A 57,671-nucleotide genomic window follows, 5' to 3' on the forward strand; every position below is an offset into this window, starting at 1 on the left:
TGTGTTTAAAAGCCCTGGACGGCTGAATTCGATGGAGCGCCGTGTGCGGTGAAAGTCGCATGCACGGTGTGGAGCGGGGGAAAATCCGGAGATAACTTCAAAGGATTACCTATCGCTATTGAAATCTTCCTCCGGCAGGAAAAAATATCAGGGCGAAATAAAAACAGACCGTTATGGAAGAAAAATTCCCAAACATGGTCACGGAACTGTAAATTTGGACAATCCAACCTCATCCACATCAACGATCATGAAGGCAGTCCTTGACCTGTATGAGCGTATCACGGATAAAACACTTCTGATCCGGCGTGTCTATATCACAGCCAATCAGCTCACAGATGAAAAACTGGCAGCGGCAGAGCCCGTATATCAGCAGATGAATCTGTTCACGGATTACCTTAAATCAGAAGTGTCAGAGGCAGAACAGAAAGCAGAAAAAGAAAAACAGGAAAAAGAGCGAAAGCTCCAAGAAGCTATGCTTTCCGTAAAAAAGAAATTCGGAAAAAATGCCATACTGAAAGGCAGCAGCTTACAGGAAGGTTCCACAACCATAGAGCGGAACAACCAGATCGGAGGTCACAGAGCATAAATGGAAAAGAAACCAAAAGGCAAATACCAGGACATCATAAACCTGCCTCACCATGTTTCAAAAACACACCCACAGATGCCCCTCTATGACCGAGCTGCACAGTTTTCCCCCTTTGCAGCCCTTACCGGCTATGAAGACGCAATCCGGGAAACAGCCAGACTCACCGATAACTGGGTACAGCTTTCCGAAGACAAAAAGCAGGAACTGGATGAAAAACTCCGGCAGCTGATAGCCGACAGGGAGAGAACAGAGTCCGTCACCATCATCTATTTCCAGCCGGATGACCGGAAAGAGGGAGGCTCCTATGTAACCGTCACCGGGCAGATAAAAAAGATTGACGACTGCAGCCAGAAAATCTTTCTGACAGATGGAACGAAGATTGACCTGGGAAGAATTGTGGATATAAAATAAAAAATGCTTCGGAGGAACAACAATGGGAAAAATACTGGATGAGGATCTGATCTACGAAATACTATCCGTGGTGGAAGAAATACCGGCAGGAAAAGTGGCTTCCTACGGGCAGATTGCACGTCTCATCGGCTGGGATAAAAATTCGAGGCTTGTAGGAAAAGTTTTAAGCATGGCAGAATTTTATGGGAAATATCCCTGCCACAGAGTTGTGAATCATGCAGGCCGTACTGCACCAGGATGGAGAGAACAGAGGGAACTTCTGGAAGATGAAGGTGTTGAATTTAAGACAAATGGTTGTGTGGATATGAAAAGGCACCAGTGGGAGGAATAGAACTTTATGAATTGTAAAGATATGATGCAGATTCCGGAGCTTACAGAGGTTCTGAAGCTGAAAGCAGGAAAAAACGGTTTGGAGCAATCTGTTCGATGGATTTATTTTGCAGACTGTCTGCAATGTGTAAAAAGTGAATATAAGATCGAAAACTATATCCACGGAGACGAATTTGTAGTTCTGACCAATCCCAGTGTTACGGATGACAGTCGGAAGCTGATGGAGATGATCCGGCAGATGTATGGGCATGGAATTACGGCTCTTGGAATCAATGAAGGCCAGATATCAGAGGAACTGATGCAATACTGTGAAGAGAAAGCGTTGCCTCTTTTTGAGCTTCCGGAGAAATATCCTCTGATCGATCTGTCTCAGATCATCTGCCGCATGCTTGTTCTGGAAGAAAATGACCGAAATGCCGCAGAGCAGCTGTTTTCCTCTATTCTGGATGCAGAACATTTAAGCAGGGAGCGTGTGATGGCACAGGCCAGATATCTGAATATTGATCTGGAGGGGAGTTTTTTTGTAGCGGAATTTGTGTTTGCGGCCGGAAATACAGAAAGCGGAGGGGAAAACGATGATTCCCTGACAGCAGGACGGAAGGTGAAGCGTGTGATCTGCGCTGAATTTTCCAGTTACATAAAACAGGATATTCTGATCCTTCCACAGGCGGGTTCCATCCTTGCACTGATCCCGGACAGAGAATCTGAGGAAAGTAATATAAAGGAAATTTTTACCAGAATTGTGGACCGGACACAGAGGGAATATGGAATAGAGCTTCGGATCGGAGCCGGAAACAGTAGGGCGTATCTGGATGAGGTAAAAGACAGCCGGAACGAAGCTTCCTCAGCACTTCGGGCAGCAGAAGTTTCCGGATTGAAGGGGCAGATATTTTTTTACAGGGATCAGGGAATCTATACATTACTTTCCCATGTGGACGATTCCAGAATCCTGGATACTTATATGGAAGAAAAAATCGGAAAGCTGCTGCAGGCAGATGAACTGAACGATGGAAACTTAAGTGAAACACTGGAAAATTATCTGAACTGCAGCTGCAATGCCAAAAAGACGGCAGAAGAGATGTTTCTTCACAGGAATACCTTAAATTACAGGTTGAAAAAGATCCGGGAGATCCTGGGATGCGATCTTGAAAACCTGGATACCTGCCTGGAGCTGAAGATGGCGTTTCTGATCAGGCGATATCGGTATCGCAGATAATAGAAATTGTGCACCGTGCACAAAAAACATGCAACACCAGGCCTATTGATTTCAAACCTGAAAATGCTATAATCTACCTAAATCAAAAAACAAAATAACACAGCAGATAAACGACAAAGGCGTCGGATGATAACACATCCGACGCCTGTTTTTTTGCTTCGAAGGAGCAGAAAAGCCGTGACCAGATAAAGGAGGAGAAGTATTATGACAACAGCAGAATTAGCAACCGCATTACCGGAGATCGTAACAGAGCAGGTTCCAGGACCAAAATCAAAAGAACTTCTTGACAGAAGAGACGCAGCGATCCCGAAAGCACTTTGCGGAAAAACATATCCGATCTGCATCAAACAGGGATCAGGAGCCATGTTTGAAGATATGGACGGAAATAAATTCCTTGACTGGGTCGGCGGTGTTGGCGTCCTGAATATCGGATATTCCCATCCGGAAGTCATCGAGGCGGTAAAAAAACAGACTGAAAAATATTTCCATACAATTTTCAATGTATATGTACATGACGGTTATGTAACACTGGCTGAAAGATTAAATGAGATCATGCCGTGTAAAGGAGATGTGAAAAAAACATACTTCGCAAACTCCGGTGCAGAGTGTGATGAAAATGCCATCAAGATTGCAAAAGCCTTCACAAAAAGAAGCGGCGTGATCTGTTTCACAGGTGCTTTCCATGGAAGAACAAACCTGACCATGGCACTGACAGCCAAGAAAGTATATGCCGTTGGTATGGGACCATTTCCGGCCGGAATTTACCGTGCGCCGTACCCATATCTGTACAGAGCACCTAAAGGATACACAGAGGCTGAAGCAATTCAGTATTATATTGATGAGCTTCAGAGAATCTTTGACGAAGGAGCACCTGCAAGTGAGATCGCCTGCATGATCGTTGAGCCGTTCCAGGGCGAGGGTGGATTCATCCCGGCACCGATCGAGTGGGTAAAAGCAGTCCGCAAGATCTGCGATGACAACGGAATTCTGATGATTGCAGATGAGGTTCAGTGTGGCAACTGCAGAACAGGAAGATATTATGCATCTGAGTACTGGGCAGAAGCAGGCGCAGCACCGGATATCATCACAACCGCAAAATCTCTTGGTGCAGGTCTTCCGATTTCCGCTATCACAGCAAGAGCAGAAGTTATGGATACAGCACCGGCAGGAACCATCGGTGGAACCTTCTGTGGAAACCCGGTATCCTGTGCAGCAGCACTGGCTGTTATGGATATCATGAAACGTGACGATTACGCAGGAAAAGCAAGACACATTGGCGAGGTTGTCATGAAACGCTACAAAGAGCTTCAGGAGAAATATCCGGTGATCGGTGATGTACGTGGACTTGGCGCTATGATCGGTATTGAGCTTGTAAAAGATAAAGAAACAAAAGAACCGGCAACAGAGCTTACAGCCAAGCTGATCCAGAATGCGATCCAGAAGGGACTCCTTCTTGAGAACTGTGGAACAGCAGGCAATGTAGTTCGTTTCCTTGCACCGCTCACCATGACGGATGAGCAGATGGAGAAAGGCCTGGAGATCTTTGAGGATTCTCTGAAAGAGGCATTGGAAGCATAGAGTAATAGAAAGTTACTTTATGACAGAAAAGTAAAACATGCTTGACAAACCATAAATTCCTTATATAATTATCAATGGTAATTAACAAAGATAATTATATAAGGGGTTTTTTTATGACAAATGAAAAGATCAAGCGGATGTTTGATGCATTTTATCAGGCAAAGCGGATCCGGGATATGCTTCCGCCACTGCCCCAGGGAGTAATGCCATCCTATATTCGGTATCTGGATGCGATCCATTCTCTGCAGAAAGAAAAAAAAGATATCAGGATCTCCGATCTCAGTGACGCCATGAACCTGCCGCGTCCGGGTGTCACCAGAACAGTGAAAGAAATGGAGACAAAGGGATATCTTCAGAAGCTCGTGTCTCCGGATGACGGGCGCGTTACTTACATTTCCATAACAGAAAAAGGAGAGAGGCTTTCCGGAAAATATGATCAGGATTATTTCAGCAGTCTGGCACCCTATCTTTCAGAGATTTCCGAAGAAGAAGCAGACAGTATGATCCGGACCATCGGGAAATTTTATCAGATCATGTGCGACAGGAGGGAACATTATGACAAATGATAAGGCAGATTTTACTCAGGGAAATATCCTGAAGAAGCTGGTTGCTTTTATGATGCCGGTACTTGGCGCGCTGATCCTACAGGCTGCCTATGGTGCGGTCGATCTTCTTGTAGTTGGAAGATTCGGTTCCACATCCGGACTGTCAGCGGTTTCCACCGGAAGCCAGGTCCTGAATCTTGTTACCTTTGTAGTGATTCAGTTTGCTATGGGTATCACAGTTCTGATCGCACGTTATCTTGGAGAAAAAAGACCGGAGCAGATCGGCTCCGTTATCGGCGGAGCTGCGATCGTTTTTACCATGATCTCTGTCGTGCTGTTTATTGTTATGGTAGGTTTTGCACATCCGATCTCCGTGCTGATGCAGGCACCGGAAGAAGCAGTAGCGCTGACTGCATCTTATGTACGGATCTGTGGAAGCGGAATTTTCTTTATTGTTGCATATAACCTGCTGTCTGCCATCTTCCGTGGCCTGGGTGACAGTAAATCTCCGCTGCTGTTTGTTCTGGTGGCATGTATTGTAAATGTGATCGGAGACCTGGTACTGGTAGCCGGCTTACATATGGATGCAGCAGGGGCAGCTATTGCTACGGTTTCTGCTCAGGCCTTAAGTGTTGTATTTGCAGTAGTTCTTCTGATAAAGAAGGAGCTGCCGTTTACCATTACAAAAAAAGATTTCCGGCTGAATCCTCAGTGCAGACGCTTTCTTAAGATCGGACTGCCGCTGGCACTTCAGGAATTCCTGACACAGATTTCATTCCTGGCCTTGTGCGCATTTGTCAACCGCCTGGGTCTGGAAGCATCCTCCGGTTACGGAGTTGCATGTAAGATCGTAAACTTTGCCATGCTGGTTCCAAGCTCCCTGATGCAGTCCATGGCTTCCTTTGTTTCACAGAACGTAGGAGCCGGAAAGCCGAAACGTGCGAGAAAATCCATGCTTACGGGAATCGGAGTTGGCCTGTCTGTGGGATGCCTGGTATTTATCCTGATCCTGCTTAAGGGGGATGTACTGGCAGGATTCTTTTCAACAGATGCCGGCGTTATCCAAAAGGGCTTTGATTATCTGAAGGGTTTTGCTCCCGAGACACTGGTAACAGCTGTTCTGTTCAGTATGATAGGCTATTTCAACGGAAACAACCAGACCATCTGGGTTATGGTCCAGGGCCTGGTACAGACACTTCTGGTACGACTTCCAATGGCGTACTTCATGAGTATCCAGCCAGATGCCAGCCTGACAAAGATCGGACTTGCAGCACCGGTATCTACCACAGTGGGAATCATTCTGAACATCGGATTCTTTCTGTACTTCACCCGTGCGAAAAAAGAAATTGTTCCGGAAGAATGAACGGATAAAGGGATGTAAATGCCGGGGTGATATGATATAATCAGAATCACCCTGGCAGAGGTGATGGTACTGACCCTGGAATAGCTGCCGGGATCTTGACAGCTGTAAAGGAGGAGCACAGGATGATTTGCGGGATGACGTATTTTCAGATATGTCTGTATTTTTTGTTTTATTCTTTTGGAGGATGGGTCGTTGAAGTTATCTTCCATGCAGTAACCTTAGGAAAGGTTATAAACCGGGGATTTCTCAACGGTCCGGTATGCCCGGTGTACGGATTTGGTGTACTTTCCGTGTTTGCATTGCTCAATACGCTTCAGAGCGGCGGACATCAGATGAGTGAGGGAATGATCTTTCTGTTTGGGATCGTTCTTGCAACTGCGGTAGAGCTGGTTGCCGGATGGCTTCTGGATGTATGCTTCCATGCAAGATGGTGGGATTATTCCAATAAGCCACTGAATTTTCACGGCTATATCTGTCTTGAGTTTTCCCTGATATGGGGACTTGCCATTGTGATGGTTGTAAAGGTTTTTCAGAAGTATGTGGAGCGTCAGGCTTCTCATACACCTTCCACACTGGAATGGGTTGTTATGGCAATTCTGTATGCGGTGTATCTGGCAGATTTTATTGTAACAGTAGCGGTAATCCGCGGACTGAACAAGAAGCTTACCCGACTGGATAAGGTACGTGCGGATCTGCGGATCGTGAGCGATAAGCTCAGTGATACTCTGGCAACAACTACCATTGACACAGCACAGAAGGTGGGAGAAGGAAAGGTTCAGGTTGCCCTTGCTAAGGCAGAGCTCAGAGATGCGACTGTGGCTCAGAAAGAAAGATCTGTTGAAATGCTTCGGATGAAGAAAGCGGAACTTCAGGCACAGTTTGATGAGCTGTCAAGCTCTATCACAAACCATACGGTATTCGGCCAGGGAAGAATCCTTAAGGCTTTCCCGGAGATGAAGCACAGAGATTATTTTGAACTGATCCAGGAGCTGAAGAAAAAACTCAGATAAGAAAAATGAAATGCGATAAAGAGGCAGCAGGAAATGTTGGAAATTTCCTGCTGCCTCTTTTAAAATATCAGAGTTTCAGTTTATCGGATTCTTTTTTTTATCATTGGTCCGATGATCATGGCGATGATCATTTTTATGAGATCTGCCGGGATAAACGGAATTACACAGATTCCAAGAGCTGCTTTGAAAGTGGAATCTGCAACGATGCAGAACCATACAGTTCCGAAAAGATAGCATACAATTGTTCCGGCAATCATACCAACGAGCTGGATCAGAGGCTTATGGCAGTTGTCAATTACCAGTCCGGCAATAACAGCCATAACGATAAAGCCGATGATGTATCCGCCTGTAGGACCGGCCAGCTTTGCAGGGCCACCGGTAAATCCGGAAAATACCGGAAGACCTACAAGTCCAAGCAGAAGATAGATCAGATAGCTGATGGTTCCTTTTTTCCATCCGAGAAGATAAAGAGACAGATAGATGGCAAGATTGGTAAATGAGATCGGAACCGGACCGATTGGAATGGACAGCGGCGCAAGAATACAGGTGACAGCTGCCATAAGAGCGGTCATGGTGATCTCGTAGGTTTTTGTACGTGGTGCAGAGACAGTATTTGTCTGGTTCATATTAAAAGAGCCTCCTTTGAAAAAGGTAATATATTTACTGGTTCGGGTAAGCAATGAAATGCTGTAAGTGTGTATGACAGGTCATATGTCCATAAGGATGCTTACGCAGATTCAATCTCATAAGTAAATCCTGCATCCGTGATGGTTTTCAGGGTATCTTCGATTCCCTGTCCGCCTTCTGTAAGATAACCGGAAGCAAAAATAGAATCTACAACACTGAGCAGTTTCTTTTCTTCGCCTTTGAAATATACTTCTCTTCCGGCAGCACAGCGGATATCGGCTGTAGGCACCAGAAGTCTGGCAAGACAGAGGACTTTCATGCAGTATTCTGTTGTCAGATAGGAAATGTCGGCATTTCCAAGAGGAGTTCCCTTAATTGGCAGGAGGAAGTTGATGGGCAGTGCTTCCGGCTGGATCTCACGTAATTCCAGAAGCATGTCAACAACATCTGCTTTGCTTTCACCCATGCCAATGATACCGCCACTGCAGATCTCAAAACCAAGACCCTGAAGCATATGGATATTCTGGACACGCTGGTCAAAGGTATGTGTACTGCAGATATTCTGATAAAAGGACCGGCTGCTGTTCAGGTTATGGTTGATCCGGTCAAGACCTGCTTCTTTGAGCACTTTTGCCTGGTGCTCTGTGAGAAAGCCTATGGAGCAGCAGAGATGAGTTCCCTGTTCTTTCATTTTGCGTATCCTGCGGGCCAGCTCTTCAATCTCTTTATCTGTAAATTTCATACCACTCAGACCGATACAGTGTCTGGATAAATGATAATCATTTACGAAATCATTGTCCTGATATAATTTGTCTTCATCTACCCATTTGTATTTATCAATATCGGCAGTGGAACGACATGACTGGGCACAGTAGGCACAATCCTGGGAACAGTTACCACTGCGGGCATTGGTAAGGATGTGGATGCTTACCCGGTTTCCCTTATATTTGTAACGTAAACTGCTGGCACGGTCAATCAGTGCCTCAAGTTCTTCGTCCGGAGTATCTAAAATTGCAATGGCTTCATCTCTGGAAAGCGATGGAGCTTCTTTTTCGCATGATGCAGTGTTCATGTCAATACCTTCCTTTTGAGTTTTTTTGTACGGGTATCACTTTATCACATAGAAATATTGAATGTCAACTGCAAATATAAAATGAGTTTACAATTGAAAAACTGTAGTATTAAGGTAATGCTTAGGATCATCAAAGCAGGTAATTTCCTTGATTCGGTTAAAATAATTCTCAATTCAATATCATATCTTTATAAAATCTTAATACGGAAGCAGAGACTTTTATACTATCTTTGAAAGCAGTTATATATAATAAAATGCGTTACGAGGATAGCACTGTTAAAAGTATTGATAAGGAGTTCTGATCATTTATGCCGGAAAAATCATATAAGAAAAAACATATGACATCTTTTCAGCTGATTATCATGGGGTTTGCAGGAGTGATCCTTTTGGGAACCGTTCTGCTGATGCTTCCATTTTCTTCTGCGGAGAAAGTGATCACACCATTTCATGAGGCACTTTTTACAGCCACTTCGGCGGTATGTGTTACAGGTCTTGTGGTAAAGGACACTGGAAGCTACTGGTCCCTGGCAGGCCAGACGATCATTCTTGCACTCATACAAACAGGTGGGCTTGGAGTAGTGACTGTGGCTGCGTCTGTTTCCCTTCTTTCCGGAAAGAAAATATCCCTCATGCAAAGAAGCACCATGCAGGATGCAATTTCAGCTCCAAAAGTCGGAGGAATCGTCAGACTGACAAGGTTTATTTTGAGGGGAACATTTTTGATCGAAGCTGCAGGGACGGTGTTGCTGCTGCCGGTTTTTATGGGAGATTATGGAAAAAAGGGAATCTGGATGTCAGTTTTTCATTCAATCTCTGCTTTTTGTAATGCCGGCTTTGATATTCTGGGGACAGATTCCAGTATGTTTCCATCGCTGACTGGGTATTCCGGAAATATACTTATAAATCTGGTAATTATGCTGTTGATCATTACAGGAGGAATCGGTTTTCTCACATGGGATGATATTTATACAAACAAACGGAACTTTAAACGCTACCGCATGCAAAGCAAGATCATTCTCATGACTACCGCATGCCTGATCTTATTTCCGGCAGTTTTTTTCTATATCTGTGATCTGACAAAATTACCCATGGGAAAACGCCTGTTAGCAGCAGCGTTTCAATCGGTAACGACAAGAACTGCCGGATTTAATACTATAAATATTTCAGAGATGAGTGAGGCATCAAAAGCAGTTATGATATTGTTAATGCTAATTGGTGGTTCACCGGGATCTACAGCAGGTGGAATGAAAACAACAACTTTTTCAGTACTTATTTTAAATGCAATTGCGACATTTCGAAGTCAGGAAAATGCAGGAGCTTTTGGGCGAAGACTTGAATATCATGTGATAAAAAATGCAGCGACAATAGCCATGTTATATTTTGCCTTGTTCTTTGGCGGCGGAATAGCGATCAGTGTGTACGAAGGCCTTCCGCTTTTAGATTGTCTGTACGAAGCTGCTTCAGCTGTTGGTACGGTAGGGCTGACGCTGGGAATCACACCGGAACTTCATGTTTTTTCACAAGTCGTGTTGATCATACTGATGTATCTGGGACGTGTAGGTGGTCTGACCCTGATCTATGCGGTATTTTCCGGAAGAAATAAGGGAAATGCAAAGCTCCCTCTGGAAAAAATCACAGTTGGATAAGAAGGAGAAAAATAATATTATGAAAAATGTATTGCTTATTGGACTTGGAAGGTTTGGAAGACATATTGCCATGCAGCTCAATCAGCTGGGACATGAAGTTATGGCAGTTGACTGGAAGGAAGAAAGAGTGGACAAAGTACTGTCATTTGTGACGAATGCTCAGATTGGTGACAGCACCAATGCTGAATTTTTACAGTCCCTTGGAATTGGAAACTACGACATTTGTTTTGTGACCATTGGAGATAGCTTTCAAAATTCTCTTGAAACAACATCCCTTCTAAAAGAACTGGGTGCAAAATTGGTGATATCCAGAGCTGAACGTGATGTTCAGGAAAAATTTCTTTTACGCAATGGTGCCGATAAGGTAGTTTATCCGGAAAAGCAGGTGGCAAAATGGGCTTCCATCCGTTATACAGATGATCATATACTGGATTATATGGAGGTGGACGCTTCCCATGCAATTTTTGAAGTGGAAGTGCCGGAAGAATGGGTTGGAAAAACAGTGGGTGGACTTGACATCAGAAAACGCTACAATATTAATATTCTGGCAGTAAAAAATGAAGAGGAATTCAGTATTGCAATTTCACCGGAAACATATTTTGCAGAAAACGATAAATTACTGGTATTAGGAGAATACAGAGATCTTCAGAAGTGCTTCCGCATATAGCTCATTGCCATGAAGAAAAAATTTTGACCACAGAACAGCTGCGTGATATAATTCCAGAAAACAGCAGTAGAAGGAGAATGACAGAATGAGCTTGAAAATGGAGGATACAGTAAAAAACAGAACCTATCCGAAACGGCCATTTGCATGGTATGTGGAAAAACCGTCTGCAAAAGATTACTTGCTGACGGTTTTTATATTTGCAGTATGCACTTTGATCGGCCTGCTGTTTCAGAAACTGGATCTTACAGATACAAATATTGTAACGATATACATTTTGGGCGTATTGATCACTTCGATCGTGACAGATGGTTATCTTTGCAGTGTAGCCGGCTCCTTTTTAAGTGTATTCTTATTTTGCTTTTTCCTGATGGAGCCAAGGATGTCTTTTGAGACATATGCGGTGGGATATCCGGTGACGTTTTTCATAATGCTTATTTCGTCCGTACTTACAGGAACCCTTGCGGCAAAGCTGAAAATGCATGCAAAGCTGTCTTCGCAGATTGCCTTTCGCACACAGGTTCTGTTTGATACGGATCGTCTGCTGCAAAAGGCAAAAAGTGAGACAGAAATCCTCGGAGTTACCTGTACACAGCTGATACGCCTGTTAAACCGCAGCATCACGGCATATGTTGTGGAAAATGGAACTTTATCAGAAGGAAAGCTTTTTTCCGGGGAAAAAGAGAGCACAGAGGATTTTCTGACACAGGAAGAACAACAGGCGGCCAGATGGACTTATGAAAACAGACAGCGTGCCGGCGCATCCACACAGTATTTCTCACAGGCAAAATGCTTATATCTGGCAATTCGAAGCGGGAATAATGTTTATGGCGTAATCGGGATCCCTCTGCAGAAAGAAACACTGGACTCTTATGAATACAGCATCCTGCTGTCTGTAATAAATGAATGTGCACTTGCAATGGAGAATGTACAAAATGCCATAGAAAAAGAAAAAAATGCGGTTTTAGCAAAAAATGAGCAGCTGCGTGGCGATCTTCTCCGGGCGATTTCCCATGACCTGCGTACTCCGCTTTGTTCTATTTCCGGAAATGCAGATATGCTTCTCAGTAACAGTGACCGTCTGGATGAAGCTACAAGGTATCAGATCTACACGGACATCCATGACGATTCAGAGTGGCTGATCGGAGTTGTGGAAAATCTGCTTTCAATCACTAGGCTCAATGATGGAAGATTGAAGTTTAAATTTACGGATCAGCTTTTGGATGAGGTAATAGCAGAGTCACTCCGGCATGTCAGCCGGAAGCATGATGCGTATAAGATCGTGGCGGACTGTGAAGAACTTGTTCTTACACGTATGGACGTGCATCTTATTATACAGGTTCTGGTAAATTTGATTGATAATGCGATAAAATATACGCCGTCAGGCTCTGTCATTAGCATTCGGGGGTTCAAAAAAGCCGGGAAAGCACAGGTAAGCGTGGAAGATAATGGCCCTGGAATTCCGGATGAAATGAAGCCACATATTTTTGAGATGTTTTATACAGGGAAAACAACCGTTGCAGACAGCCAACGGAGTCTGGGGCTTGGCCTGGCACTTTGCCGCTCTATCATAGAAGCACACGATGGAACACTGGTTCTTTCGGATCATGCTCCGCATGGATGTAATTTTACTTTTACTTTACCATTAAGCGAGGTGACATTAAATGAATAAGACATTAATTCTGGTGGTTGAGGATGACAGACCCATACGGAACCTGATCGTTACCACTTTAAAAACACATGACTATAAATATCTGGCTGCAGAAAATGGGGCTTCGGCCATTTTGGAGGCTTCATCACACAATCCGGATATCGTTCTTCTGGATCTGGGCCTTCCTGATATGGAAGGAGTAGAGGTAATAAAGAAAATCCGTACCTGGTCGAATATGCCTATCATCGTGATCAGTGCCAGAAGTGAAGATACGGACAAAATAGAGGCACTGGATGCGGGTGCAGATGATTATATCACAAAACCATTTTCAGTAGAAGAATTACTTGCGCGTATCCGTGTCAGTCAAAGGCGGCTTGCCATAACGCCGGCAGGAAAACAGCCGGAAACATCTGTTTTTGAAAATGGTGGATTAAAGATAGATTACACGGCTGGCTGTACATTCCTGAAGGACAGAGAACTGCATCTGACGCCCATTGAGTATAAGCTGCTCTGCCTTTTATCCCGTAATGTTGGAAAAGTATTGACACATACATATATTACTCAGCAGATCTGGGGACGCTGCTCGGAAAACGATGTTGCTTCTCTCAGGGTTTTTATGGCAACACTGCGGAAAAAACTGGAGCCTGAAAAAAACGGGGGACAATATATCCAGACGCATATTGGGATCGGATATCGCATGCTCAGGATCGAGAAACCTGAGCAGGAAACCAAAAAAGATAGCATTAATCCTCAAACGATAATATAATCCTCTCATATGATGACAGTTTCTATAGTAAAGATCACAGAAAAGGACGGAAACAGACGATGAAGATCATGGGGATTGATATCGGCACAACAACAGTCAGTGTCGTAATGACAGACACAGAAACGGGAAAGCTGCTTGCAAAGGAAACAGTGGAGCATAATTCTTTTCTGCGGAGCAGTAAGCCGGAACAGAAGCTGCAGGATCCGGAACGGATCTATGAGATCGTCCGGGAGCTTCTTATAAAGCAGCAGAAGGAGAATGGTTTGCCAGATGGAATAGGGTTTACAGGGCAGATGCATGGAATGCTGTATGTGGATGCTTCCGGCAAGGCAGTGAGTCCTCTTTATACCTGGCAGGATGGAAGCGGAGAGATTCCATTGGAAAACGGAAAAACCTGTGCAGAGCTTTTGCAGGGAGTGGGTGCGGCGGCGTCCGGATATGGTGTAGTGACACATTTTTATCTTCAGAAGAATGATCAGATCCCGAAGGATGCTGTAAGGATGACGACGATCAGTGATTATATTGCCATGCGTCTGTGTGAAAATACTGTCCCTGTTATCGGACTTGACATGGCGGCAAGCTGGGGCTGCTTTGACCTGCAAAAACGGGAATTTCGGTATGAAGCCCTGGAGAAAGCCGGTGTAGATACTTCTTATCTTCCGGAAGTAAGAAAGGGACATTTTTTAATCGGAGAAACAAGAGCCGGTGTACCGGTAATAGGATCGATCGGTGACAATCAGGCGAGTCTGTTTGGTTCCGTCCGGGATCTTAAAGATACCGTACTCCTGAATGTAGGAACCGGCAGCCAGGTTTCCTTTGTGACAGAGAAGTTTATAGAATGCAGCGGCAGTGTGGAGCTTCGCCCCTGTACCGAAAACAGCTATATCCTTGTAGGAGCTTCCCTGTGTGGTGGTCGTGCGTATGCGATGCTGGAACAGTTTTACAGAGAGGCTACAGAAACCGAAGAAAGACTGTATTCCCGGATGCAGGAGCAGGCAGAAAAATTTATTGAAACATACGGAAAAGAAGCTGCATGGAAAGTAGACACGGCTTTTTCAGGGACAAGAAGTGATCCGTCTCACAGGGGCATGATCGCAGGGATTGGTGTAGAGAACTTTCATCCTGGTGCACTGACGGTCGGTGTGATCTGTGGGATCCTTAACGAATTGCATGAGCAGTATGAGCAGATGTGTCAGCTCACCGGGAAAAAGGGCACCCGTCTGGCTGGCTCCGGAAACGGAATTCGCCGAAACCCGCTGATGAGAAGAATGGCAGAAGAAATATTCGAAATGCCGATGGAGGTTCCTGAATATGAAGAAGAGGCTGCGTATGGAGCTGCACTTACTGCGGGGAAATTGGCAGCAAAAAAATTGGATTTATCCAATGCGTCGTAAAACCCCTTGCTTCAGCTATGGGGATATAAGACGCGTCCATCGAATTTATGCAAGTAATTGAAGATGGACAAAATAGTAATTGTATTAACTAATAAACCATAGTATAATATAAATATGAACACAACATATAAATCAAACAACAATGTCGTCTATTCCTGTAAATACCAGGTAGTATGGTGTCCAAAGTATAGACGAAAAGTATTAATTAATGGTGTGGACGTCCGGCTGAAGGAGCTGCTCACAGAGTATGCTGCAAATCTTTCTGTAGACATTCTGGAAATGGAGATCATGCCAGACCATGTTCATATGCTTTTGGAAGTAGATCCTCAGTTTGGCATCCACAAAGCTGTAAAGTCATTTAAAGGCTATACGTCCAGAATTTTAAGACAGGAATTTCCCTATCTTAAAACGAAAATGCCGACTCTCTGGACAAACAGCTATTTTGTATCGACGGTGGGCGGTGCCCCACTGGAAGCAGTAAAACAGTATATTGAAAACCAGAAAACATCGCAGAGACAAAAGGATAAGATGGGATAATGCAAAAAGGAATTAAATTCAGGATCTACCCGAACAGAGAACAGAAAAACTTCATCCATCAGACCCTGGGATGTTGCCGGTTCATCTACAACCGGGGACTTGCCATGCGCAGGGAAGGCTATGAAAATGGGACAAAAATCGGCTATTCCCAGACTTCCGCCATGTTGACTGAATTGAAAAAGCAAGAGGAGTTTGCCTTTCTGAAAGCAGCAGATTCCATTGCATTACAGCAGTCTTTGCGGGATCTCGACAGGGGATTTGTGAATTTCTTTCAGAAACGGGCTTCCTATCCAACCTTCAAAAGTAAACATAACCGGTTCCAGTCATACAGAACGGTAAATCAAAAAGATAATATCCGTATTGTGGGAAGATATATCAAACTTCCGAAACTTGGATTTGTTAAAATACGGCAGTCGATGGAAGTGGAAAAGATTAATCACGTGATCATTGAGCACACACCGGCTGGAAAATATTTTGCGGTTTTAAATGTTGATTTTGAACCGGAACCACGCTCAAATGCTGGCGGAACGATAGGGATTGATGTCGGAATCAAAGCGTTCTACTCCGACAGTAATGGAAATACGGTATCAAATCCCAGATATCTGGAACGCTCAATGCGAAGACTCATAAGAGAACAGCGCAGGCTTTCCCGAAAACAAAAAGATTCCCATAACCGCGAGAAGCAGCGGATCAGGGTGGCAAGAGTGTATGAGAAAGTAACCAATCAGCGGAATGATTTCCTACAGAAACAGTCAACGATGCTGGTGCGTGAAAACCAAACCATCTGTATTGAAGATCTGAATGTTAAGGGGATGATCCGGAATCATAAACTGTCAAAATCGATAGCGAGTGTTTCCTGGGCAAAATTTTTTGAAATGCTGGAATATAAAGCTGGCTGGTATGGAAATGAAATTCACAGAGTACCAACGATGTATCCGAGCAGTCAGACCTGCAGCTGTTGTGGCTACAGAAATCCACGGATAAAAAATCTGGGCATCCGTATCTGGGAGTGTCCCAAATGCTATGCGGTTCATGACCGGGATACGAATGCAAGTATCAATATTCTGAAAAAAGGACTGCAGATGCAGTCTGCATAAAGATAAAAACTGTACCGTAGGGCATACGGGAACAGTATAAATATAGCTTGTGGACACTGTGTAAGACATTGCAGTACCGTAAGGTGTTTACCAATGCAGTAGTGGGAGAAGCAAGAATCCCCCTGCTTTAGCTGTGGGGAGTGTCAATGCTAATATTGCGGCAACGATAGGTGGATATACATGCAATGCACGGAAAATCCGTATAGTCGGAATGCTGATCAATTTGCCACTGTGGATCATATATGATATTGCGGTTGGCTCCTGGGCAGGAATATTGGACGAAATAGTCAGTGAAGCGTCTATGATGATCTCTATTTTTCGCTATGGGTGGAAAAATATGGATTCTCTGGAGACTGAGGCATAATAAGATTGAGATAAAATCTAATTGATAAATCAGGTGAAGGTGACATACTGAATGTATAAGAAAAAAACCGTGTGGAATTACAGTTTTGTTTTCACACGGTTTTTTAGAAAATGAAAGTTAGACACAGCTAATAATTTGCAGTGACAATTTATAGGACAATATAAAAGAGGGCAGATTTCTATGAGAATATTGATTTATGGTGCAGGTGTGATTGGATCCTTGTATGCCGCCTTATTCGCAGAAGCTGGTTATGATACAAGTATTTATGCCAGAGGTAAAAGACTTGAGGCTTTAAGAAATAATGGATTGCTTTTATGGGAAGACATTGTTGGAAAAGGAAAAATATTACCGGCTTTTCCTGGAGCTGGCGGAAGTATAAATGAGGATGGCATCCTTGATGCAGCACTCACTCCAAGGATGATTCAGCCAACAACATTTGCAGAAATATCAGGAAATAGCTCCGAAAGAACAAAACAATTTTCAAAGATATTGAGGCATGCTCATATACCATATCAGAAAGTAATGGATATGCATATGTGGCAGTTGTGTCATCTTGCCATGGTGGTGCCGATCGCAGATGCATATTACGAAGCTAACTGTCTGGAAAGAGCAGGAAAAGAATGGAAGAAGATCAGATTGTGGTTGTAGACAAAGGAAGAATTGTGCAGCAGGGAACACATGAGCAGTTAATGAGGCAGGAAGGTATTTATAAGAGATTTGTGGATGCAAGGCAGCAGGCGGTAAGCTGGAAACTGGCGCACTGAGAAATAAGCCACAGTTGGGGAATATCCAAAAGCCCTTGCTTTCGTATAAACTTCTATGAACATTTTAACTGCCAGAGTCATTTTCGCCCGGTCTTTCATTGCCAATACAATTTCTCTGAAGTGATAGCAGATAACAGGTCAGCAGGTCTTTCTAAAAAATAATCTGCTTTTATGTGCTTATTATGACTGCCCCATACTGCCAAAGCAAAATCAATTCCTGCATCTTCCGCACATTTACTGTCATATTTGCTGTCTCCAATATAAAGCACTTTACTATGGTCTGTTTTTGATAATTCCACATATTTCAAAATCGGTGCGGCATTGGGTTTATGTTCCTGTGTATCGTCTGCACATATGATTGTTTTGAAATAATGACTGATACCAAACGGACAAAAATCATGTGTAAATTCTTCCCTTGTCTTTGATGTGACAATCCCCATTTCATAATCCAGACTTAGAAGATTTTTCAATAATTCAATGATTCCGTCAAATACTTTAATGGTATTTGTATAGTTACGCATATTTTTATCCCATAATTCTATCGCATAGGAAGTGTCTTTTATCTCAAGTTTTTTCAAAGCGTCTGTTCCTGTAATACCTAACGCAAATCTTAGTTCAGAACATGGTATCTTTCTCCCGGACAATTCCTTTATAGTTTCCTGTAAAGAATGTAATACAGCATATTCCGTATCAATCAGAGTACCGTCAATGTCAAAAACAATATGCTTATACTTCATGCTGCCACCTTTCCTTGCCTGTATCAAAATAACGTATCACCCTGTATGGATTCCCTACTGCAACACAATTAGGAGGGATAGGGTGGTATCCCCCTAACAAAAACTGTTTTCCACAATACCCGGAAGCAGAGAATAGATAGAACAGCCGATCTGATTTTCAAACTGTTCTTTGATCTCTAAAATCCTTTTCCACCTGTCTATTGTCGCCGTGTGAACACCGTACCGTATTGTCACATCTACAAATCTCTTTTCCAAAAGACAGAACCCCGTCGGCATAGCCAATGCGTCACATAACTGTACAAGACGGTCATAATCATCATATATCGCATTTGCAACAAATTCTTTCATAAACAGGTAATCCTCATCACTGACATCAAACACACCGATAGATGTGGCAATATCCTGAATCATAAATGCGTGGGAGATACATATCTGTGCAGCTTTTTCCCATCCGCGCTCCATACAGTACCGATAGCCGTCTATCAGATGCCTTTCCGAACTCACTCCGGCATAGCGTCCAATATCATGCAACAATCCGAAAATATATGCCTGTTCAGAAGATAAATCTTTACAATGTGATGCAATGTTTTTACAGGCTTCGGCTACAAACCGGGAATGATCTGCCCATGCTCCCGGATTGGATTCTGACGCTTCCCTTAATGCCAGTTCTGCATTCTGAATGTTCAGTTTTACCATCATGCACTCACCTCCTGTAAATTGCTAGTTTACTTTACAGGTATCATTATAATGCAAAAGATATAGGAAAAATATTTCTTTTCCGCCATTACCTATCACTATTCTGCCATTTTTTTCTGTATTCTGTAGGTGAACAATGTGCATATTCCCGAAAAACTTTTCCAAAATAACTGCTGCTCCCTAAACCACACTCATGACTGATAACAGTAACAGCTTCCTGCCCCTTTGCCAACATCTGACAGGCAACTTGTAAACGGTAAGTTGTTATATACTCGATGGGTGTCATGTGCAGACAGTCATGGAACACTCTATAACATTCCCTTTCGCTTAAATATGCTGCCGCAGCAAGTTTCGGAATAGATATTTTTTCTCTGTAATGTTCATGAATGTATATCATCATCAGCTTTATTTTATCGTTGCTTTTGTTATGTCCCACTTTCTTTTCACGCATAGAACGTGAAAGTTCAAAAAGCATGAGCCATATTTCCGTTAGGGCTTCCCGTAGTTTTATTTCATATCCAAATTCATCACTGGATAAACGAAATGAGGCAGTAAGCAGTTTCAAAATCCTTTCTTCTTCTGCATTGCCCGGAAAAAGCGGGATTACCTCAATCTGCGGTGCTGTTATGACAGGCGAAATATATTTTTGTTCAATCCTGCTTCCTTGTTCTCCGGCAAGTAAGGAAACGTCGAAAATATGAAGTAGCTGTATATTCTTTTCTTTTTGCGATATTGCTTTTGTCATATGAAGTACATTGGGATTTATCATGCCGCCGCTTCCAGCCGGAAACAATATTTTTCCTTCTGGCGTATCATATTCAATACTGCCGCTTTCCATATAAAAAAGTTCCACTGTCCTGTGCCAGTGCCACGGTACATAACACCCTATATATTTGTCAAGTTCTGCCCTCGAAGCGATATAGGGAAAATCTTTTTCAAAACCGGGAAGCAATTCTTCCTTGCTTCCGGTATAAAATTCAATGCTATGGATATTTTTCATGTCTGTTCACCTGTACATCTGGGATTTTGTATCTGCTTTATGGGGTGACATGCTCCCACCACTTAAATCTCTGATTTTGAAGTGGGGGCTTCTTGCTCAATGGCTCTACTGAGCCAAGTATCTACAAGCTATCCTCGCGTGCCCCGCGATTTTTATTAGTCCGGTTACGGACTTTCTATTGTGCTGTCATGCACATTCTGCCAGGATTCTTCTTCCCTCTTTCATGACGTTAACTGCTGCATTTACATCTCGATCCATTCTGTTTCCACATTCACAGCAATAAATCCTATCAGATAAAGTCAATTCTTCTTTTTTCTTTCCACATACACTGCAAATTTTACTGGATGCATAATAACGATCTACTTTTATCAGATATTTTCCTCGTTCCTCCAGTTTATATTTCAGCATAGACAGAAACAGGCCATATCCATTATCATGTACGCCTTTTCCAAAATGAAGTCCTCCTGCCATCCCTTTCAGATTCAAGTCTTCCACGCATACTGCATCGTAGTTCTCGGCAAGACTGGTACTGAGTTTATGCTGAAAGTCTTTTCTCTGATTTCGGATCTTTTCATGGCACAGTGCAACTCTTTTCTTCTGCTTCTTATAATTCTGACTGCCTTTCTGACATCTGGACAGCTTTCTCTGTTCCTGTGCAAGCTTTTTCTCTGTATTTCGATAGAACATCGGGTATTCAGCTCTTTTACCGGTAGAAAACACACACATTCCATGCATCGCAAAATCGATCCCGATATATTTTTCTGCCGGCTTTTTTTCTGCTGTTTGGTTCTCACTGCAAAATAAAAGACTGGCAAAATATTTTCCAGATGGCTCCCTGCTGACTGTCACTGATTTCAGTTTCCATTTTTCTGATATTGGACGGTGAAGCTTTATTCTGACAGTCGTCATCTTAGGTAGTTTCAAATATTTTCCTTCCAGAAAGATATTTCCATTCACTACATTTGTTGTATAAGATTTTCTTGATGACTTCTTTGATTTGAAACGCGGAAATCCTGCAGATGGTTCGCGAAAAAACTTACGGAATGCACTTTCCAGATACATCTGTACATTTGCTAACGCCAATGAATCCACCTCTTTCAGCCAGGGATATTCTTTCTTGTAACTGGCTGGTGTGTTCCTTAACATCTTCTTTTCTTTTTTATAATGTTCTATTTTATCCGCTAGCATACAGTTATAGATAAATCGGCTGCACCCGATTGTTTTTTCTATTTGCACACGTTGTTCTGCATTTGGATAGATTCGTATTTTTACTGCCCGGTTTATTTTTCTCACCTAATTTCCACATATAAGTAAATGAATTTAATCATCGTTTTTCGAACAATATGTTCTTCTTATATTATAATACAATTCAACTGTCAGAACAAGTGTTTCTTTTTTGGGTTACATAAATCTTTTGGGAGTATTTATGAGTATTTATGGGTTATTTATGCTCAAATCTACAATTCATCTCACTACCTGAAGAGGTAGGAGAATTCTTGTTACATTTTGTTAAATATACGGGAATAGCTCGGTAATTGTCAATCAATCAAACATTAACAATTCACAAAATCTGGTTGGAAAAAAAAGGGCACAAAATCTTTCACAAAATAATTAGCACTCACCTCTTGATAATGGAAGTCGATTTTTGTCCTGCCTTGTGTATCCCGGAAGTGCCTGTTTTACAGGCTTTCCGTGGCATTAGTCATTTTGTCTGGTATTGTAAAGCAGTGTCAGATTTGTCGTAAATGTCGTAAATTTGTGGTCAAAAAATGATGAGAAATGGAGAGTGCTAATAAAATGAACGCAGGTAGCGAAGCAACTGCGTTCATGAGCAAGTAGCGAAAGCGGATTGCGAATGTCCTATTTATATAACGTATACAAATGTAAATGGATATCTGCTCCATCTGCTCACCTATAAATCCGGTGAGCAGATGGAGCAACTTGGCAAGTATGGTTTTCTTCGCAGAGATTATCTGAAAAACTATCGAAATTCAACCTATCAGGTGATGCTTTTACAGGATACCATTGGAGAGCATCTTCTGGAAGTGGACAAGGCAGCCAGAGAACGGGAAGAGGTAATACTGAAACAGTTAGAAGAAAAAGAACCACTGCCGGATAAAGAAGCAGATCAAATGGCATGGGTAAGAGCAGCCAATCAATACAGAGCGATTGCGGAAGAGATTATTTTCAAGGAATTGATTTATGTTTAAATGAAGGTGATAAGGTCGTGGATTGCGACCTCATTATTGTATGAAAAATAGCAGTAGGCAGAATGAGAAAAATAGGGTAAAATGGGAACATGGATTTTGGGAACTCATAAGAAATGATTGTGCGGTAAAGTAACTTGAAATGCCAATTTGGCACCTCAAATGGCAGTGGAACAGAAAATGGTTATGGTGGCAGACGTACATTACCGTATGTATTTACAGAGCAGGGAATATCCATGCTTGCAAGTGTATTGCATAGCGAGGTGGCAATTAATGTAAGTATAGGTATTATGCGTGCATTTGTAGAAATGCGACGGTTTATAGCCAACAATGCACTTTTGTTTGAAAGGATTAGTAACGTTGAGCTAAAACAACTGGAATATCAGAAAAAGACAGATGAAAAGCTGGAGCAGATTTTTGAGTACATATCAGATCATGAGGAGTCTAATCAAAAGATATTTTTTGATGGTCAGATATATGATGCATTCAGCTTATTGATAGGACTGATTCAGAAAGCAGAAATGGAAATTGTTCTGGTAGATGGCTATGTGGATGTAGGAACATTAAATATGTTGTCCAAAAAGAAAGAAAATGTGGCGGTGACAGTTTATACACAGCAACGGACAAAATTATCTCAAACAGATGTAGATAACTTTAATGCACAGTATCCTAAACTGGATGTGAAGTACACAAGAGCATTTCATGATCGTTTTTTAATTCTTGATAAAACGAAAGCATATCATGTGGGTGCGTCTTTGAAGGATGTAGGTAAAAAATGTTTTGGAATTAATCTGATTGAAGATGCAGGTATTGTAAGAGATATTTTACAGAGATTGGAATTGGAAATAGAAGAATAGAAAAGTAAGTTATGCAGAAAGGCGTGAGTCATAAGAATATGGCTTGCGTCTTTTTCTGTCTGGAAAGGAAGTGAGGAGCATGGCACAGATTTTTCGTGTAGAGAGAACTAAGAATTTTACGGTAATGAGTAATCACCATTTCAAGAATAAGAATCTGACATTGAAAGCGAAAGGTCTATTATCGCTGATGTTAAGTTTGCCAGATGACTGGAATTACAATATGCAAGGACTGGCAACATTGAGCAGAGATGGGATTGATTCTGTTCGTTCTGCAATTAAGGAATTAGAGCATCATGGATATGTGGAACGTCATAGATTGCGTAATGAGTATGGCTTTTATGGCGATACCGAATATATTATCCGGGAAGTTCCATTAGGAGAAGAAAATGATTAAGTGGAGAAGAGAAGTGCCTAAGGGTGGATACTTACTCTTGTAAAACCACTTACAGGAACGATGATTCTGGCGGTTACTATGGGCGTTCTGGGACATTTATGTGCGATATTTATCCCTGTTCTTGGTGGGATGGCTATCACAGGAAGTTCTGTAAAGACAATATGTATTATTCTTCCGATCATTGCTGTTCTCAGGGGGATTTTTCATCTTCTGGAGCAGAATCGAAATCATTATCTTGCCTTCAAATTGCTGGCACTGATTCGTGGCAAAGTGTTTGGAGCACTCAGAAAACTGGCACCGGCGAAGCTGGAAGGAAGAGACAAAGGAAATCTTATTGCCATTCTGACGGCAGATATTGAACTTCTGGAAGTGTTTTATGCTCATACGATCAGTCCAATATTTATTGCAATTTTTGTATCCATTATTATGACAGCTTTTATTGGAAGCTTTCATCCTGCACTGGGAGCTCTGGCTCTTACTGCTTATATGGTGGTAGGAATCGTGGTGCCTGTTGTAGCATCAAAGATGAGCAAAAAATATGGCGAAGGTTTCAGGGAAGAGTTTGGAAATCTGGATGCCTTTGTTCTGGACAGTTTAAGAGGCGTGAAGGAGAGCATTCAGTATGGGACTGGTGAAAAACGTCTGAAGGAGATCTGAGAATATTCTGATTCTCTTTCTGAAAAGGAGAAAAAGCTCAAAGGTGCCGGAGGAACAAGTGTAGCCGTGACAAGCGGTATAATGCTTGTATTTGATGTACTCATGGTACTGATTGCGGCAATGCTTCTGGACAAAGGGGTGATTGACGGAAGAAGTGCAGTGGTATCGGTGATAGCACTTATGAGCAGTTTCGGTCCGGTAATTGCACTGGCAAACCTTGGAACAGGCCTTCAGAACACGATTGCAGCAGGGAACAGAGTGCTTGATATTCTGGATGAGGAACCGGTGATCTGTGAAGTGAAAAATAAGAAAGACATTGTATTTAACGGAGCAGATTGTGAAGATGTTCAGTTCTCCTATGATAATGAATGTATCTTAAAAGACTTCTCCATGGATATCCCGAAAAAGGGAATCGTTGGAATTATTGGTAAAAGCGGAAGTGGAAAATCAACACTCTTAAAGCTTCTGATGAGATTCTGGGATGTGAATGAAGGAGTGGTATCCATATCGGGAGAAGATATAAAGAATATCAATACATCATCTCTCAGAAATAATGAAAGCTTTGTGACACAGGATACTGTTCTTTTTCATGACAGTATCCGAAAAAATCTGCTGATCGCAAATCCAGATGCAACGAATGAGCAGATTGTGGAAGCATGTAAGCGAGCTTCCATCCATGATTTCATAGAATCGCTGCCGGAAGGATATGAGACAAACATAGGAGAACTTGGTGAGACATTATCAGGAGGAGAACGGCAGCGTCTTGGTGTAGCCAGAGCATTTCTGCATGATGCGCCGCTCATTCTGCTCGATGAACCGACCAGTAATCTGGACAGTTTAAATGAAACCGTTATTCTGAAAGCTCTGAAAGAGTTCTGTAAAGAAAAAACAGTACTGCTGGTAAGTCACAGAAAATCAACGATGTGTATCACGGACAGAGTGATTTCTGTCGAAAACGGAAGAATGAGCTGAAGGCTCAAATGTTATCATCAAAAACCAGACAGAATATGCTCACATAAAGAGGGATCATTTCGGGTGCCTTCGGAAAGTGTGATTATCTCTACATTCGGATGATTTACTATTTCAGGCCAGCAGGCTTCGGCAGGTTCCTGTAAGACACCAAGAACAGGAATCTGTCCATCCAGAATACGTAAGATTTCCTGGCGGAATAAAGCGGCTTTTGCCTCATGTGGACCAAGCTCATCCATAATAAGCAGGGAACAGTCAGAACACATGGAAAGAATCCTGCAACCAAGACAATTGAAAGTATCTGTAGTATACTCATTGGCTTTTCCGCACACAAACAGAAGATTCTGTTCATTTGGATTTCTGGGTTCTTTCAGGTGATACATATGGACAGAATACTGATCTCCCAGATATTCTTTTGTCCGTACGGTCAGAAACCCGTCTGCAGTTCCCTGATAACTTTTTAATACTTTTTGAATCAATGTAGATTTACCAATCTGTTTTTTTCCGGTTAAAAATATATGTCGAGCCATATTAGAATTCCTTTTTATTTTGTAGTAATACCGATTATTTTGCCGTGATGTCATTTATGACAGTTCTGTAATCAGGTCGAACTGTTTTGTTTCTAATATCCCAGAGAATTCTTCCATAAGCGGAATGTGTGACTTCTTTGATTTGTCCATCTTCATTTAAATGGGCATGAACCCATTCGGTGATCTTATGTACATTCTCCAGTGTGTGTTCTTCAGATGGAAGCATGTGTTCCGTAAGAAAGTCAATGTATTGCTCGTCCGGAGTTACCCAGGTTTCGCGGTGAGATTTTTCATAGCTTGTTTCCGGATCATAGCCAAGTAAAAATAATATATTAAAAAGAGAGAAAAACCATCGGCCATTCCACTGAGGCGTTAATTGTCTGCCAAATACATCCTGCATAATCTGCTCACGGAGTAGGTTCCGTCTTTCGAGATGTGTAATATTGCAGCACCATGCCCGGCTCATTTCAATGGACTTCATCAGTCCGTTCATACCGTGGAGTGCGGGGGTCATTGAACTGAATACCAGATCAAAGGCATGTTTATAACCTGCTTTTTCGATATCTAATTTTTGAAAATCACATACATAAAGACAGGCATTACTTAATCCTTCTTTTTGAATATGTTCCATTCCGTGTGAGATCATTTTGTCGGAAATATCAAGTCCGATTACTTTATGTACGTGCCTGGCAAAGGCAGCAGCAAAACGGCCGGGTCCGCATCCGATATCTGCTACATCATAATTTTTGTCAAGAAGTCCCTTTTGTTTGAGGTAATTCACCGCACTGACAATACGTTCGTCTCCTTTTTGATTCTTTTTGCGTGCATTTTCCCAAAATTCTGCACGTCTGTTCCACATTTCTACCGACTGCTCATTTATATCTGCAGACTGAGATTCCTGCAGAGAAATAAAGTAATCCATAATAGAATTCATTTATGATCCTCCCTGAAAATGGTTTTATGAGTTATTTACAGGTAAACAGATGGTCCGTTCACATCCATAACGGTCATGTGCTGTTATAACATCCATTTCAATATCATATACTGATTGCAGCGTTTCAGACGTAATGGCCTCCTTAGGAGTGCCGAATCCAACAACTTTTCCTGTTTTCATGAGGAGAACCTTAGTGCCGACAGAAAAAGGATGTTCAGGGCTGTGTGTCGACATAATAATGCAGTATCCCTGACGGGCAAGTCCTGAAATTACATTCATGAGAAGCTGATGATTTGCATAATCCAGATTTGCTGCCGGTTCATCCATGATAAAGATTTTTGCAGACTGACAGATGGCACGGGCAATTAAAACCAATTGTCGTTGTCCGCCACTTAAAGATGTATATTTCTTGTTGGCAAGATGCAGTGCATTTACTTTTTTCAATGCAGCAAAAGCAGCTTCCCGGTCCGGTTCTTTTGGGGTTTCAAAAGCCGAAAAATGGGAAGCGCGTCCCATAATTACGACATCAAGAACGGTATAGGCAAATACGGGGGAATGGTATTGAGGAATATAGGCGATCATATTTGCCAGCGCCCTGGTTGTAAAGTCATGAATGTTTTTTCCGTCAATGACTATTTTTCCATCAGTAACAGGAAGGGTTCCCAGTATCATGCGGAAGAGAGTTGTTTTTCCGCAGCCATTAGGGCCAAGCAGGCAAAGTACATCACCATAATCGGCATTGCAGCTGATACCTTTTAAAACATCTCCATTGCCGTAACCGCCAAAAACATTTTCTATTCTCAGAAGCATAAACTATGCACGCTCCCTTCGTTTGATAATAAGATAGATAAAAAATGGAGCACCCATGATGCTTGTAACAACACCAAGTGGAAGTTCCATGGACAAAATGGAGCGGGCAATGTCATCAACCAGTATCAGATATCCGCCGCCAAGCATAGCACTTGCAGGTATCAGCCGGTTATAATCCACACCTACCAGTGCACGTGCCAGATGTGGAATCATTAATCCCACCCATCCGATCAGGCCGCCAAGGCAGACAGCTGCAGCACTGAGCAGGGTTGAAGCAATGATAAAGATCAGACGATATTTACGAATATTTATTCCCAGGCTTCTGGCTTCTTCTTCATCTAAAGTGAGCAGATTGATCTGCCAGCGAAAAATAAAGATCATACTAAGTCCGATGATCATTGGAATGACACTCCATACAAAAGAATTCATAGTAGTCTTGGTCAGACTTCCCATGAGCCAGAATGTAATCTGTTGAAGAACGTCATTGGGATCTGCAATGTATTTGATCATGGTTACGCCTGCATTGCAGAGTGACATGATCATAGTTCCTGTCAGTACAAGACTGAGCGTGTGAGAATGTGCAGACTTTCGGCTGATGAGGTAGGATGCGGCAACTGCAATCACACCACCTGCAAAAGCAGAAAGCTGAATCACCCAGTTTGAAGCTCCGCTTAAAATAGCAAAAGCAGCACCAAGACTGGCACCGGATGAAACACCAAGGATATCCGGAGATACCAGTGGATTGCGAAACATTCCCTGATAAGTGGAACCTGCTACTGAAAGGGAAGCTCCAATAAATAAAGCGGAGAGGATACGTGGCAGACGGATATTCCAGAATATGGTAGTTGCCTGCGGCAAAATATCTCCCTTATAACCAAATTTTGATAAAAATGCTTTCAGTACCTGAGAGGGTGTAAGCGGATAATATCCTACCCCAAAAGAAAGTATTATAATTATAAATAAAATTACCAGCATAACTGTCAGTAAAAGACGATGACGTTTTCGCTGGGCGGTATTTATTTCTTCTACGTTATCTGTCAGATTCATGCTCCTCACCTTGTGTAACTTGACTAACTGAATTTATAGTGCTATACTCAGACAAAAGCGAATTATTTTTAAAAACTATTCGCATATATATTATAATGCGAATAAGTTGTATAGTCAATTTAATAAACGTCAAATCTGACTGAATATGGAGAAAAGAAGGGAGAGAATTTATGAACAAAAAGCACAGACATCTTTTGGCGTTGATGTTATGCTTCGTGATGACAGTCAGCCTTTTTGCAGGTTATTCGGAAACAAAAGCGGCTTCGGAAGAGACAACACAGAGTGAGGAGCAGACTGAAACACAGGAAACCGGGGAAACACGTGAGATCACAGATATGGCCGGAAGAAAGGTTACTGTCCCGGCAGCAGAAGATATAGAATCTGTTTTCTCGACAGGGCCGGTTGCTGCAATTTTTATGTATATGGTTGCACCTGATAAACTTCTGGGATGGAATTATGAATTAAATGACGTTGAGAAGTCAATTATCCTGGAAAAATATCATGATCTTCCGAATTTTGGAATGGGAGATGCAATCAGTTATGAAGCTGTAATTGCCGCTAATCCTACAATTGCACTTAATTGTGGCAAAATCAATGATGCAATGGTTTCTGACTGTGATGCGTTATCGGAAAGCCTGGGAATCCCGGTTATCGCAGTGGATAACGAGCTTAATAACTCGGCAGAGGCGTTTCGCTTTATGGGTGAACTTCTTGGCGTAGAGGATCATGCAGAGGAGCTCGCTGAATATTCAGAAAAGATATTTACAGATATTGCTGCACTTGCGGATATTCCGGAAGACGAGAAAGTCAGTGTATATTTTGGCAATGGAGAGGATTCTCTGGAAACTGCACCTAGAGGATCTCAGCATGCTCAGATTCTTGATGCGGTTAATGTAACCAATGTTGCAGATCTGGAGCTTGGAGACGGATCTCGCGTTCAGATTTCGGCTGAACAGCTTCTTGCGTGGGATCCGGATGTGATCGTTGTAAATGGTGAACCGAAAGCAGACAAAAGCGGAAACTCCGCAGCAGAAGATATTCTGAACAATCCAGACTACGCTTCGTTAAAAGCGGTACAGGATAACAAGGTTTATGGAACTCCAAATGCACCGTTCAGCTGGGTGGATCGTCCGGCCGGACCAAATCGTCTGATAGGTATGCGTTGGCTCTCCGCAGTAGTTTATCCAGAATATATCAAATGCGATGTAAATGAAGAAATACGTGAGTTTTTTAATCTTTTCTATCATGTTGATCTATCTGATGAACAGTTGGAAAATGTTCTTAAAGGAACTTTATAAATGTCAGGCAGAGACGTGGAATAGGACTATACAATGAGATAAAAATCTCCGGTTCAGAGTGAACCGGAGATTTTTGCGTATTAAGAAGAGTCATATCTTCCGAAGTATTGCACTTCCATGCAGATCACATACAGGATCTGCGAAGAGATGGTTTTTCTGACAGAATTCATCAACAGCTTTTTTGCAGCCGGAGAACTGTGTGCTGTACACATCATGGATCAGGAGAACTCCGCCTGTAGAAAGGCGTTCATAAAACAGTGGGAGTGCAGCGGCAGTCGGAGCGTAGAGATCAGCATCCAGAGATACGAAACAGAAAGCTGCATCTGTGACATCGGCAAAAGTATCCGGAAACCATCCTTTATGGATCACAGTCCGTGCAGGATCAGGCATAATGCGAAGAACAGAGTCAACATCGGTAGAAGAAAAATCACCTGTTCTGGCACGGGACAGATTACAGGAGGTCTCTATTGCCACATCTTTTTCTGAAAATCCCTCAAAAGTATCGAAAAGATGGATCTTGCGATCCGGAAAGGCAGCACTGATCAGGGAAGAAAATTCAGCCTGAAAAACACCGAGTTCGGCAACATCCCCCGGAATATTTAACTGATAGATCTGCTCTGATAAGAGACGCATAACAGCAGTCCGTGCATCGAACATGCGAAGGGCAGATGGATCACAAAATGGTCCGTGATAACCTAAGCTTTCCATCTGTTTTCTCATAGAGTTACGTCGTTCTTCATCTAATACACCCAGGATGATCAGATCCGGAAGAAGTGCAGCTGCATCATTTGGGGAACAGACAGGAACATGGACAATATGCTGTCCATGCTTCCGGGAGTCATTATCGGCAAAGCACAAAAGTTTGCAGGAACTGCCAAGTAGTCTTGCAGTCATCTGTCCAATCTGTCCGGCACCAAAGATTACAGTTCGATATGCAGGTTTTGTCATCATTTTTCGGCAGCCTTTCTGTCAGCGCGAACCTCTATCATCTGTCCTGTGATGGAGATTGCTATTTCGGCCGGTGTTTCTGCTTTAATCTCAAGTCCTACAGGAGAGGTAATCCGTTCCAGTTCTTGTTCGGTAACATCGTACTCTTCCACAAGCTTGCGGAAAACAGCAGCTTTTTTTGCACGGCTTCCGATAACCCCGATATAACATGCAGGTGTGGCAAGAAGCTGTGCCTGCACGATTGTGTCATAAGCATGTCCACGTGTCATGACGCAGCAGTAATCTGCATCTGAGACAGAGATACTCTGGTCCAGATGATTAAAATCACAAAGTATCGTTTCAACTGCATCCGGGAAAAGCGCAGGATCAATAAATTCCGGGCGGTCGTCCAGAACGACACAGCGAAAATCAACACTTGCCAGTATTGGTACAAGCTTTTGCGAAACATGTCCACCACCAAATACATAGACAGTTCCGGAAGTTCCAATCTGTTCAGAAAACAGATCATAATCATCAGCGCGATAACGGCATGGCTGTGCAGACAAGGACGATAATATGGATGAAGGAACAGCGGCATTTCCGATCAGGCCATAAGAAGGGCTGTAAAGACTCATGCCGGAAGTTGTCTGAAGATCACAGATCAGCCAAAAGTCCTTTCGTTCCTCGTATGATTTTTCGGCAGTTTCCGCAATTTCCATAACAACCGGGACATTATGATCCAGATACTGGAAGAATACGGTAACATCACCACCGCAGATCATACCAATATTCTCAACATCCTTACGGTTCAGTCGGAATTCATGTTCACAGGATTCCTTTTTTTCAAGAATATCCTGAGCCATAAGTTCTGCACGATATTCGACAGCACCGCCGCCGATGGTGCCTGCAATTCTGCCGTTTTTTCCGACCAGCATGCGGGATCCGGCACCTCGTGGAGTCGATCCTGATGATGCTGTGATGGAAGCAAGTACAAGGTCATTTCCCTCCAGAAACTGCTGTTTTATTGTCTGAAATAATGTTCTCATATAAAAAATCTCCTGTAATTTTGTATGTTAAAGTGTTGTATGACAGATTGATTGTATCATATCTTGTAGTGTAAGAGCTTGTTTTAATTGGCGTTCATGCGATTTCAGAGCTTCTGAACTTTTGCATTTATGCAGATTATCAGCAAATCTTTTTTCGATTGATACACGCTGCGTTTCTTCAATCAGTTTATCAGCCAGAAAAACAATAGCCACTTCATCCAGTTTCGTTTCTTTTAAACCATGGTGCTGTGAAATGATCTGGCTGATTTCGGGATAACCTAATTGTAAGAAAAGGTCACCGCCCGTTCTGGTGTGATGTTTCTGAAGCCTTGCAATATCATGCAGAAGTGCACCGGAGCGGATGAGTTTCTGATCAAAAAGATATCCATGAACTTTAAGTATGTCACATAAACGACAGGCCAGCTCCGTAACGGCATCGCTGTGAGCCTGTACATGCTGCGGGAGATCAACAGAATCCCGGAGCATCTGACATAATTCATCATTCAGATCAGGATGCGGCAATATGTAATGTGAATCAGATAAGGCAGCATTCCCCCTCGTATCTATTCTTAGATGATAATAAGAGCCGCATGGAAGCCGAAACTTCTGTCTCTCAGATATTTCCGGATGAAGCATCCATAAATAAGAAGAGATCACATCCGTATGAGCGACAATCGCAATATTACCGTCCGAAGAATGAAGAATCCTGGAAATTGCCTGTGAAAAGCGTGGACCGGATTCCAGAGGAGTTTCTGCTCCTGGAATCGGATATTCCGGATTTCTGCCACGTGCCTCATAAATCACCGGCCATTTTTGACGGATCTCATCAAAAGAAAGGCCATCCCACGATCCAAGATTTCGTTCTGACAGCTCGGAAACAGTCAGATGTGGAAGGGCAGGTGCTATATGTCTGGCTGTATCGACAGCTCTTGATAAAGGGCTGCAGTATATTGCAGAGATCTTATCGGACAGTGCTTCGTGCAAAAGAACTGCCTGCAAGTGTCCAAGCATGGATAAAGGCAGGTCAGTCTGTCCGATACAATAAGAATGCTCATCCGGATATTGTGGTTTTCCGTGTCGTATCAGATAAAGATCACGCATTAAAAAATCCTCTGAAACAATTTTCAAATATTTTTTCTGAACAGTTTCGTGTTTCTTCTGAAAAACGGGCATATCGTTCCAGAAATTCTTCACCGTATGGCGTCAGTTCACTGTGACTTCCGTTTACGCCGCCCTGGCTTCTGATGATCAGTGGTTCATGAAGCTGCGATTCCAATGTACGGATCAGGTTCCAGCTGGTGGAATAGGAAATATGCATATGTTCACAGGCATCGCGGACAGAGCCTGTTTCATGGATCAGCGTCAGAAGCGAATAAAGCTGTTCATCAAAGAATACTTTTTCACGTGCCAGCTGAATGTGGATTTCTGAACGGATCAGACTCTGGTTGTGTGCATGGAGAAGCTCGGCATAATCCTCTGGTGTGTCAGCATCGTGAATGATTCCGGGATCCTCCACATTCAGAAAATACATGGGTGTGCCGCAGTGTTCTACAGCACCCTCAAGGCCTGAACTGCCGTCATCTTTCAGGATGGAATCGATAAGTGAGGAACGGAGCAGGATCGGGTGGCCGGGCTTACCCTCACAGACCGGAGTTACAAGAGGATGGTCTGCAGAGAGCATTTGAGTGACAGTCCGGGCTGTAAACAGTGGAACGTCCACAGGGGTAAAGAGCACGGTATCAACCTTGTCTTTCAGATACTCCAGTCCGATCCGGACAGAATCAAACATATGAGTTGTTGCATAGTCTTCATTTCGAAGAAAGATTACATTATTGGAGGCAAGATGGCGCTCCAGTACATCTGCTTTATATCCTGTTACCACAACTACTTTAGAAATCCCGGCCTGCCGGAAATTATTGATCACTCGCTGGGCAATGGAAATGGATCCAAGCTGAAGCATGGGTTTAAAGTCTCCCATTCGTGACGATTTTCCGGCAGCAACGATCAAGGCACCTGTCTGCATGATAGTCACCTCCTTAAAGGCATTGTATAAAATTGATACTATTATATCATAAAAAAAAGAAAATTGTGTGAAAATAGCCAAGTTTTATTTATTTATAATTTGCAATATTGTGAAAAAGCATGATAGTATGAATATATACATAATGATGTGGACAGGAGAACTTTTTCATGGATAAGATTTTTGAAATTACCGCAAAAGAAGTTACCATACAGGTAAAAGATGAGCGCACGGGAGTGGAATACAGCCGGACACTTCCGATGGATTATTACGAGAATGCAAATGTATTAAAACTCAGCGGTGAGAATCTGGATGGAAGCAGTTCTTCCATTGTTTTCTATTCTGCCAGAGGAATGGAAAGACTCAAAGATCTGACGGGAAAGGGTGCGGATCATGATCCATGCGGAACACATAAGCCGGAAGATCAGTAACATAATAGGGACGTTTTTTTAACAGGAGGGATGCAATATGATCAAAAAGACATTGAAGATCAATGGTGTTGAGAGAATCCTTATTCTTGATAAGGACGAGACACTGGCACAGGTTCTCCGTAATCATCTTCTTCTTACGGGATGTAAGATCGGCTGCGGTGAGGGCCATTGTGGAGCTTGTAACGTAATTATGAACGGAAAAGTTACAAGATCCTGTATCTATAAGATGAGTCGTGTTCCGGATAATGCAGAGATTACAACTATTGAAGGTGTGGGAACAATTTCTGATATGCATCCGATCCAGGTAGCCTGGATGGCATATGGATGTGCGCAGTGTGGTTTCTGTTCTCCAGGTTTCATTATCTCAGCGAAGGTTCTTCTTGACAATAATCCAAGCCCGACTCGAGAAGAAGTAAGAGAATGGTTTAACAAACAGCGTAACCTTTGCCGCTGTACCGGTTACAAGCCGCTCATCGATGCAACTATGGCAGCTGCAAAAGTTATGCGTGGTGAGATGACAAAAGAGGATCTTGTTTTTAAACAGACAGGTGATTCTATTGTTGGTACAAATTATATTCGTCCATCAGCAGCACAGAAGGTAACAGGTACCTGGGATTTCGGTGCAGATGATGCCTTAAAGATGCCGGAGGGAACTCTTCGTCTGGCACTTACACAGGCAAAAGTTTCTCATGCGAACATCCTCAGCATTGATACAACAGAAGCAGAAGGCATGCCGGGTGTTTTCCGCGTTATCACAGCAAAAGACATTAAGGCAGCCGGCGGAACAAACAAGATCAACGGTCTTGTAATGCTTCCGAAACACAACAAGACAGATGGATTTGAACGTCCGGTACTCTGTGATGAAAAGATTTTCCAGTTTGGTGATGCGATTGCAATTGTAGCTGCAGATACAGAAGAACATGCACGTGCAGCAGCGGATGCAGTAAAAGTTGAGATTGAAGAACTTCCTGCATATATGAATGCAATGGATGCGATTGCACCGGATGCAGCAGAAATCCATCCGGGTGTTCCAAATGCATTTTTTGAGACAAACTGTATCAAGGGACCTGATTTTGACTGGGACAGCATTCCGGATTCACAGCAGGTTGAGATCGAATCCTACTGTTCACGTCAACCACATCTCCATCTTGAACCGGACTGTGGTTATGGCTACATTGATGAAGACGGTATGATAACTGTTCATTCCAAATCCATCGGTATCCATCTCCATATGCCGATGATCGCTGATGGTATCGGTGTTCCGCTGGAGAATTTGAGACTTGTTCAGAACCATGCCGGAGGAACCTTTGGCTACAAGTTCTCTCCGACAAATGAAGCCCTGATCGGTGCAGCTGTCAAGATTCTTGAGCGTCCTGTATCGCTGGTATTCAATCAGTTCCAGAATATTACTTATACAGGAAAGAGATCTCCTGCATTTATGAATATTAAACTTGCGGCAGATGAAAACGGTAAACTCCTTGCTCTCTGGGGCAACAACTATGTGGATCATGGTCCATATTCAGAATTTGGTGATCTGCTTACCATGAGACTTTCTCAGTTTACAGGCGCTGGTTATGGAATCAATTCTATCCGTAACAAATCTACAACAGTATTTACTAACCATGCATGGGGATCTGCTTTCCGTGCTTACGGTTCTCCGCAGTCCTATATGGGATCTGAGATCGCAATTGATGTTCTGGCAGCAAAGATGGGAATCGACCCGTTTGATATGCGTGAAATGAACTGTTACAAGGAATCTGAAGGAACCACGATCCCGACAGGTTATCCGCCGGAAGTATATTGTGAGGAAGCACTGTTCAAGACCGCACGTCCGTTGTATGAAGCAGCTAAGAAACGTGTTGCCGAGAAGAATGCGGCTTCTGATGGCAAGATAAAATATGGTATCGGTGTATCTCTTGGTGTTTATGGCTGCGGACTTGATGGTGTTGACACATCCAATGCTTTTGCAGAACTGAATCCGGATGGAACCGTTACAATGTATGCTGCATGGGAAGATCATGGACAGGGTGCTGATATGGGTGTTCTTGTATCATCTCATGAAACACTTCGACAGGCTGGAATCAGACCTGAACAGATCAAACTTGTTATGAATGATACTAAGACATGTCCGAATGCAGGCCCGGCAGGTGGTTCTCGTTCACAGGTTATGTCAGGCAATGCATGCCGCCTGGCAGCAGAAAACCTTGTTGCAGCAATGAAAAAAGAAGATGGAACGTTCCGTACTTATGACGAAATGGTAGCAGAAGGTCTTGAAACAAAATATGAAGGTAACTGGGTAACAACCTTCTGTGCAGATCATCCGATCGATCAGGATACGGCACAGGGTGATCCGTTTGCAACTTATATGTACACGATTTTCCTTCCGGAAGTTGCAGTTAATACAGAGACCGGCAAGGTTACCGTTGAGAAATTTACATGTGTTGCCGATGTAGGTACGATCATGAACAGACTTCTTGTAGAAGGTAACTTCTATGGCGGCCTTGTACAGGGGGTGGGTCTTGCTCTTACAGAAGACTTTGAAGATCTGAACCACGATACCACTCTGAAAAATTGTGGTATCCCATATCCGAAGGATGCTCCGGATGATATTGAACTTCATTTCAATGAAACCTATCGCCCAAGTGGCCCTTATGGCGCTGCCGGCTGCGGTGAGGCTCCACTGGATGCTCCGCATCCTGCAATCCTGAATGCAATCTACAATGCAACGGGTGCACGTATTACACGTGTTCCGGCCCGTCCGGAAAGGGTTCTTGCAGCATTAAAAGAACTTGAGAAATAATCTTAATTCATAATGTGGTTGGAGTAAAAGTTGCCAACTGTGATATAATCAGGGGAGACGGGAAACTGCCTCCCCTTTACATACGAAAGGAGTATCAGGTTATGACATACATACAGGAGAGAGGTTCTACTCACGTTTATCATGTAAATCGAATGTCAAAAGAAGAGATGGATCATATGATCAGTCTCTGCGTCCATGAACAGCCTGCCTACTGTGTTGCAGCCTGTCCTTTCAAAGTAGATACAAAAGAGATGCTGTATTATGCTGCAAAAGGAAATTTCAAGAAAGCGTTGGCAATTTATGAGAAAATTACACCATTTCCAATGATTCTCTGTGATGGATGTACGGCACCTTGCGAAGATAATTGCAAGCTTTGTGAACTTGGTGATGGTGTCTCCATACGAGAAGTAGAACGTGCGATTGTCCGGTATGGAGAACCAGGAAGACGAAGCAGTGTATTTCGCATGAGAAAGAAGAAAAGGGTAGCAATCTTTGGTTCTGGATTATTTCCACTGTTTCTTGCAGGGGAACTGGAAAAGAAAATGTATCCTACGACGATTTATTGCAAGGAAGAAGATTATGAAAGCTATATTGCAGCGGCAGCCGGACATCTTTTGGAATCAGACCGCAGCAATGAAGCGAAACGTCTGAAATCTATGGATCTTTCTTTTGAATTTGGATGCAGTTTGAATCTTCCGTTCATCAGAGAAAAAATGGAACTGGCAGATGTGGTCTGCGCATCAGAAGAAGTGGCAAAAATGTTAGCTCCGGAAGAAGCAGCAGATGTCGAGATTATGTTAAGGGAACAGGCAAAGATTGTCAGCGGATCTGCGGAATCTGTGATGGATGCGGCTTTTGCCGCAAAGCGGGCAGCTCTGACAGTGGATTTTCTGGTACAGAATTTATCGCCGCACAGCAACAGAGGCAGTGAAGGAGCAGTGACTACTAAGCTTTATACGAACATGGAAGGAATCCATGGATCGAATAAGATTTTCTGTGGTCAGGATGGATATTCAAAAGAAGAAGCTGTAGAAGAAGCAAAACGATGTATTCAGTGTCATTGTGACGAATGCATGAAAGGCTGTGTGTATTTAAGTGAATATCAAAAACATCCGGGTTTATTAGCCCGTGAGATCTATAATAATACGCAGATTATCATGGGAGATCATCCGATGAACAAACCGATGAATGCCTGTGCCCTCTGTGGACAGTGTACGGTGATCTGTCCGAATGGATTTGATATGAGTCAGGTGTGCAAGTCAGCAAGAGAAAATATGGTATCTACAGATAAGATGCCGCTGGCGCCACATGAATTTGCACTGATGGACATGTTATTTTCAAATTCAGAGGCTTTTTTGAGCAGACTCCAGCCGGGATATGAAACTTGCAGATATGTATTTTTCCCGGGCTGTCAGGCAGGTGCGATAGCGCCGGATGTGGTTATGCAGGCATACGAAGATTTAAGTAATCGGGTAGCTGGAGGCGTTGCTCTGATGCTGGGATGCTGTGGTGCAATCAGTGAATGGGCGGGTCGCTATGAAATGACAGAAAAAGTAAATGAGCAGCTGAAACAGGAACTGGCCAAGCTTGGTGATCCGATCATCATTGCAGGCTGTCCAAGCTGCATGAAGCAGCTAAAAGAAAGTATTGGAGCACATGTTATAGGAATCTGGGAAATTTTGAGAGAAATCGGACTTCCACAGCAGGCGAAAGGACTGGAGATACCGGTTGCCATACATGATGCCTGTGGTGCCAGAGGGGATGCACAGACACAGGATATGATACGACAACTTTTGTCGGATATGGGATGTATCGTTGAAGATACAGAATATTCCAGAGATTTGTCTCCATGTTGTGGATATGGAGGTCTGACGGCATATGCCAATAAAGATATGGCAGCGAAAATGACAGAAAAGTGTCTGGAACGTTCCGATGCACCATATATTACATACTGCATGGCATGCAGAGACCGATTTGCCAGAGAGGGAAGAGAATCCCGACATATACTTGAACTTCTGTATGGGGCAAATGCCAGCAATATGCCTGATATCAGTGAGAAACGCTACAACAGGCTCATATTGAAACAAACACTTTTAAAAAACATCTGGAATGAGGAATCGATCATGGAGAAAAAAGACTATACTGTTGCCTATACAGAGGAGGCAATCCATATGATGGATGAGCGCATGATACTGAAAAGTGATGTGGAACGTGTGTTATCAGATTACAGAGAAAATCAGGAAGCAATCCTGGATGAAGAAACAAAAGAACTGGTGACAAGAAGCAGACTGGGAAATGTCACATTCTGGGTGCGGTTTGTGGAAACAGAAGGCGGATATCTGGTACACAGAGCATACAGTCATCGAATGAATATTATGAAAAGGGTGGGACAGTAATGGCAGTAGAAAGAGCATATTATACGATTGATCCGGAAGGAAAGCTGACCTGCATGAAATGTAAGGTTCCTCTTGTAAAAGGAAAAGCAAAATTTATGTATCTGGAAAATGGGTTTCCTGTGGAAATGCCTGTCTGCCCAAAGTGTGGGTTTGTGTATGTTCCGGAAGAACTTGCACTTGGAAAAGTGCTCGCGGTGGAGCGTGCACTGGAGGATAAATAGATGAACAGGCATCCGGGAGGGGAAGCGCAGACGCTTCATCTTCTGGAGAACATAGAATGGAAAAAAGAAATGAAAGCATTGGATCTTGGAGCTGGAGAAGGGGACACGGTACGAATCCTGAAATCATTTGGGCTGGATGCACATGGCGTGGATCTTTTCCCACGGAGCAGTGATGTGGAAACAGGCAATTTTCTGCATTTGCAGTATCCATCAGACAGTATAGATCTTTGCATCAGCCAGTGTGCATTTTTCGTCAGCAGAGATCAGAAAAATGCACTATCTGAATGCTGGCGCGTTTTGAAAAAGGGAGGTTTTCTTTTACTGTCAGATCTGGATACCGGAAATCTTTCGGAAATGGCAGAACAGACAGGATTTACCATTCTCCGGCAGGAGAATCAGACGTTACTTTGGCGGGAATATTATCTGGAAGCAATCTGGAATGATTCGTTCTGCAGCGAAGAGTATAAGCTTCTGCAGAAAGAATATAAAGGAAAGAAGCTGCGCTATACCATGTTGGTTGGCAGAAAGGAGTAGCACATGGATCTTTATGAAAGAATCATAGAACTTAGCAGTATGGGTTATCATTGCTCACAAATGGTTATGATTATGACACTGGAAGCCATAGGTGAGGAAAATCCACAGCTTGTAAAGGCTCTGGGAGGTCTGGGCGGTGGCATCGGTTACTGTGGAGATACCTGTGGCTGCCTGACAGGAGGGGCCTGTGCGATAGGTTTGTTCCTTGGCAATCTGGCTCCGCAGGAGAAAGAAGATATACAGATGAAACCGGCTGTGCAGGAATTATATCAGTGGTTCCATAAGAAGACCGAAGAAGAATTTGGTGCTTTTTATTGTAAGGATATCACTTCCAATCTGGATTGGGGAGTGATCATGGAGCAATGTCCTGCGCTGATTGCAGATACTTATACGAAAGTGATAGAAATACTGACAGAACGGGGAATATTGGAACTATGATTACGCTGGGTAAAACAAAAAGTGTATGCCCGATATGTATGAAAGTACTTACGGCTAAAAAATGTATCGGTGAAGATGGCATTTATCTGGTGAAAGAATGTGATATCCACGGAAAGTTTCAGACACTGATCTGGGAAGGAACGGCAGCAGAGTATCTTTCCTGGGGAAGAGAAAACCTGTCTGCGGAGACTCCGGTAAATCCCAAAATCAAAGAGAAATCCTGCCCGGATAATTGTGGACTCTGTGAGGAGCACGAACGAAAAGGCTGTTGTATGATACTGGAAGTGACAAAGCGTTGCAATATGCACTGCCCGGTCTGCTTTGCTTCGGCAGGAGAATGTCTGGAAAACGGTGATCTTTCAATGGATGAAATAGAAAAGCAATATGATTTTCTGATGGATCATGGAGGACCATTCAATATTCAGCTCTCAGGAGGAGAACCAACTATGCGGGAGGATCTTCCGGAGATCATACATATGGGTAGAGAAAAAGGGTTTACATTTTTTCAATTGAATACCAATGGAATCCGTCTTGCGCAGGAAGCAGGATATGCCAGAAAACTGAAAAAAGCAGGACTGAATACGGTATTTCTTCAGTTTGACGGTGTCACAGATGACGTGTATCAGACATTGCGCGGACGCTCTATGATAGAACTGAAAGAAAAGGCTGTGTTAAACTGTTCGGAAGCGGAACTGGGAATTGCCCTGGTACCTGTCATTGCGCCAGGAGTAAATGACATGCAGGTTGGAGATATCCTGAAGTTTGCGATGGATCATATGCCATTTGTAAGAGGAGTACATTTCCAGCCGATCAGCTATTTTGGCAGATGTTCTCAGCAGCGTCCACAAGCTCCGATTACCATACCAAAGATGTTGAAGCTGATCGAGGAACAGACTGACGGGCTTATGAAAAGCGAGGATTTCGCCGGTGGTGGAGCAGAGAATCCATACTGTTCTTTTCATGCAAGTTATCTGAAAAAAGGTGAGAGGGAACTGAAACTTCTGGAAAAGAAATCAGGCAGAGGATGTTGTTGTACTACCAGCGATGATTCCAGACAGTATGTGGAAAATCAGTGGAGCTATAGCACAAAAAAATTTGATGATGATGAAATGACACAGACAGATGCGCTGGATGAATTCCTGATCCGGGTTCATAATGAAACTTTTGCAGTATCAGGGATGATTTTTCAGGATGCATGGAATCTGGATCTTGAACGTCTGAAAAGATGTTATATCTGCGAGGTGGATTCTGATTATGGAATGGTGCCATTTTGTGCATATAATCTGACGAATTCGAAAGGAATATATTTATACAGAAAGTGAAACGATCGAATATAGATGCAATGATCTGTAAGCAGGAAGGCATTACAGAGATTACAAGAGATGAAATACACAGAATACAGCTGGAGAAATTAAATATTGTACTGAAGAGAGAAAAAGAACGAGAGGGTTTTTACCGAGATTTGCCGGAAAGACTGGAAAGCCTGATAGATTTGAGAAGCCTTCCTTTTACAACAGAAACAGATCTGGCACGAGATGGAGGCAGGATGCTGCTGTGCTCCCAGGGGGAAGTCCAGAAAGTAATATCAGAACAGACAAGCGGAACGACCGGTGCCGGTAAACGTGTATTCTATACAGAGGGAGACTGTGAACACACCATAGAACTTTTTATGGCAGGGCTGGGTGAATTTATTTATCCTGGAAGTATAACGATGGTGGCTATGCCATTTTCAGGTCCTTTTGGATTGGGAGAACTGATCGCGGAGGCAATCAGACGTCTGGGAGCAAAACCTCTTTCAACCGGAACAGGAAGAAGTTATGGCGAACTAAACAGGATTTTGGAAGAGGAGCAGCCGGATACGTATGTGGGAATGCCGACGGCATTGCTTTCCATGCTTAGAATGTGCGGAAAAGGCAGTATAAAAAGAGCACTGGTATCCGGAGATGCCTGTCCGCAAACTGTCATGAAAGCAATCGAAGAAATTTTGGAAACACGACTTTGGCCGCACTATGGTTCCAGAGAGATGGGGCTTGGAGGTGCCATTTGCTGCACGGCGCATGATGGTATGCATATGCGGGAAAACCATTGTATTACAGAGATTATAGATGAGAACGGAAATGTGCTGCCGGACGGTGAATGGGGAGAACTGGTGATTACAACCATTGGAATGGAAGCACAGCCGTTGATTCGATATCGGACCGGTGACTGGACAAGGATCATCCCAGGAAGATGCCTTTGTGGAAGTGAAATAAAGCGCCTGGACTTTGTAAAGCGGATGGATCCATTGGGAAGTATCAGAGAGATGGATGAATTGTTGTTTGAGATTCCGGAACTGGTAGATTATTGTGTGAAAATTGTAGATGGAAAAAAGGAAATTACAGCGCTTTTTACGTCGGACAATGGAGAAGAACGAATCAGGAGTGTTTTGGAAGAGAAGGATATTCGTTCATGGAACTGCAAAAAAGCAAAGTGGGAAGATCTGGCGCTGTATCCTGGCAAGCGAGTTACAAGGCAGTGATTTCGTGGTATCATGGAATCACTGCCTTGCCTGTTATTCAGGATAGTATGGACAATCTTCCTGGATGCATTCGCGATTATCTTCGCAGTATTTACACGTTATAGAAGACAACGGAATGTTTACAGAACAAAACTGACTGTAAAAATGAACAGCTTCTTCAATGGCAATTCTGCTGGTACGTTTGCAGCAGCGAGGTCCACCAACATCTGCCAGTCTGGATAAAATAATGGAAACAAGTTTTTGAGGAAACGGCCATGCATCTTTGTGAAGTGGACTGGATCCGGTCATAACGGACATGAAAATACCGGCTCCGGCAGCAGCTCCACAGACACCCCAGTAACCACAGGTACCGCCCGGAACCTGCTTCGCTCTTTTACAGATTTCAGATAGTGCAGCATCGTAATCCATATGTTCTCCATTATTGCGAAACGCTGTCAGAAGAACGCATGGGACAATTGCATGATGCTCCGGTCCATGCATATGTACAGATGGAAGATCCATAATTTTTTCCAGAAGAAGCAAAGCATCTTTTTCTGTACTGTCTCTGAGTGTCGTGATTACCGGAGCATATGTGCCATAGCTGTGGCAGGCATCACAGATAAAGTGACCATTTTCACAGACCGCATTGGTTAATTGCTCTTTATGGCAGATGCTGCACGTCTGAATAGAGCTTTCAGCACGATACGTAATAGGAGCACCACAAATCAGACATCCGGAAAAATGTTCCGCTTCACCGCAACAACAGGAATTATTCGTATGATCCATTTGATTCACCTCCGGAGAATTTATTTTAATAGTGTTAACGATGTAATAAGTATAACATAAAATGAAAAAGTAATGAGAAAGTATCTTGACAATGATGTTACTTTGGGTATATGATTCGATCCAATAAAGGGGGGGTGAATGCAAGAGTTATTGCAACCCCGGTATATCACGCTAAATATGAGGCGTTTTGAGAGAGTAAATGCAATTATAAGATAGAAGTTACAGGAGAAATAGGTTATACTTTAAATGCAGACAGATGAAAATCAGAAGCTTTTTAACATCAAAATAAGACGGCAGGCATGAATCTTGCAGGACTAAATGCAACCCGTCTGAAGAGATGAAAACTGCTTCTCTCAGGCATTATACTTAGGTGTTTGTTATTTTATAAGATCAGGCTTGAGGTGGATCTGGTCAGCGGGAACTGACCGAAGATCCATGAGACTCATCAGTTTTGCATCAAGCAGAAGAAGAGCCAGCTGGAATGGAGTGCAGCCATTCAGGCTGGCTCTTGCCGTACTGTTGATGTGATTCATCATAAGGTTTACTTTCTGTTCAGTAAGAGAGTCAAAAGCAGTTCCTTTTGGGAGGATATAACGTATAAACTCATGATTCTTTTCCAGGCGTCCTTTCTGCCAGGAGGACATGGGGGCGCAGTAAAAGACCTTGGTAAGGATATCCTGCCGGTGCGGCATCTCAAATAATGAAGGATCCAGGAAAGAACTCCCGTTGTCGGTCAGTATTATCGGAAACAGCTGTGAATAAGTCTGTGGACCAAGTTCAGACAGCAGGAGATCAAAAACATCCTGAACATATTTCCTGCGGTCGCCAGGCAAGAGAAAAAGAAGCATCAGAGAACAGTTCCGAAAGAACAGGGTAAGGAGGACAGGACCGGATTTACCGCCGGCGCCTTCCACCACATCAAGTTCTACTATTGAAGCATCGGGAGAAGAAGCAAGAAAATCCAGCAGATCTCTGTAAGTACGGTTCTTTCGATATCCGGGAACCGGTGTATCGAGCTGTTTCTTTTTGCGTTTTTTGCAGCGGACTTTTCTGGGAAGATCAAGGTTGATAACAGAAAGATACTGCTTATCCACATAGGAATAAAGAGTACGCTGGCAGCAGGGAATATCTTCCCTATGAGACAGAAAGATATGAGAAAGCGGCTGGCCCTTTTTTATAAGTGGGGAAACAAGCCTGTCTAGCTGATCAAGTTCTTCAGGGGAGAGATTGATGCCGCTGCGGGAGGAAGAACGGAGTTCCAAAGAGGTATCATGGGAATGTTTAGCACGGTAGAAAAAGAAATCATGGGAACAGCGGCGCAGCTTAGGACAAGCATTACATACATAAGGAGGTTTCTTAAGGAGCTCGCATTTAGCAGTCGTAAAAGAAGGACAGAAAGAAGCACATTTCCTGCTTCGACACTTAGAGCAAAGAGAGGAGCAGGAAAGATTACCGCAGACGCCCTGTTTGGAGCAGGAAGAAAAATAAATGCACTCGGTTTTCCTGCGGCTGCGGTCATCGTAATAGTGAGGGGAAAAGATCAGATGGCGTCGAACTTCCCTGGAAACAGAGGAAGGGCTCTTGCCAAGTTCGTCCGCAATCCTTTTGAAGCTCCATCCTTTTTCGATGCCAGCCTCGATAGAGATTCTGTCAGAGAGTGTAAAGTGTTTGCCTTTGTTGGATTCAATAAAAGTATTCATAAATAGAAACTCCTTTCATGTTGGAGCCTGAGAGTAAGCTCATGTTACTATGATTGCAGAGGTTATTGCAACCCCTATATCTCCATTTGAGAACAAAAAGATCTAAGGGTTGCATTTACTTTTTCAATTAACAATCACAAAATCTTCACAAAATAATTAGCACTCACCTCTTGATAATGGAAGTCGATTTTTGTCCTGTCTTGTGTATCCCGAAAGTGGCTATCTTACAGGCTTTCCGGGGTATCAGTCATTTTGTCTGGTATTGTAAAGCAGTGTCAGATTTATCGCAAATGTCGTAAATTTGTCGTAAAAAAATGATGAGAAATGGAGAGTGCTAATAAAATGAAATTAACGTATACGAATGTAAACGGATACCTGATTCCGAACCTTACTTATAAATCCGGTGAAGAGATGGAGCAGCTTGGCAAGTATGGATTCTTACGCAGAGATTATCTGAAGAACCATAAAAATTCTCTGTATCAGGTCATGCTTCTGCAGGATACCATTGGAGAACATCTTCTGGAAGTAGATAAAGTAGCCAGAAAACGGAAAGAGGTAATTCTGAAGCAGTTAGAAGAAAAAGAACCATTGCCAGACAAAGAAGCAGATCAGATGGCGTGGGTGAGAGCAGCCAACCAGCACAGAGCGATTGCGGAAGAGATTATTCTCAAGGAACTGATTTATGTTTAAATGATGGAAAAGTTGCGACGGTGTCGCAATAATTATTGAAAAGGGTGGTTTTGATGGAAAAAAATATTCAAAAAAAGAAAAAAAGTTTGGATTCACCGAGTCCAAAATTAAATAAAGATTTTTAAAATATGTGCGGAGAAAGGCGTGAGTCATAAAAATGTGGCTTGCGTCTTTTTCTGTCTGGAAAGGAAGTGGGGTAGAGTGGCACAAGTCTTTCGTGTAGAGCGAAACAAGAATTTTACTGTAATGAGCAACCATCATTTCAAGAACAAAGATTTGTCATTAAAGGCAAAGGGACTGTTATCCCTGATGTTAAGTCTGCCAGAGGACTGGAATTACAATATGCAGGGACTGGCATCTCTGAGCCGGGACGGAATTGATTCTGTCCGGGCAGCAATTAAAGAACTGGAATATTACGGGTATGTGGAGCGAAATATGATCAGAAATGAATATGGGCTTTTTACGGATACGGAGTATATTATCCGGGAGATTCCAATCGGGCAGGAAAATGAGTAGTCCATATTGGGACATCAGTCCAACGGGAAATCCGATATGGGTACTTCAGCCCATAGGAAAACCAGTGTTGGAAAATCCAATATTGGTTTTTCCAAGGCAATAAATAATATATGTTATCAAATATGAATTATAAAATAACCAGTTAATAAAATATCTATCTTATCAATTCACTTAAATATTAATAGTGTTCGATGAGAAAAGAAAGAATGAGGTATGATTATGCGAACAATGAAAAACAACAATAATGAAACAGTTATGGTAATCGGGATTGATCATGGTTATGGAAACATGAAAACGGCTACCAGATGTTTCCCGTCCGGTGTAGCCAGATATGACAAGGAGCCAATCTTCCAGAATAATCTTCTTGTTTACAATGATATGTATTACCAGATTGGAGAGGAACACAAGGAGTTCTGTGCAGAGAAAACGCAGGACGAGGACTATTATGTGCTGACACTGGCAGCTATTGCAAAGGAACTGGACGGGAAAGGAATGAACCGGGCAAAGGTACATATTGCAGCTGGACTTCCCCTTACCTGGGTGGCTACACAGAAAGAAGATTTTCAGAAATATCTTCTCCAGAATGAAAGTGTGGATTTTACCTTCCGTAATAAAGAATATCATGTGGAGTTTGCAGGAGCTGATATTTACCCACAGGGATTTGCAGCAGCCTTTTACCGCTTACAAGATTTTAAAGGTATCAATATGCTGGCAGATATTGGAAACGGGACTATGAATATCATGTATATCAATAATTCCCGCCCATTAGAGAAGAAATGTTATACAGAAAAATATGGAACACACCAGTGTGTGCTTGCTGTCAGGGAATCCCTGCTGAAAGAACTGGGAACAGTAGTGGATGATCTGGTGATTGAGCAGGTGATCCGTACCGGGACTGCTGATATTGGTGAAAAATATCTGGAGGTCATTTGTAAAGCTGCCGGAGATTATACGAAAGAAATCTTCCATAAGTTGAGAGAACGGGAATACAATCCGGAATTGATACGTCTGTATGTGGTGGGCGGTGGCGGTTGTATGATCCAGAATTTTGGAGAATATGACAAGAGCCGGGTAACGATTGTGCGGGACATCTGTGCCACAGCGAAAGGCTATGAAGCAATGACTGTAAGGAAAATTCAGAGAAACGGAGGGATGTTTGTATGAGAAAAGAACGGAAAATCATCAACACAAATATCCGTTTGAATCTTTGTGATGAACAGGACAGAAAGGCATGGGAATATTTGCAGACAATGGACAGGGAAAAATATAAATCATATACCAGGGCTGTCGTAGTGGCTTTGAATGACTATTTTTCCAGAGAGTACAGGAATGAAGCAGATCCATATCTGGAAACCAGAGAAAAGGAAGATGCGTTTCTGGAAAGGGTGGAAACAGCTATCCGGGATGGAGTGAAAGAATCCGTCCCGATGGCTATGGCGAAGAACCTGCTTGAAATGCTTGCACCATTTGTAAAAGAATCGGTAGGAGAGAGTAATCTGTCAGACAGAACACTGATAATGGAGAAAGCGGATGGCGAGATCACAGAAGATAATCTGGACTGGGAGAAAGAAGCTGATATGGACGCAGCACTGGATTTTGCGGACAGTTTTTAACTGATTATAAAATAGCGGTAACAGGAGAACAGACTGACAGTTAAGAATAACTTTATAAAAATAGAATAGCAGAAAAAGACAATGGCAGTGATAGCATTTCAGGCGTTATGAATTGGAGAAATGTTTATGACTGCTATTTTTATGTCTTTCGGCAGAAATGGAAAGCAGTTCAGAAAAAGAAAGACAGAAATAACAGGAAAATATGGCAGAAAGGCGTTTGTAGATGTGAAACGTTGTATAAGCAAGGTGAAGAAGAAACATAGGGTACCGGATACGGCACATGATTGTCCGATACTTCGCATCGGAGTGGTGCATGACCAGTCTGTTTCAGAAAGGGAAAATCTATGGAAGGTGGAGCTTTTCTCTTTCTTTTACAGTCAGTTCCTGCACCACAAAACCACTGTCATCTCCATTTTGGTTTGATAACGCAGTGGGGGGAATGTTGCTTACCTAGTGCTGGTTCAGTGGTGGAGAGATGACAGGCAAGTTTCGCAAAGTGGCAAGCCACTCTGCACCGGAGACAGCCTTTGGGCTGTTCCTAAACTTGCCAGAGGGCTCCGCCCCTTGGAACCCCGGCACGTCAATAGCGTAAATATCCCTGCGAAATGTCCACCGGACATTCCTACGGAACACTTACTGATTGACTAGGACTTGTCTCCGCTGCCGCTCCGGTCGGTGCAAAGCTGACGTCCACTGGACGTCATGCACCCTGCACCTGTATAAGAGAGCGTTGCACTCTCTTATAAATCTCCTGCTAATATGCTACCAGAACGCTGTGTCTGTTAATAAAGAATGAAAAATCAGGCAAAAAAAGGAGATAAAAGCCTATGAGAAAACGAAATTATACAGTAACCATACGAATGAATAAAGCAGAATATGATCTGCTTCAAAACAAAGTGAAAGAATCAGGAAGAACACAGCAGGAAGTTGTGATAAAAGCAATCGCAGACTTGAAGATAACATCTGCAGAGGAAGTGGAAGAATTGAAAAAGTTGAACCAGATGTTTGCAGACATCCTTTGTCAGCTCCGGGGAGCGACTACAAATATCAATCAGATTGCAAGAAAACTGCATACAGACGGAGAAATTCCAAATGACAGTATGCTGTATTTCCTCAATAAAAATATCCTCAAGTATCGGAAGGAGAGTGAAAGGATATGGCTGTTAATAAGACGATTAATAAGCGGACAAATACACATGGAGCAATGAGAAACTGCATCGAGTACGTTCTGCGACAGGACAAGACCAGTGAGCTGTCTACTTATGTAACAGGTCCGTATCGCCATGATGAGATTAATTATGATCTGGTGTACAGAATCTTTTTGGAAGAAAAGAAGATGTGGGATAAAGACACCGGGAGAATGTATGCCCACAACATTATTTCCTGGCATAAGGACGAGCAGATTACTCCGGAGCAGGCATTAGAATTTGGAAAAGAGTTTGCAGAAACATGGTTCAGTGGATTCCAGACCTTAGTAGCGGTACATAAGGATAAAGACCATATCCACTGCCATCTGGTTACAAATTCAGTGAGTTATGAAGACGGGAGAAAGCTGCATAACACCAGAAAAGATCTGGAACGTATGAAACAGCTTACCAACCAGATGTGTCGGGAGCGTGGACTGGCAGTTGCCGAAAAAGGAAAGCACTTTGATGGAAGCCAGATTGAAAAAGGGGAAGTTGTTGCATGGAGTAAGGATAAATATAACCTGTTCCGACAGCAGGTAAAGGATAGTTTTGTAGCGGACTGTGCAATGGCAGTGTTAAAAGCACTGGAAAATTGCATCAGCAAAGAAAAGTTTATAGAAAAAATGAAACAGTTTGGATGGAATGTAAACTGAACTGAGAAGCGAAAGCACATCACATTTCAGAATCAGGATGGAAAGAAAGTGCGTGACAGCAATCTGTCAAAAACATTTCATCTGGACATCAGCAAGGAGGGCTTAAAGAATGAATTTGATGGAAATAGGCAGAAAGCCAGAGATGCAGCCGATAGGGACAGCAGAACAGCCGAAGAACTCAGAAACTATTACAGAGAGCTTGACGCAGCAATCGCAGATGCCAGAGGAATCACCAATCAAGCTCAAAATGGAGAGGGATATTCTCATACGGAGTTTCGAGAAAACGAAAGAGTTTATGCGGACACAGAAAAAGCAGATACAGACACTGGAAGAAGAGAAACAGACGATCTTATCCGACAGGCAGAGATTGCGAGAAGAAGTTCGGAAATCAACCGTAGAAATTCAGCGTCTGACAACCGAATTGTCCAAAACGCAGAAGCTGAATCAATTGCTTCAGCAGAGCAACGACGATCTGAGGAACAGAAATGGCTTAATGAGCAGGAGCGAGCAAGAGCAGCTCGAAGAAGAAATAGAAGACGTTCGGGACCAGAACTCTAAATTGCAGATACAAGTAAACAAATCATCGGTTGAGGCAGTAGATGAAGCCCAGAGAAAGCAGAAAGAAGCGGAGAAAAAGACAGAACAGGCAGAAGCAAAAGCCCGTAATGAAAAGAAAAGGGCAGAGCTGGAAATCCGTAAAGCGAAAAAAGAAGTAAAGGACAGAACGGAAAATATGAAGGCTATGGAATATTTCTGGGGAATGGGATACGTTACGGTAATTCTGTTTGCAATCGTACAGAATGGTGCTTTTCAGAATGACTTTATAGATTTTTTCAGGACTCCATTCGTGTGGTATGTTCGATTTTGTGAATGGTTGGTACATCCAACCTATGATAACGGATTCAACCAGAAAATAGCATATACAGGTGGAGAAGCGTGGGTTATCAGGATTCTGGCAATCGTAGCTGTGCTTTTTATATTGGCAATCGTGATGATAATAACCGTGGAAGTAGTAAAACGATACAAAGAAATGTGGGATGAAATTTCACAGATGTTTTTAGTTGGAAGTCTTTCGGGGATTGTAGTACTTGGAGATGTAATCAGAGAATATCTACCTGTGAATTTGATCTTGTTATTTGGATTTATTAATGTGGGAATGATGTTGCTACGAGTGCATCTTCAAAAGAAATTTGATTATCTGTAAAATGAAATAGGGTGAAAAGGGTGTAACCACACTATAGATTTACACCCTTTTGGAGTTAATTTTGTGATAATTTTCTATCTTTACCAAGGAAAAAAGTGCAATGGTATCAGGCCTGACATGACTTCCGGTGCAAAAATCATAGGAAATGTTAATAAAATCATTGTAGAAGCTCCTTTTTTATAGGTTATTTTTTCATAGTCCTGGTGTTTTATTTTGGAAAATAATTCCTAATCTAAATCTTTATACAATCTTAATATAGAATCAGAGACTCTTATACCATCTTTGAAAGCAATTATATATAATAAAAACAGCACAAAGATAGCATTATTTAGAATCAATAATAAGGAGTTCTGATTATTTATGCCAGAAAAGACATATAAGAAAAAACATCTGACATCCTTTCAGTTAATTATTCTTGGGTTTGCAGGAGTGATTCTTTTAGGAACCGTTTTGCTGATGCTTCCATTTTCCACTTTGGATAAAGTACCAACTCCATTTCATGAGGCCCTTTTTACTGCTACTTCCGCAGTATGTGTGACAGGTCTTGTGGTAAAGGATACTGGAAGCTACTGGTCTATGGCAGGACAGATAATTATTCTTGTACTCATACAAATTGGTGGGCTTGGCGTTGTAACGGTAGCAGCATCTGTTTCCCTTCTTTCTGGGAGAAAAATATCTCTTATGCAAAGAAGTACCATGCAGGATGCGATATCAGCACCTAAAGTGGGAGGAATTGTCAGACTAACAAGATTTATTTTAAAAGGGACATTTCTGATGGAAGCTGCAGGGGCGCTGTTGTTACTGCCAGCTTTTTTACCTGATTATGGTGGAAAGGGAATCTGGATGTCAGTCTTTCATTCAATTTCTGCTTTTTGTAATGCCGGTTTTGATATTCTGGGAACGGCCGACAATCCCTTTCCTTCCTTGACCGGGTATTCTGGAAATGCCTTTGTAAATGTGGAAATTATGTTGCTGATTATTGTAGGAGGGATAGGTTTTCTCACCTGGGATGATATTTATACGAATAAACTGAACTTTAAACGTTACCGTATGCAAAGCAAGATTATTTTGATGACTACTGCAAGTCTAATCTTATTTCCTACAGTTTTTTTCTTCGTCTGTGATCTGAAAAATCTATCCGCAGGGAAACGCCTGTTAGCTGCGATGTTCCAATCGGTAACAACAAGGACAGCAGGATTTAACACGATAAATATTTCGAAGATGGGCGAGGCTTCAAAAGCAGTTATGATTTTGTTGATGCTGGTTGGCGGTTCGCCGGGTTCTACAGCTGGTGGAATGAAAACGACAACCTTCACGGTGCTTATTTTAAATGCAATTGCGACATTTAGAAGTCAGGAAAATGCAGGGGCTTTTGGACGGAGATTGGAATATCATGTGATAAAAAATGCAGTAACGATAGCTATGCTTTATTTTACTATGTTTTTTTTTGGTGGAATCGCAATCAGCGTATACGAAGGTCTTCCACTTTTAGATTGTCTGTATGAAGCTGCTTCAGCTGTAGGCACGGTAGGACTGACACTGGGGATTACACCTGGGCTTCATGTTTTTTCACAAACTGTGCTGATTATTTTAATGTATCTGGGACGTGTGGGCGGCCTGACTTTGATTTATGCGGTGTTTTCTGGAAGAAACAAGAGAAATGCAAAACTGCCTCTGGAGAAGATTACAGTTGGATAAGAAGGAGAAAGATGAAATTATGAAGAATGTATTGCTTGTTGGACTTGGAAGATTTGGAAGGCATATTGCTATGCAGTTAAACCAGCTGGGACATGAAATTATGGCGGTTGACTGGAATGAAGAGAGGGTGGATGAAGTACTGCCATTTGTGACCAATGCACAGATTGGTGACAGCACTAATGCGGAATTTTTGCGCTCCCTTGGGATTGGAAACTATGATATCTGTTTTGTGGCCATTGGGGGAAGTTTCCAAAATTCCCTTGAAACAACGTCACTTCTAAAAGAGTTGGGAGCAAAACTGGTAATCTCCAGAGCTGAACGTGATGTTCAGGAAAAATTTCTTTTACGCAATGGTGCCGACAAAGTGGTTTATCCCGAAAAACAGGTTGCAAAATGGGCCTCTATCCGTTACACAGATGACCATATCCTTGACTATATGGAGGTGGATGCGTCCCACGCAATCTTTGAGGTAGAAGTGCCAGAAGGATGGGTTGGAAAGACAGTAGGTGAGCTGGATATCAGGAAACGTTATAACATTAATATCTTGGCGGTAAAGGGTGAAGGGGAATTCAGTATTGCAATTTCCCCAAATACATATTTGGCAGAGAATAATAAATTACTGGTGTTAGGAGAATACAGGGTACTTCAGAAATGCTTCCGTATATAATTAAGTTGCCAGAGTGACTGATAAAGAGGTGATGGTAATGGCACAGGGAATGCTAGCGGTTGCTGTATTTTGCATGTTTGGGTTTGGCTTTTATATTGCCAATAAAATAGATCAGTTTTTGGATACCATACAGGAAACTGTCAAAGACAAACCGGAAGGAAAGCAGACTTTATCGAAGATATTATTTTTGAACAATCTTTCGGATAAAGAATTGTTAAAAGAGGTTCACGAGTATAAAAGCCAATATAAAGAAGCAGAAATTATCATTTTTGATGGACAGGCTGAAGAGGCAGAAAAGATTTTGACCATAACACAGTCACATGATATAATTTCCAAAACAGCAGAAAAAGGGGATAGGCAGGATGAAGCAGAAAATTGAAGATGATACTCAAAAGGCAGATGACCATATTCTAGTATGTCTGTCCGCAGCACCCTCGAACCTAAAAATAGTAGATACAGCAGCAAAGATGGCAAATGCGCTGCAGGCTCGTTTTACAGCTTTGTATGTGCAGACCGGTACAAAAGCAGAAGCTATGGATAAAGAAAAGCTGGAAGAACATATCCGGTATGCGGAAAAACTTGGGGCAGAAATAGTAATGACTCATGGGGAAAATGTGCCCGTGCAGATTGCAGAATATGCCAGACTTTCTAGTGTTACAATAATTGTTATCGGACAAAGCAATGCCAGACGAAATCACTTTTTCAGCAAATCAACTCTGACGGAAAAGCTAATTGAAATTGTACCGGATATTGATATCCATATTATTCAGGATGCAGTAAAAAATAGAACCTATTCGAAACAGTCATTTACAGGATCTGCAGAAAAACCATCAGCAAAAGACTATGTTCTGACAGCTTTTATATTTGCAGTATGTACTTTAATCGGTCTGTTATTCCAAAAGCTGAAATTTACGGATACCAATATTGTAACTATATACATTCTGGGGGTTTTGCTTACTTCAATTGTGACAGATGGATATCTTTGCAGTATAGCCGGATCTTTTTTAAGCGTATTCTTATTTTGTTTTTTTCTCACAGAGCCGAGAATGTCTTTTCAGACGTATGCGGTGGGATATCCGGTAACATTTCTTATCATGCTTATTTCGTCCGTGCTTACAGGAACACTTGCGGCAAAGCTGAAAACACATGCAAAGCTGTCCGCACAACTTGCCTTTCGTACACAGGTTCTGTTTGAAACAGATCGCCTGCTGCAAAGGGAGAAAGGAGAAACGGAGATCCTTGGAGTTACCTGTACACAGCTGATTCGCTTATTAAACCGTAATATTACAGCATATATTGTTAAAAATGGAACTTTATCAGAGGGAAAACTTTTCTCCGGAGAAAAAGAAAATAATGAAGATTTTTTAACACAAGAAGAGCAGAATGTAGCCAGATGGACCTATGAAAACAGACAGCGTGCCGGTGTATCTACACATCATTTTCCTCATGCCAAATGTCTGTATCTGGCAATTCGAAGTGGGAATAATGTTTATGGCGTAATTGGGATACCGATGCAAAAAGAAACACTGGATTCTTTTGAATACAGTATCCTGCTTTCTGTAATAAATGAATGTGCGCTTGCCATGGAGAATGCACAAAATGCCATGGAAAAAGAGAAAAATGCAGTTTTAGCCAAAAATGAGCAGCTCCGTGCAGATCTTCTTCGTGCAATCTCTCATGATCTTCGGACTCCACTCTGCTCCATTTCCGGCAATGCAGATATGCTTCTTAACAATAGCGACCGCTTGGACGAAGCTACTAGGCATCAGATTTACACCGATATCTACGATGATTCAGAATGGCTGATCGGAGTTGTGGAGAATCTACTTTCTATTACCAGGCTGAATGATGGAAGACTGAAATTTAAATTTACAGACCAGCTTTTGGATGAGGTGATTACAGAGGCGCTTCGGCATATCAGTAGGAAACATGATGATTATAAAATTGTGGTAGATTGTGAAGAACTGATTCTTACACGTATGGATGTCCGCCTTATTATACAGGTCTTGGTAAATTTAATAGATAATGCCATAAAGTATACCCCGCCAGGTTCTGTAATCAGTATTCGGGGAAAGAAATTTGGTGGGAAAGCGCAGATAAGCGTGGAAGATAACGGCCCTGGAATTCCGAAAAAAATGAAGCCGCATATTTTTGAAATGTTTTATACAGGGAAAACAACGGTTGCAGACAGCCATCGGAGTCTGGGACTTGGTCTGGCACTTTGCCATTCTATCATAGAGGCACATAACGAGACCCTGATTCTTACGGATCATGCTCCCCATGGATGCAATTTTATTTTTACTTTACCCTTAAGTGAGGTGATATTAAATGAATAAAACATTAATTCTTGTGGTGGAGGACGACAGACCTATACGAAATCTGATTGTCACTACATTAAAAACACATGATTATAAATATCTGACGGCAGAAAATGGGTCTTCTGCCATTCTGGAGGCTTCATCCCATAATCCGGATATTGTTCTTCTGGATCTGGGCCTCCCTGATATAGAAGGAGTAGAGGTAATAAAGAAAATTCGGACATGGTCAAATATGCCGATTATTGTGATCAGTGCCAGAAGTGAGGATACGGACAAAATAGAGGCACTGGATGCAGGGGCTGATGATTATATTACAAAACCATTTTCCGTAGAGGAATTACTTGCACGTATCCGTGTCACCCAAAGAAGGCTTGCCATAACGCAGGCGGGGGAGCAGTTGGAGACTTCCGTTTTTGAAAATGGTGAATTGAAGATAGATTATACGGCTGGCTGTACATATCTGAAAGGAGAAGAACTACATTTGACGCCTATTGAATATAAGTTGCTTTGCCTTCTGTCACGTAATGTGGGAAAGGTATTGACGCATACGTATATTACCCAGCAGATTTGGGGACGATGTTCGGAAAACGATATTGCCTCTCTTAGGGTTTTTATGGCAACACTGCGAAAAAAACTGGAACCTGAGAAAAATGGGGTGCAATATATCCAGACTCATATTGGTATTGGATATCGTATGCTTAGAATTGAGAAAATGGAGCAGGAGACTAACAGCTAATGGTTAGTCTCCTGCTTAATTATATGCCCCAGTTTTAATTCTGAGAATGTTTTTCGTTGTATTTTCTGCGGTTTTCTTCCCCGAGTTTGTCTGCTGCCGGTTTCCAGTGCTCTGCATAACGATCACATTTGGAGCAAAGATGTTCTACACTTTCCGGTGACTGCAGGTCAGCAGAATGTGCACCGGCGGTAGTAACCATTTCACGGAGTTTCTGCGGATTTTCCAGCATCGGGCAAGGACGAAGCATATTTTCATTAAATGGCTGATTTCTATGATAAGCCATCATCATTGGAGAACGCAGGGCTTCAAGTAAAGTCTTTTCACGGATGTTTGAATCAGAATAGTGAATGAATACACAAGGATCAATATCGCCATTAGCATTGATATGCAGGTAGCGGTAACCGCCGGCAATACATCCACCGACATATTTTGCGTCGTTCTGGAAATCCATTGCAAATAATGGTTTTGTAGCACGGTAATGACGGATTTTTTCGTAAACACCGGTCCGCTGCTCCGGTGAGGGGAGAAGTTCCGGTGCAGCGTCATTTCCTACCGGCATATAATGGAAATACCATACGAAGTATGCACTCAGATTGATCATGGAATCATAGAATTCTTCTGAAGTAATGGATTTATAGTTTGCGCTGGTATAACAACAGGAAATGCAAAACTTTTCCGGTTTATCCGGGTTAGGATGGATAGTAGCAATAATATGTATGGTTTTCTATTTGGCGGAGTTAAAACACATAATTTAAGACAAATTAACGCAATTCAATAAGAATATACCTTTTGACCCCAACATCATGGATATGAAAAAAGCACTGAAACCGTTTGAT

At 42.5% G+C, this 57,671-nt stretch carries 58 protein-coding genes and 3 pseudogenes; 44 read left to right on the forward strand and 17 right to left on the reverse strand.

The genetic code is table 11. From position 1 onward, the window contains the following. Positions 1-118 precede the first annotated feature (118 nt). The 8 genes from KQI39_RS06945 (at position 119) to KQI39_RS06980 (ending at position 7,039) form a co-directional block, all read left to right on the forward strand. On the forward strand, positions 119-586 hold the full coding sequence (locus KQI39_RS06945; protein WP_256443729.1) for a DinB/UmuC family translesion DNA polymerase: 468 nt from the start codon (positions 119-121) through the stop codon (positions 584-586). Next, entirely contained in the window at positions 587-997 is a 411-nt protein-coding gene (locus KQI39_RS06950) for a hypothetical protein (RefSeq protein WP_021977027.1), read from the forward strand. Between the two features lie 22 nt (positions 998-1,019). Continuing rightward, positions 1,020-1,328 (forward strand): MGMT family protein, encoded by a 309-nt coding sequence (locus tag KQI39_RS06955; protein WP_216417431.1) that lies wholly within the window; start codon positions 1,020-1,022, stop codon positions 1,326-1,328. Positions 1,329-1,334: 6 nt separating this feature from the next. Then, entirely contained in the window at positions 1,335-2,543 is a 1,209-nt protein-coding gene (locus KQI39_RS06960; RefSeq protein WP_216417433.1) for a PucR family transcriptional regulator, read from the forward strand. Between the two features lie 204 nt (positions 2,544-2,747). Continuing rightward, positions 2,748-4,121 carry an aspartate aminotransferase family protein gene (locus KQI39_RS06965; protein WP_216417435.1) on the forward strand — a complete coding sequence of 458 codons (1,374 nt, stop codon included), beginning with the start codon at positions 2,748-2,750 and terminating at the stop codon, positions 4,119-4,121. Between the two features lie 113 nt (positions 4,122-4,234). Further along, complete coding sequence (locus tag KQI39_RS06970; RefSeq protein WP_216417436.1) at positions 4,235-4,687, forward strand: MarR family winged helix-turn-helix transcriptional regulator; 453 nt, start codon at positions 4,235-4,237, stop codon at positions 4,685-4,687. Beyond that, complete coding sequence (locus KQI39_RS06975) at positions 4,677-6,029, forward strand: MATE family efflux transporter (protein WP_216417439.1); 1,353 nt, start codon at positions 4,677-4,679, stop codon at positions 6,027-6,029. Before KQI39_RS06970 ends, KQI39_RS06975 begins: the two co-directional genes overlap by 11 nt. 122 nt (positions 6,030-6,151) lie before the next feature. After that, on the forward strand, positions 6,152-7,039 hold the full coding sequence (locus KQI39_RS06980) for a putative ABC transporter permease (RefSeq protein ID WP_216417440.1): 888 nt from the start codon (positions 6,152-6,154) through the stop codon (positions 7,037-7,039). Positions 7,040-7,119: 80 nt separating this feature from the next. On the opposite strand, the gene KQI39_RS06985 is transcribed toward KQI39_RS06980, so the two are convergent. Then, positions 7,120-7,665, reverse strand: a complete 546-nt coding sequence (locus KQI39_RS06985; RefSeq protein ID WP_015527251.1) for a biotin transporter BioY — start codon at positions 7,663-7,665, stop codon at positions 7,120-7,122. Positions 7,666-7,766: 101 nt separating this feature from the next. Further along, the gene (gene bioB / locus KQI39_RS06990; protein WP_216417443.1) at positions 7,767-8,738 is read right to left on the reverse strand and encodes a biotin synthase BioB; all 972 of its coding nucleotides are present in this window, start codon (positions 8,736-8,738) and stop codon (positions 7,767-7,769) included. Between the two features lie 308 nt (positions 8,739-9,046). Here bioB and KQI39_RS06995 point away from each other — a divergent pair, with 308 nt between their 5' ends. The 10 genes and pseudogenes from KQI39_RS06995 (at position 9,047) to KQI39_RS07040 (ending at position 17,621) form a co-directional block, all read left to right on the forward strand. Continuing rightward, entirely contained in the window at positions 9,047-10,384 is a 1,338-nt protein-coding gene (locus tag KQI39_RS06995; RefSeq protein WP_216417445.1) for a TrkH family potassium uptake protein, read from the forward strand. 19 nt (positions 10,385-10,403) lie between these two features. Continuing rightward, the gene (locus KQI39_RS07000) at positions 10,404-11,051 is read left to right on the forward strand and encodes a potassium channel family protein (protein ID WP_216417447.1); all 648 of its coding nucleotides are present in this window, start codon (positions 10,404-10,406) and stop codon (positions 11,049-11,051) included. Between the two features lie 85 nt (positions 11,052-11,136). Continuing rightward, positions 11,137-12,720 carry an ATP-binding protein gene (locus KQI39_RS07005; protein ID WP_216417449.1) on the forward strand — a complete coding sequence of 528 codons (1,584 nt, stop codon included), beginning with the start codon at positions 11,137-11,139 and terminating at the stop codon, positions 12,718-12,720. Continuing rightward, a complete protein-coding gene (locus KQI39_RS07010; protein ID WP_216417451.1) occupies positions 12,713-13,465 on the forward strand; it encodes a response regulator in 753 nt (250 codons plus the stop codon). Before KQI39_RS07005 ends, KQI39_RS07010 begins: the two co-directional genes overlap by 8 nt. Before the next feature lie 59 nt (positions 13,466-13,524). Continuing rightward, a complete protein-coding gene (locus KQI39_RS07015; protein WP_216417453.1) occupies positions 13,525-14,859 on the forward strand; it encodes a sedoheptulokinase in 1,335 nt (444 codons plus the stop codon). A gap of 114 nt (positions 14,860-14,973) precedes the next feature. Beyond that, positions 14,974-15,396 (forward strand): IS200/IS605 family transposase, encoded by a 423-nt coding sequence (gene tnpA / locus KQI39_RS07020; RefSeq protein ID WP_216417455.1) that lies wholly within the window; start codon positions 14,974-14,976, stop codon positions 15,394-15,396. Further along, positions 15,396-16,493, forward strand: a complete 1,098-nt coding sequence (gene tnpB / locus KQI39_RS07025) for an IS200/IS605 family element RNA-guided endonuclease TnpB (RefSeq protein WP_216417456.1) — start codon at positions 15,396-15,398, stop codon at positions 16,491-16,493. The genes tnpA and tnpB overlap by 1 nt, the downstream gene beginning before the upstream one ends. Before the next feature lie 133 nt (positions 16,494-16,626). Further along, positions 16,627-16,857: a YgjV family protein gene (locus KQI39_RS17865; protein WP_334300791.1), complete on the forward strand. Its 231-nt coding sequence runs from the start codon at positions 16,627-16,629 to the stop codon at positions 16,855-16,857. 180 nt (positions 16,858-17,037) lie between these two features. Next, positions 17,038-17,493 (forward strand): annotated as a pseudogene (locus tag KQI39_RS07035) (ketopantoate reductase family protein); the annotation flags it as partial. Continuing rightward, positions 17,478-17,621 (forward strand): hypothetical protein, encoded by a 144-nt coding sequence (locus tag KQI39_RS07040; protein ID WP_216417624.1) that lies wholly within the window; start codon positions 17,478-17,480, stop codon positions 17,619-17,621. The pseudogene KQI39_RS07035 and the gene KQI39_RS07040, both read left to right, overlap by 16 nt. A 95-nt stretch (positions 17,622-17,716) precedes the next feature. Here the strand turns inward: KQI39_RS07040 and KQI39_RS07045 are convergent, their stop codons facing one another. The 4 genes from KQI39_RS07045 to KQI39_RS07060 form a co-directional block, all read right to left on the reverse strand. Beyond that, entirely contained in the window at positions 17,717-18,358 is a 642-nt protein-coding gene (locus KQI39_RS07045; protein ID WP_216417458.1) for an HAD family hydrolase, read from the reverse strand. 93 nt (positions 18,359-18,451) lie between these two features. Further along, entirely contained in the window at positions 18,452-19,054 is a 603-nt protein-coding gene (locus KQI39_RS07050) for an HDOD domain-containing protein (protein WP_216417606.1), read from the reverse strand. An 88-nt stretch (positions 19,055-19,142) separates the two neighbouring features. Further along, entirely contained in the window at positions 19,143-20,054 is a 912-nt protein-coding gene (locus tag KQI39_RS07055) for a helix-turn-helix transcriptional regulator (protein ID WP_216417460.1), read from the reverse strand. 186 nt (positions 20,055-20,240) lie between these two features. After that, entirely contained in the window at positions 20,241-21,347 is a 1,107-nt protein-coding gene (locus tag KQI39_RS07060; protein ID WP_330653974.1) for an RNA-guided endonuclease TnpB family protein, read from the reverse strand. 569 nt (positions 21,348-21,916) lie between these two features. Between KQI39_RS07060 and KQI39_RS07065 the strand changes: the two genes are divergently transcribed. From KQI39_RS07065 to KQI39_RS17870, 4 genes and pseudogenes are all read left to right on the forward strand, one after another. Beyond that, the gene (locus tag KQI39_RS07065) at positions 21,917-22,264 is read left to right on the forward strand and encodes a TnpV protein (RefSeq protein WP_216417610.1); all 348 of its coding nucleotides are present in this window, start codon (positions 21,917-21,919) and stop codon (positions 22,262-22,264) included. A gap of 233 nt (positions 22,265-22,497) precedes the next feature. Further along, entirely contained in the window at positions 22,498-23,118 is a 621-nt protein-coding gene (locus tag KQI39_RS07070) for a cell filamentation protein Fic (protein WP_216417462.1), read from the forward strand. A gap of 79 nt (positions 23,119-23,197) precedes the next feature. Next, complete coding sequence (locus tag KQI39_RS07075) at positions 23,198-23,512, forward strand: helix-turn-helix domain-containing protein (protein ID WP_019162573.1); 315 nt, start codon at positions 23,198-23,200, stop codon at positions 23,510-23,512. A 27-nt stretch (positions 23,513-23,539) separates the two neighbouring features. Further along, positions 23,540-25,141, forward strand: a pseudogene (locus tag KQI39_RS17870) (amino acid ABC transporter ATP-binding/permease protein). Between the two features lie 17 nt (positions 25,142-25,158). Here KQI39_RS17870 and KQI39_RS07085 read toward each other — a convergent pair. Genes KQI39_RS07085 through KQI39_RS07100 form a run of 4 tightly spaced genes read right to left on the reverse strand, consistent with a single transcriptional unit; the run spans position 25,159 to position 28,459 of the window. Then, on the reverse strand, positions 25,159-25,668 hold the full coding sequence (locus KQI39_RS07085; protein ID WP_253293102.1) for a nucleoside-triphosphatase: 510 nt from the start codon (positions 25,666-25,668) through the stop codon (positions 25,159-25,161). A 34-nt stretch (positions 25,669-25,702) separates the two neighbouring features. Further along, positions 25,703-26,602 (reverse strand): class I SAM-dependent methyltransferase, encoded by a 900-nt coding sequence (locus KQI39_RS07090; RefSeq protein ID WP_216417464.1) that lies wholly within the window; start codon positions 26,600-26,602, stop codon positions 25,703-25,705. A gap of 24 nt (positions 26,603-26,626) precedes the next feature. Then, positions 26,627-27,412 (reverse strand): ABC transporter ATP-binding protein, encoded by a 786-nt coding sequence (locus KQI39_RS07095; protein ID WP_216417466.1) that lies wholly within the window; start codon positions 27,410-27,412, stop codon positions 26,627-26,629. A 3-nt stretch (positions 27,413-27,415) separates the two neighbouring features. Next, on the reverse strand, positions 27,416-28,459 hold the full coding sequence (locus KQI39_RS07100; RefSeq protein ID WP_216417468.1) for a FecCD family ABC transporter permease: 1,044 nt from the start codon (positions 28,457-28,459) through the stop codon (positions 27,416-27,418). A gap of 170 nt (positions 28,460-28,629) precedes the next feature. Here KQI39_RS07100 and KQI39_RS07105 point away from each other — a divergent pair, with 170 nt between their 5' ends. After that, positions 28,630-29,757 (forward strand): ABC transporter substrate-binding protein, encoded by a 1,128-nt coding sequence (locus KQI39_RS07105; RefSeq protein WP_216417470.1) that lies wholly within the window; start codon positions 28,630-28,632, stop codon positions 29,755-29,757. A 90-nt stretch (positions 29,758-29,847) separates the two neighbouring features. On the opposite strand, the gene KQI39_RS07110 is transcribed toward KQI39_RS07105, so the two are convergent. The 4 genes from KQI39_RS07110 to KQI39_RS07125 are packed head-to-tail and all read right to left on the reverse strand — an operon-like array spanning position 29,848 to position 33,753. Continuing rightward, complete coding sequence (locus KQI39_RS07110; RefSeq protein WP_216417472.1) at positions 29,848-30,708, reverse strand: TylF/MycF/NovP-related O-methyltransferase; 861 nt, start codon at positions 30,706-30,708, stop codon at positions 29,848-29,850. Next, positions 30,705-31,730: an XdhC family protein gene (locus KQI39_RS07115; protein WP_216417474.1), complete on the reverse strand. Its 1,026-nt coding sequence runs from the start codon at positions 31,728-31,730 to the stop codon at positions 30,705-30,707. Before KQI39_RS07115 ends, KQI39_RS07110 begins: the two co-directional genes overlap by 4 nt. A gap of 27 nt (positions 31,731-31,757) precedes the next feature. Continuing rightward, positions 31,758-32,831: a histidine phosphatase family protein gene (locus KQI39_RS07120; protein ID WP_216417476.1), complete on the reverse strand. Its 1,074-nt coding sequence runs from the start codon at positions 32,829-32,831 to the stop codon at positions 31,758-31,760. After that, positions 32,824-33,753: an NTP transferase domain-containing protein gene (locus KQI39_RS07125; protein WP_216417479.1), complete on the reverse strand. Its 930-nt coding sequence runs from the start codon at positions 33,751-33,753 to the stop codon at positions 32,824-32,826. The genes KQI39_RS07120 and KQI39_RS07125 overlap by 8 nt, the downstream gene beginning before the upstream one ends. Before the next feature lie 167 nt (positions 33,754-33,920). On the opposite strand from KQI39_RS07125, the gene KQI39_RS07130 reads away from it, so the two are divergent. The 8 genes from KQI39_RS07130 to KQI39_RS07165 all read left to right on the forward strand — a co-directional run bounded on the left by KQI39_RS07130 (position 33,921) and on the right by KQI39_RS07165 (position 43,088). Further along, positions 33,921-34,181 carry a hypothetical protein gene (locus tag KQI39_RS07130; RefSeq protein ID WP_118699505.1) on the forward strand — a complete coding sequence of 87 codons (261 nt, stop codon included), beginning with the start codon at positions 33,921-33,923 and terminating at the stop codon, positions 34,179-34,181. A 37-nt stretch (positions 34,182-34,218) separates the two neighbouring features. Then, positions 34,219-36,981, forward strand: coding sequence for a molybdopterin-dependent aldehyde oxidoreductase (locus KQI39_RS07135; protein ID WP_216417481.1), 2,763 nt, complete (start codon positions 34,219-34,221; stop codon positions 36,979-36,981). Positions 36,982-37,082: 101 nt separating this feature from the next. After that, entirely contained in the window at positions 37,083-39,377 is a 2,295-nt protein-coding gene (locus KQI39_RS07140; protein ID WP_216417483.1) for a pyridine nucleotide-disulfide oxidoreductase/dicluster-binding protein, read from the forward strand. Next, entirely contained in the window at positions 39,377-39,598 is a 222-nt protein-coding gene (locus KQI39_RS07145; protein WP_174088748.1) for a DVU_1557 family redox protein, read from the forward strand. The genes KQI39_RS07140 and KQI39_RS07145 overlap by 1 nt, the downstream gene beginning before the upstream one ends. Continuing rightward, positions 39,599-40,132 carry a class I SAM-dependent methyltransferase gene (locus tag KQI39_RS07150; protein ID WP_174088750.1) on the forward strand — a complete coding sequence of 178 codons (534 nt, stop codon included), beginning with the start codon at positions 39,599-39,601 and terminating at the stop codon, positions 40,130-40,132. 3 nt (positions 40,133-40,135) lie between these two features. Then, positions 40,136-40,570 carry a DVU_1555 family C-GCAxxG-C-C protein gene (locus KQI39_RS07155; RefSeq protein ID WP_021650124.1) on the forward strand — a complete coding sequence of 145 codons (435 nt, stop codon included), beginning with the start codon at positions 40,136-40,138 and terminating at the stop codon, positions 40,568-40,570. Next, complete coding sequence (trsS, locus tag KQI39_RS07160; RefSeq protein WP_216417485.1) at positions 40,567-41,892, forward strand: radical SAM (seleno)protein TrsS; 1,326 nt, start codon at positions 40,567-40,569, stop codon at positions 41,890-41,892. Before KQI39_RS07155 ends, trsS begins: the two co-directional genes overlap by 4 nt. 20 nt (positions 41,893-41,912) lie before the next feature. After that, positions 41,913-43,088, forward strand: coding sequence for a DVU_1553 family AMP-dependent CoA ligase (locus KQI39_RS07165; RefSeq protein ID WP_216417487.1), 1,176 nt, complete (start codon positions 41,913-41,915; stop codon positions 43,086-43,088). 33 nt (positions 43,089-43,121) lie between these two features. Here the strand turns inward: KQI39_RS07165 and KQI39_RS07170 are convergent, their stop codons facing one another. Continuing rightward, the gene (locus KQI39_RS07170) at positions 43,122-43,853 is read right to left on the reverse strand and encodes a DUF5714 domain-containing protein (RefSeq protein ID WP_216417489.1); all 732 of its coding nucleotides are present in this window, start codon (positions 43,851-43,853) and stop codon (positions 43,122-43,124) included. Positions 43,854-44,230: 377 nt separating this feature from the next. Then, positions 44,231-45,553 carry an IS30 family transposase gene (locus tag KQI39_RS07175; RefSeq protein WP_216417491.1) on the reverse strand — a complete coding sequence of 441 codons (1,323 nt, stop codon included), beginning with the start codon at positions 45,551-45,553 and terminating at the stop codon, positions 44,231-44,233. A gap of 342 nt (positions 45,554-45,895) precedes the next feature. Here KQI39_RS07175 and KQI39_RS07180 point away from each other — a divergent pair, with 342 nt between their 5' ends. The 13 genes from KQI39_RS07180 (at position 45,896) to KQI39_RS07235 (ending at position 56,835) form a co-directional block, all read left to right on the forward strand. After that, a complete protein-coding gene (locus tag KQI39_RS07180) occupies positions 45,896-46,243 on the forward strand; it encodes a TnpV protein (protein WP_216417493.1) in 348 nt (115 codons plus the stop codon). Between the two features lie 201 nt (positions 46,244-46,444). Then, entirely contained in the window at positions 46,445-46,759 is a 315-nt protein-coding gene (locus tag KQI39_RS07185) for a helix-turn-helix domain-containing protein (protein ID WP_216417495.1), read from the forward strand. Positions 46,760-46,978: 219 nt separating this feature from the next. Further along, a complete protein-coding gene (locus KQI39_RS07190) occupies positions 46,979-47,923 on the forward strand; it encodes a ParM/StbA family protein (protein WP_216417496.1) in 945 nt (314 codons plus the stop codon). Next, positions 47,920-48,372: a hypothetical protein gene (locus tag KQI39_RS07195; protein WP_216417498.1), complete on the forward strand. Its 453-nt coding sequence runs from the start codon at positions 47,920-47,922 to the stop codon at positions 48,370-48,372. Before KQI39_RS07190 ends, KQI39_RS07195 begins: the two co-directional genes overlap by 4 nt. An 827-nt stretch (positions 48,373-49,199) precedes the next feature. Further along, a complete protein-coding gene (locus KQI39_RS07200; protein WP_216417500.1) occupies positions 49,200-49,580 on the forward strand; it encodes a plasmid mobilization protein in 381 nt (126 codons plus the stop codon). Next, the gene (locus tag KQI39_RS17320) at positions 49,529-50,212 is read left to right on the forward strand and encodes a relaxase/mobilization nuclease domain-containing protein (protein ID WP_253293103.1); all 684 of its coding nucleotides are present in this window, start codon (positions 49,529-49,531) and stop codon (positions 50,210-50,212) included. Before KQI39_RS07200 ends, KQI39_RS17320 begins: the two co-directional genes overlap by 52 nt. 48 nt (positions 50,213-50,260) lie before the next feature. After that, positions 50,261-50,770: a hypothetical protein gene (locus KQI39_RS17325; protein ID WP_330653983.1), complete on the forward strand. Its 510-nt coding sequence runs from the start codon at positions 50,261-50,263 to the stop codon at positions 50,768-50,770. Continuing rightward, positions 50,661-51,416, forward strand: a complete 756-nt coding sequence (locus KQI39_RS07210; protein WP_253293104.1) for a DUF6040 family protein — start codon at positions 50,661-50,663, stop codon at positions 51,414-51,416. Before KQI39_RS17325 ends, KQI39_RS07210 begins: the two co-directional genes overlap by 110 nt. A 360-nt stretch (positions 51,417-51,776) precedes the next feature. Then, positions 51,777-53,114 carry a TrkH family potassium uptake protein gene (locus tag KQI39_RS07215; protein WP_216417502.1) on the forward strand — a complete coding sequence of 446 codons (1,338 nt, stop codon included), beginning with the start codon at positions 51,777-51,779 and terminating at the stop codon, positions 53,112-53,114. A gap of 19 nt (positions 53,115-53,133) precedes the next feature. Continuing rightward, positions 53,134-53,781 carry a potassium channel family protein gene (locus tag KQI39_RS07220; RefSeq protein WP_216417504.1) on the forward strand — a complete coding sequence of 216 codons (648 nt, stop codon included), beginning with the start codon at positions 53,134-53,136 and terminating at the stop codon, positions 53,779-53,781. A 37-nt stretch (positions 53,782-53,818) separates the two neighbouring features. Continuing rightward, entirely contained in the window at positions 53,819-54,160 is a 342-nt protein-coding gene (locus tag KQI39_RS07225) for a hypothetical protein (RefSeq protein ID WP_216417506.1), read from the forward strand. Next, the gene (locus KQI39_RS07230) at positions 54,144-56,117 is read left to right on the forward strand and encodes a DUF4118 domain-containing protein (protein WP_216417508.1); all 1,974 of its coding nucleotides are present in this window, start codon (positions 54,144-54,146) and stop codon (positions 56,115-56,117) included. The genes KQI39_RS07225 and KQI39_RS07230 overlap by 17 nt, the downstream gene beginning before the upstream one ends. Further along, complete coding sequence (locus tag KQI39_RS07235) at positions 56,110-56,835, forward strand: response regulator (protein ID WP_216417510.1); 726 nt, start codon at positions 56,110-56,112, stop codon at positions 56,833-56,835. The genes KQI39_RS07230 and KQI39_RS07235 overlap by 8 nt, the downstream gene beginning before the upstream one ends. A 34-nt stretch (positions 56,836-56,869) precedes the next feature. Here KQI39_RS07235 and KQI39_RS07240 read toward each other — a convergent pair. Further along, positions 56,870-57,505: pseudogene (locus KQI39_RS07240) on the reverse strand (SPASM domain-containing protein); the annotation flags it as partial. Positions 57,506-57,671 lie beyond the last annotated feature (166 nt).

Origin of the sequence: Blautia sp. MSJ-36, from assembly GCF_018917985.1 — a bacterium.
GTDB lineage: Bacteria > Bacillota > Clostridia > Lachnospirales > Lachnospiraceae > Blautia_A.

Excerpts from the sequence above, each read along its gene's own strand:
- KQI39_RS07010 (WP_216417451.1), top strand. The coding sequence starts at position 12,713 with ATGAATAAGACATTAATTCTGGTGGTTGAGGATGACAGACCCATACGG.
- KQI39_RS07040 (WP_216417624.1), top strand. The coding sequence starts at position 17,478 with ATGGAAGAAGATCAGATTGTGGTTGTAGACAAAGGAAGAATTGTGCAG.
- KQI39_RS07075 (WP_019162573.1), top strand. The coding sequence starts at position 23,198 with ATGGCACAGATTTTTCGTGTAGAGAGAACTAAGAATTTTACGGTAATG.
- KQI39_RS07150 (WP_174088750.1), top strand. The coding sequence starts at position 39,599 with ATGAACAGGCATCCGGGAGGGGAAGCGCAGACGCTTCATCTTCTGGAG.
- KQI39_RS06985 (WP_015527251.1), bottom strand. The coding sequence starts at position 7,665 with ATGAACCAGACAAATACTGTCTCTGCACCACGTACAAAAACCTACGAG.
- KQI39_RS06995 (WP_216417445.1), top strand. The coding sequence starts at position 9,047 with ATGCCGGAAAAATCATATAAGAAAAAACATATGACATCTTTTCAGCTG.
- KQI39_RS07120 (WP_216417476.1), bottom strand. The coding sequence starts at position 32,831 with ATGCGTGATCTTTATCTGATACGACACGGAAAACCACAATATCCGGAT.
- tnpB (WP_216417456.1), top strand. The coding sequence starts at position 15,396 with ATGCAAAAAGGAATTAAATTCAGGATCTACCCGAACAGAGAACAGAAA.
- KQI39_RS07230 (WP_216417508.1), top strand. The coding sequence starts at position 54,144 with ATGAAGCAGAAAATTGAAGATGATACTCAAAAGGCAGATGACCATATT.
- KQI39_RS17320 (WP_253293103.1), top strand. The coding sequence starts at position 49,529 with ATGGCTGTTAATAAGACGATTAATAAGCGGACAAATACACATGGAGCA.
- KQI39_RS07050 (WP_216417606.1), bottom strand. The coding sequence starts at position 19,054 with ATGGTAAAACTGAACATTCAGAATGCAGAACTGGCATTAAGGGAAGCG.
- KQI39_RS07135 (WP_216417481.1), top strand. The coding sequence starts at position 34,219 with ATGATCAAAAAGACATTGAAGATCAATGGTGTTGAGAGAATCCTTATT.
- KQI39_RS07140 (WP_216417483.1), top strand. The coding sequence starts at position 37,083 with ATGACATACATACAGGAGAGAGGTTCTACTCACGTTTATCATGTAAAT.
- KQI39_RS07190 (WP_216417496.1), top strand. The coding sequence starts at position 46,979 with ATGCGAACAATGAAAAACAACAATAATGAAACAGTTATGGTAATCGGG.
- KQI39_RS06965 (WP_216417435.1), top strand. The coding sequence starts at position 2,748 with ATGACAACAGCAGAATTAGCAACCGCATTACCGGAGATCGTAACAGAG.
- KQI39_RS07145 (WP_174088748.1), top strand. The coding sequence starts at position 39,377 with ATGGCAGTAGAAAGAGCATATTATACGATTGATCCGGAAGGAAAGCTG.
- KQI39_RS07130 (WP_118699505.1), top strand. The coding sequence starts at position 33,921 with ATGGATAAGATTTTTGAAATTACCGCAAAAGAAGTTACCATACAGGTA.
- KQI39_RS07015 (WP_216417453.1), top strand. The coding sequence starts at position 13,525 with ATGAAGATCATGGGGATTGATATCGGCACAACAACAGTCAGTGTCGTA.
- KQI39_RS07215 (WP_216417502.1), top strand. The coding sequence starts at position 51,777 with ATGCCAGAAAAGACATATAAGAAAAAACATCTGACATCCTTTCAGTTA.
- KQI39_RS07220 (WP_216417504.1), top strand. The coding sequence starts at position 53,134 with ATGAAGAATGTATTGCTTGTTGGACTTGGAAGATTTGGAAGGCATATT.
- KQI39_RS06950 (WP_021977027.1), top strand. The coding sequence starts at position 587 with ATGGAAAAGAAACCAAAAGGCAAATACCAGGACATCATAAACCTGCCT.
- KQI39_RS07000 (WP_216417447.1), top strand. The coding sequence starts at position 10,404 with ATGAAAAATGTATTGCTTATTGGACTTGGAAGGTTTGGAAGACATATT.
- KQI39_RS07170 (WP_216417489.1), bottom strand. The coding sequence starts at position 43,853 with ATGGATCATACGAATAATTCCTGTTGTTGCGGTGAAGCGGAACATTTT.
- KQI39_RS07045 (WP_216417458.1), bottom strand. The coding sequence starts at position 18,358 with ATGAAGTATAAGCATATTGTTTTTGACATTGACGGTACTCTGATTGAT.
- bioB (WP_216417443.1), bottom strand. The coding sequence starts at position 8,738 with ATGAACACTGCATCATGCGAAAAAGAAGCTCCATCGCTTTCCAGAGAT.
- KQI39_RS06970 (WP_216417436.1), top strand. The coding sequence starts at position 4,235 with ATGACAAATGAAAAGATCAAGCGGATGTTTGATGCATTTTATCAGGCA.
- trsS (WP_216417485.1), top strand. The coding sequence starts at position 40,567 with ATGATTACGCTGGGTAAAACAAAAAGTGTATGCCCGATATGTATGAAA.
- KQI39_RS07090 (WP_216417464.1), bottom strand. The coding sequence starts at position 26,602 with ATGAATTCTATTATGGATTACTTTATTTCTCTGCAGGAATCTCAGTCT.
- KQI39_RS06955 (WP_216417431.1), top strand. The coding sequence starts at position 1,020 with ATGGGAAAAATACTGGATGAGGATCTGATCTACGAAATACTATCCGTG.
- KQI39_RS07115 (WP_216417474.1), bottom strand. The coding sequence starts at position 31,730 with ATGAGAACATTATTTCAGACAATAAAACAGCAGTTTCTGGAGGGAAAT.
- KQI39_RS07175 (WP_216417491.1), bottom strand. The coding sequence starts at position 45,553 with ATGAATACTTTTATTGAATCCAACAAAGGCAAACACTTTACACTCTCT.
- KQI39_RS07085 (WP_253293102.1), bottom strand. The coding sequence starts at position 25,668 with ATGGCTCGACATATATTTTTAACCGGAAAAAAACAGATTGGTAAATCT.
- KQI39_RS07155 (WP_021650124.1), top strand. The coding sequence starts at position 40,136 with ATGGATCTTTATGAAAGAATCATAGAACTTAGCAGTATGGGTTATCAT.
- KQI39_RS07005 (WP_216417449.1), top strand. The coding sequence starts at position 11,137 with ATGAGCTTGAAAATGGAGGATACAGTAAAAAACAGAACCTATCCGAAA.
- KQI39_RS07105 (WP_216417470.1), top strand. The coding sequence starts at position 28,630 with ATGAACAAAAAGCACAGACATCTTTTGGCGTTGATGTTATGCTTCGTG.
- tnpA (WP_216417455.1), top strand. The coding sequence starts at position 14,974 with ATGAACACAACATATAAATCAAACAACAATGTCGTCTATTCCTGTAAA.
- KQI39_RS07200 (WP_216417500.1), top strand. The coding sequence starts at position 49,200 with ATGAGAAAACGAAATTATACAGTAACCATACGAATGAATAAAGCAGAA.
- KQI39_RS07235 (WP_216417510.1), top strand. The coding sequence starts at position 56,110 with ATGAATAAAACATTAATTCTTGTGGTGGAGGACGACAGACCTATACGA.
- KQI39_RS07110 (WP_216417472.1), bottom strand. The coding sequence starts at position 30,708 with ATGATGACAAAACCTGCATATCGAACTGTAATCTTTGGTGCCGGACAG.
- KQI39_RS07055 (WP_216417460.1), bottom strand. The coding sequence starts at position 20,054 with ATGAAAAATATCCATAGCATTGAATTTTATACCGGAAGCAAGGAAGAA.
- KQI39_RS07195 (WP_216417498.1), top strand. The coding sequence starts at position 47,920 with ATGAGAAAAGAACGGAAAATCATCAACACAAATATCCGTTTGAATCTT.
- KQI39_RS07100 (WP_216417468.1), bottom strand. The coding sequence starts at position 28,459 with ATGAATCTGACAGATAACGTAGAAGAAATAAATACCGCCCAGCGAAAA.
- KQI39_RS07180 (WP_216417493.1), top strand. The coding sequence starts at position 45,896 with ATGAAATTAACGTATACGAATGTAAACGGATACCTGATTCCGAACCTT.
- KQI39_RS07165 (WP_216417487.1), top strand. The coding sequence starts at position 41,913 with ATGATCTGTAAGCAGGAAGGCATTACAGAGATTACAAGAGATGAAATA.
- KQI39_RS06960 (WP_216417433.1), top strand. The coding sequence starts at position 1,335 with ATGAATTGTAAAGATATGATGCAGATTCCGGAGCTTACAGAGGTTCTG.
- KQI39_RS06980 (WP_216417440.1), top strand. The coding sequence starts at position 6,152 with ATGATTTGCGGGATGACGTATTTTCAGATATGTCTGTATTTTTTGTTT.
- KQI39_RS07225 (WP_216417506.1), top strand. The coding sequence starts at position 53,819 with ATGGCACAGGGAATGCTAGCGGTTGCTGTATTTTGCATGTTTGGGTTT.
- KQI39_RS07125 (WP_216417479.1), bottom strand. The coding sequence starts at position 33,753 with ATGCAGACAGGTGCCTTGATCGTTGCTGCCGGAAAATCGTCACGAATG.
- KQI39_RS07095 (WP_216417466.1), bottom strand. The coding sequence starts at position 27,412 with ATGCTTCTGAGAATAGAAAATGTTTTTGGCGGTTACGGCAATGGAGAT.
- KQI39_RS07070 (WP_216417462.1), top strand. The coding sequence starts at position 22,498 with ATGCTTGCAAGTGTATTGCATAGCGAGGTGGCAATTAATGTAAGTATA.
- KQI39_RS06975 (WP_216417439.1), top strand. The coding sequence starts at position 4,677 with ATGACAAATGATAAGGCAGATTTTACTCAGGGAAATATCCTGAAGAAG.